Source organism: Janthinobacterium sp. BJB301 (assembly GCF_002735685.1).
GTDB classification, from domain to species: domain Bacteria; phylum Pseudomonadota; class Gammaproteobacteria; order Burkholderiales; family Burkholderiaceae_D; genus Janthinobacterium; species Janthinobacterium lividum.
Genome location: NZ_PDZJ01000005.1, coordinates 112,644 through 168,164, shown reverse-complemented (window position 1 = coordinate 168,164; position 55,521 = coordinate 112,644). Strand labels below are relative to the sequence as shown.

Sequence of the window (55,521 nt, the reverse complement as noted above, 5' to 3'; positions counted from 1 at the left end):
GTCCGACGCTTCCTTGCGCGAAGCGATGATCAGGCTGGTGCCTTCGTCGCCCATCTTCGCCTTGTCGAAAATCTTTTGCACTTCGTCCTGCACCACCTGGTTGTCGTGGTTGTTCTTCACCACGTAGCACAGCAGGCCGGCCGGCGCATCCTTGACGCCGACGGCGAACAGCAAGGTGGCCAGTTCCATGCAAATGCTTTTCTCGGGCCGCGCCGGGTCTTCCAGCAGCATGGCTTCGAGCTCGTCGCCGCACTTGCGGGCGCGCCGGTAATCGCCCGTTTCATGGTGCACCATGCCTTCCGTGATCTTCGCGCGCAAACCAATCTGCTCGGGCGAGAATTCGCGCTGCGCCAGCAACAGCCATTGCAGCGCCTCCTTGGCATCCTTCTTCAGGCCGCACACGCGCGCCAGGCCCAGATAGGCGTCCGGCGTCTTCATGACGGAAAACTCGCCGATGGAAATACACTTGCGAAAGGCCTTTTCCGCCATGCTGACATTGCCGACCTTCAAGGCCGCCAGTCCCAGGTTGCGCTGGCGCGGCACGGAATTGGGCGACAGGCGCGCCGCCTTTTCCAGCACGCCGCACGCTTCCTCGTGCTGGCCCATCAACTGGTAGGCGACGGCCATCTGGTCGTAGGCGTCGATGTAATACTTGTTTTCAACGATCACGCCCTGGAAGATCTGCCGCGCCGCCTCGTGTTCGCCGTTATTCATGCGGATCTTGCCCAGGCCCGCCTTGGCCCAGCTGTAATCGCGCTCGGCCAGCACTTTCTCGTACACGGCACGGGCCTTTTCCGGTTCGCCGCTCTTCAACAGCAAACTGGCCTTCATGCGCAGCAGTTCCAGCTCGTGCAGCTTGTTGAGCTCGATCTGCGCGTCGCACAGCTTGGCCGCGCGCAGATAATCCTTTTCCATGCAGGCCTGGTCGATCTCGCGGAATACCTGCTTCTTGTGCCATACGCGGTTCAGGCGCGTCAGCAGCACGCCTTCCGTGATCGGCTTGATCAGGTAGGCGTCGGGCTGGTGCTCGGCCGCGCCCATCACGGATTCCACGCTTTTCTCGGCCGATACCATCAGCCAGACGCTCGATGGCGCCGTCAGGTTGCGCACGCGCGTCTCTTCCAGCACTTGCTGGCCATTCTTGCCTTCGCCCAGGTTGTAGTCGCACAGCACCACGTCGTAGCGCGTCTTGGCCAGCAGCTTCATGGCTTCGCCGCCGCTGGCCGCCTGGTCGATATGGCGCGCGCCCAGGTTGCGCAGGGATTCGCGCAGCAGGATGCGGATGCCGATGAAGTCGTCGACCAGCAGATAATGTTTGTCGGCCCAGTCGGTGCTGCCCGCTTCGGCGGCGGTGGCGTGGTTGTCTGTCGTCATGGATTCCTCGTTCAGGGCAGGCGCAGGATGAAACAGCCGCCGCCCAGGGCGCCGCCGTTTTCCAGCGCGATGCTGCCGCTGCTGCCCCGGTGCTTGTGCATCTTTGCCACTTCGCTGGAAAAATACAGCCCCAGTCCCGTGCTGTTGGTGGAAAAGTTCACGCCGGCCGCCATGCCATCCATGGCCGCGCTGCCCGCGTCGAGCAAGGCCTGCGTATAACCGTCGCCATTGTCTTCCACGCGCAGCTCGAGCAAGCCATCGGCCTCGCAGACCGACAGGCGGATCGTGTCCTTCGTGTAGCGGATGGCGTTGTTGATGGCATGCGCGAGCACGCCGATGACCAGGTCTTCATCGAGGGTCCAGATCAGCTCGGGCGGGCAGGCCGTCTCCAGCTGGATGCCTTTCGAGGCCAGCAGGATCTTTTCCTGGTCCACCACCTGGTCGACCACCTGGCTGACCAGCTGCGGCTGCACGTCGAACGGGTAGCCGGGCTTGCCCACCTCCTTGTACAGGGCCAGCAGCTGGATCAGGTTATCGTTGAGGCGCTTGGTCTGGTACAGCATCTGCGCCATCTGCAGGTAGGCGGGGTCGGCCTGGGGCGAGGGCTTGGCCTGCTCGGCCGCCAGCAGCGACTCCAGGGTGCCGCTGACAACGCTGATCGAGTTTTTCATGTCGTGCACGGTCGACGCCAGGAACAGGAAAAGCTCGGGCGAGCTGTGTTGATCTTCCACCGGATATCTCCTTGGGCCGCAGCTTGAATATTGCCAAGGATAAATTATACCGCCAGCATGCGCGCGCCTGCCAGCCGCGCGTAAAGTCCCTGACTTGACGCAACAATGCCGCCCCCGCTTGCGCAAGGGCGGCATTGGATGGCCAAGCCGGCAAGATCAGCGGCGTGCGGCCGCCAGGCGTTTGACCACGACGATCATGCGGTCGATTTCCTCATACGTATTGTAGAAGGCGAACGATGGCCGCACGGTCGCTTCGACGCCGAAACGGCGCAGAATCGGCTGGGCGCAGTGGTGGCCCGAGCGCACGGCGATGCCCTCGTCGTTCAGGGCCCGCCCCACTTCCGCCGGCTCGTAACCGGCCAGCACGAACGAAGCCACGCTGGCCTTGTCAAACGCCGTGCCGATCAGGCGCACGCCGGGAATGGCCTGCAGGTGGTGCGTCGCGTATTCCAGCAGCGCGTGCTCGTAGGCGGCGATGTTTTCCAGGCCGATGCGCTGCACGTAATCGATGGCAGCGCCCAGGCCCACGGCGTCGGCGATATTGCCCGTGCCCGCCTCGAAACGGTTCGGCACGCCCTGGTAGACGGTGCGCTCGAACGTGACGTCGGCGATCATGTTGCCGCCGCCCTGCCATGGCGGCAATTGCTCCAGCAAGTCCGCCTTGCCATATACGGCGCCGATGCCCGTCGGGCCGAACACCTTGTGGCCCGAGAAGACATAAAAATCCGCGCCCAGCGCCTGCACGTCCACGCGCAAATGCGACACGGCTTGCGCGCCATCGACCAGCACGCGCACGCCGGCCGCATGCGCCAGCGCGATGATCTGTGCCACGGGCGTCACGGTGCCCAATGCATTCGACACCTGCGTCACGGACACCAGCTTGGTACGCCCGTTGAGCAGCTTGCGGAATTCATCGAGCAGTATCTGCCCGCTGTCGTCGACGGGAATCACGCGCAGGGTCGCGCCCTTTTCCGCCGCCAGCTGCTGCCACGGCACGATGTTGGCGTGGTGCTCGAGCTGCGAGACGATGATCTCGTCGCCGCTGCCGATGTATTTGCGGCCAAAGGTATTGGCGATCAGGTTGATGCCCTCGGTAGCGCCACGCACGAAGATGATTTCATTGGGCGAAGCGGCGCCGAGGAACTGCGCCACCTTGGCGCGTGCCGCTTCATAGGCATCGCTGGCGCGCGCCGCCAATGCGTGCGCCGCGCGGTGGATGTTCGAATTTTCGTGCGCATAGAAATACGACACACGGTCGATCACCGACTGCGGCTTGTGCGTGGTGGCCGCATTGTCAAACCAGGCCAGCGGCTTGCCGTTGACCCGTTCGGCCAGCACGGGGAAATCGCGCCGCACGGCATGCACGTCGAACGACGCCGGCGTCTGGTGCTGGCCAGGCTTCGCCGCCGAAGGCAGCTCGGTCTGGAAATAGAACGCGGGCTGGCTGTTAGCCGGCGATACGGGCAGCTGGCGCGCGGGCGTCTGCTGCGGCGTGGCAAACAGTCCCCGCACATCGTCGGGTGCCGCTTGTCCCAGCCCCTGATGCGCCAGGCCGTCGAGCTTGCCGTTCGACGCGGGATAGCCATGCGCGCCGCCGACAAAATAATAGGGCGACGGCGCACTCAGGGCGGACAGGCGTGGCGTCGGCACGGAGGCCGGTGCCGGCGCAATCGGCGACTCCAGCGGCGCCGTCACGGGCGGCACCTGCGCCGTTGCCACGCCGGGGGCGATGGCGGCAAACGAAGGGCCGGGCGGCGGCGGCGGCCGGTTCGCATAGCGGGGCGCCGCATCGAGCACGCTGCCGGAACCACCGAGGCTGGGAAACTTATCCACGCCCGGCAGGCGGGCAAAGAATTCACCGGCCAGGCGGTTCAGGGTCGCTTCATCAGGTAAGAACGGGACGGCAGGCAAGCCCGCCGCGCCATCACTTGTAGGTGTCTGGGTAGTCATGGTATTTACCGATCTCCACGTCTTCCAGTACGGCCAGCGCATCGTCGGTCAGCACGGCCAGCGAGCAATACAGCGAAATCAGATAGGACGAAATCGCATGGCGGTTGATGCCCATGAAGCGCACGGACAGGCCCGGGCTTTGCTCGCCCGCCAAGCCAGGCTGGAACAGGCCGATCACGCCCTGCCGCTGTTCGCCCGCGCGCAACAAGATGATTTTCGTCTTGCCGTCTTCGATCGGCAGTTTGTCCGATGGCACCAGCGGCACGCCGCGCCACGTGAGGAACTGGGAGCCGAACAGGCTGACGGTCGGCGGCGGCACGCCGCGGCGCGTGCATTCACGGCCAAAAGCGGCAATGGCCAGCGGATGCGCGAGGAAAAAGCCCGGCTCCTTCCACACTTTCGTCAGCAGTTCGTCGAGGTCGTCCGGCGTGGGCGCGCCCGTCAGGGTGAAGATGCGCTGGTCGTCGTGCACGCTGGCCAGCAGGCCGTAATCGGGATTGTTGATCAACTCACTTTCCTGGCGCTCCTTGATCGTCTCGATGGTCAGGCGCAGCTGCTCCTTGATCTGGTCGTGGGGGCTGCTGTACAGGTCCGACACGCGCGTGTGCACGTCGAGCACCGTGCTGACGGCATTGAGGAAATACTCGCGCGGCTGGTCGTCGTAGTCGACGAAGGTTTGCGGCAGTTCCGACTCGTCGCGCTGCGAGCAGGCGACGCGCACGTCCTTCGGATTCTTCACGCGGTTCAGGCGGTAGATACCCGCTTCCACGGGCAGCCATTGCAGGAGGTGCACGAGCCAGCGCGGCGTGATCGTGGATAACTGGGGGACGCTCTTGCTTGCATTGGCCAGCTGGCGCGCGGCGTTATCGCCCAGCGCGAACTGGTTCTCTGTTGCTTCTGCCATGACTACTCCTGATGAGAAAAGTGAATATGCTTATCTGAAAAACGAATAAAGTATCGGACGTCTCCCCTCTTCTCTCAACATGCTATCGCCACCAAAACACGCTTAACCAAACCTACTGCGCGTCGCGATTTGCAGCCTGCGATGCTCACTGTGCATTCGCACAGCTGCGCTTCTCGGCCACAACTCACTGCCGCTCGCTACGGTTTTGTTATGCGTTTTACCTGTTTTTAATCCACCAATTCCGGCTCGCAGCGCGCCATCAATCCCGCCAGGCCGATGCCGAGCGCGCCGGCCAGCTTTTCCACCGTCAGCAGCGACGGCGTGGCGGCGCCCCGTTCGATCTCGCCGATGAACGAGCGGTTCAAGTCGGCCGCTTCGGCCAGGCGCTCCTGCGACCAGCCATGCCCTTCGCGCAACTGGCGCACGGCCAGTCCAAACTGTTTGATCAACATGCTGTCCTCATGGGTGGTGGGCAAAAGCGGGGTGGGATGGCGCCGGCAATTCCGGCAACTCCTGCGCCTCCTGCTGGTTATGCGCTTGCGTGACATGGCTGCCGGGCGCCACGCTGCGGGTCAGCCAGACATTGCCGCCGATGACGGAGCCCTGGCCGATGGTCACACGTCCCAGGATCGTCGCGCCCGCATAAATGACCACGTCGTCCTGCACGATGGGATGGCGCGCCAGTCCCTTTTTCAGCACGCCGTCGGCACCGGCGGGAAAGCGCTTGGCGCCCAGGGTGACGGCTTGATAAATGCGCACCCGTTCGCCGATGATGGCCGTCTCGCCGATCACCACGCCCGTGCCATGGTCGATGAAAAAACTGCTGCCGATGATGGCACCCGGGTGGATGTCGATGCCCGTCTGCGAATGGGCCACTTCGGCGATGATGCGCGCCACCAGCGGCGCGCCCAGCGCATACAGGGTGTGCGCCAGGCGGTAGTGGATGATGGCCAGGATGCCCGGATAGCACAGCAGCACTTCATCGACGCTGTGCGCGGCCGGGTCGCCATGGAAGGCGGCCGCCACGTCCGTGTCGAGCTGGGCGCGGATGCGCGGCAGCGCGCGGGCGAAGCGCTGCACGATGGCCAGCGCCTGCTGTTCGATGGAGACCGTCTGCTGCAAGCCATGCTGGCGCGCGTGGTAACTGAGTTCGCGCCGCACCTGTTCGTGCAGCCCCGTCAAGGTCGTGTCGAGCGTATGGCCGACAAAGAAATCCTCGCTCTCCTGCTGCAGGTCGAGGGGGCCCAGGCGCATGGGAAACAGGGCTGCGCACAGGGCTTTGATGATGTCGTGCAAATGCTGGCGCGACGGGAATTCGCGCGCGCCGCACTCCTGATTGCTGGCCAGTCCTTCGCGCCACTGCTCGCGCACGGCGCGCAATTCATCGACGATCTGGCGCAGTTCCCATTGCGGCTGCGCGGCAAGGGAGACAGGGGGGATGGCTCGCTGGTTCATGGTGGTCCCGGGAAGAGAGTTAATCTTGCAGCCAAGGCAGCGCATGCCAGCGCCAGCCACCGCTGTGGCCACGCTGCTGCTGCTCGTCGAGGTCGCCCTCGAAGCCTTGCGCGATATTGAAGACATGCGTGAAACCCGCCTTGGCGGCTGCTTCGGCAGCTGCGGCCGAGCGCTTGCCGCTGCGGCACAGCAGCACCACGACGGCATCCTTGCCGCCCACCTTGGCTTCCAGTTCGCGCGTAAAGCGGGGATTGCGGTTCATGGACGTGCCGGTCGCCCACGCCACGTGCAGCGAGGCCGGCACGTAGCCGACGAAGGTGCGTTCCTCGTTGGTGCGCACGTCGACCAGCACGGCTTTGCCGGCCTGCACCAGCTGCCACGCATCCTGCGCGCTGACGATACCCGCATACGGCAAGCCCTGCGCCTGCGCCTGGGCGCGCGCGAGATTGAGTACTTCGTCAAAGGCCGCCTCGCCGTGCCCGGCGCGGGGATCGAAAATCAGTTCTGCAGCAGCCATCTTTCCACCTCTTTATTCCGTCGTCAAAAACCAGCACGAGTCCACTGTAGCGAACTTATGTTGTTCGGAAAACAAATTAAAAAGAGTTTGGAAAGCTGAAAAACGTATATGGGTCGGTGTATGGGGTCAGACCCTCACACGCGTTGGCGCCAGGCTTGGCGTCAGCGGTGTTGGGGGTCTGACCCCAGCCCTCGCCTGCTCTGCGCCTACGCTCAAGCAGCGCGGCGGCGTTCGCGAAGTAAAAAACGGGCAGGATCGAGCGCCTCTGCCAACTGACGTTCCAGCGGCAGCGGCTCGCCCTCCAGCTGGCATGCCAGCAGCTCGGCCGCCAGCGGCGCCCAGATCAGGCCGCGCGAGGCGTAACCGAGCAAACCAAACAGGCCGGGCCAGCGCGGTACGTCGCGCAGGCGCTCGCAGCGGCCTGGGATGCCGGGGTCGGGCAAGGCGCCCGCCAGCGGCAGGCGATCCGGCGCCATGCAGCGAAATCCCGTGCGACCCGCCAGCGGCGCATCGAACGGGGCGACGCCCAGGATGTCGGCGATCTTCCCGATATTGTCTTCCTGGCTCGATGGGCGCAAGTCGGTGTCCGCATCGGCATCGTAGCTGGCGCCCACGCAGACGACACCGTGGTGCGCCGGCGTCATGTAGGCTTCGCGGCAGACGACGAACGGCAACGAGGGCAAGCTGCCTTCGGCCAGGTGCGTGACCTGGCCGCGCACGGCGTCCAGCGGCAGGCCCGCCGCCTGCTCGAAATCGACTGCCCCCGTGCCTGCCGCCAGGATGACGGTGGGCGCGGCCGCGATCAAGGTGCCTTGCGCATCGCGCACCAGCCATTCCTCCTCGCCACGCTCCAGGCGCAAGGCGCTGCTGGAAAAGCGCCGCGTGAGCAAGGCGCCGCAGGCGTCCAGCATGGCCGCGCAGACGGAAGACGGGCGCGCCCAGCCCCCCTGTTCGAACCACCAGGCGCCATCGGGCGCCGGCGCGCCCAGCATGGCGCTCGCCTCGGGTGCTTCCAGCCAGCGGGCGAATTCGCGCGGATACAGGCCACTGGCGGCGATCTGCCGCTGCACCTGCGCATGCGCGCCGTCGCGCGCCAGGTGCAGCACGCCGCTTTGCACACCCTCGATGGCGGCGCCGATGCCGCCCAGGTCTTTCCAGCGGCTCAGCGAGTACAGGTAGGCGGTGCGCACCAGGCGCGTGGCGATATTGTCGTCCTTCGACATCAGCGGCATGAAGATGCCGGCCAGGTTGCCCGACGCCTCGCTGGCCGGCTGCGCGTGGCGTTCGATCAAGGTCACCTTCCAGCCGCGCGCGGCCAGCCGTTCGCAGGCGGCCGCGCCGGCCACGCCTGCGCCGATGACGATGGCGCGCCGCTCGGGCACGGTGACGGCCGCGTACTCTTCGCGCCGCGCATAAAACACGGCGCGCAGGCGGCTCTCGTCGAAGACAAACCCATTCTTTTGCAGGGCGGCGCGCTGCGCCTCGTCCAGGTGCACGGCCTGCAGGCGGGCGCCGTCCATCATCAGGCGCGCCAGCACCGGCGTGGCTGCGGGCACCCAGGCCAGATGTACTTCATCGACGCGCGCCGACAATTGCGCCAGGCAGGCATCGGGCTCGCCGATCAGCACATCAAGCGTGACGAGGCCATCGTGCGACACCATGCGGTGCAGGCCCGGCACGCAGGGCGGCCACTGTGCACGCCACTGCTCGGGCAAGTGGCGCGCATCGACGGGACGCGGCGCCAGCGCGATGTAATGGAGGCGGCGGCCGCCATGCGCCGCACAGGCGGCGCGCAGGCGGGCGCCGTCAAAATCCGTGTCGAGCAGGACGAGAGCGCGGCGCATCAGCGCCCCGCCCGGCAAAAGCAGGTGGGCGCATGGTCATTGACCATGCCGATGCCCTGCATGTAGGCGTAGATGATGGTCGAGCCGACGAACTTGAAACCCCGCTTGAGCAAGTCTTTCGAGAGTTTGTCGGACAAGGCCGTCTTGGCGGGAAACTCGCCCGGCTGCCAGCTGTTGACGATAGGCTGGCCATCGACATACGCCCACAGGAAGCTGTCCAGGGTCTGCCCTTCCGCGCGCAGGCGCAGGTAGGCTTGCGCATTCGTGATGGCGGCCGCCACCTTCAGGCGGTTGCGCACGATGCCGGGATCGAGCAGCAGCTGCGCCACCTTGTCCGGGCCATACGCGGCGATTTTTTCAGCATCCCAGCCGTCGAAGGCGGCGCGGTAGGTATCGCGCTTGTTGAGGATGGTTTCCCACCTCAGGCCCGCCTGCGCGCCTTCCAGGTTCAGCATCTCGAACAACCGGCGCTCGTCGTGGCAGGGCACGCCCCACTCTGTATCGTGGTAGTCGAGATAGCGGGGATTGGCCGGGTTGGTCCAGGCGCAGCGGGTAATATTCATGGTCGTGTTCTTCATGTGCAGGCAAGTGCCAGTATAGTTTATCGGCCGCGCAGGATGCGGCCCAGTTCCTGCAAGCCGTGCGCCATCTCGGCCGGGGGAATCGCCGCAAAGCCCAGCAGCAGCCCGCGTGGCGTGGCACATTCCGGGCCCGCCGCCGGATCCGCATAGTGGCCCAGCGGACGCAATTCGATGCCATGCTCCAGCCCTGCGCGCGCGACGGTTTCCTCATCGTGGCCGGCGCGAAAATACGCGCACAGCTCCAGGCCGCTGTCGGCCGGGCCGCACGCGAGCTGGTCGCCCAGTTCGCGCGCGATGCCGCGCACCAGCAGGTCGCGCCGTTCGGCATTGCTGTCGCGCGTGCGGCGGATATGCCGGCCAAAGTGCCCTTCGGCGATGAAGTCGGCCAGCGCCATCTGCGGCACGATGGCCGTGTGCCGGTCCATCACGGCCTTGGCTTGCACCAGCGCGTCGGCCAGCGCGGGCGGCGCCACCATATAGCCCAGGCGCAGCCCCGGGAACAGCACCTTCGAAAAAGTACCCACGTACACCACGCAGCCGGCCCGGTCCAGGCTTTGCAGCGAGGCCAGCGGCGCGCCCGTGTAGCGGTATTCGCTGTCGTAATCGTCTTCCACCAGCCAGGCTTTATTATGCGCGGCCCAGGCCAGCAGGGCCAGGCGGCGGGGCAAGCTCATGCTCACGCCCAGCGGCATCTGGTGCGATGGCGTCACGTACGCCAGCTTCGCCTGCGGACAGTGCGCCACGCCATACGCCACGTCCAGCCCCTGCGCATCGACGGGAACCGGGAAGACGCGCGCGCCGGCCGCGCGCAGCGGGCCGCTGGCGCCCCGGTAGCCGGGCGACTCCATCCAGGCCGCGTCGCCCGGCGCCAGCAGGATGGTCGACAGCAGGAACAGCGCCTGCTGCGAACCGGAAGTGATGACGATCTGCTGCGGCGTGCACTGGACGCCGCGCGAGGCTTTCAAGTACACGCACAGCAGTTCGCGCAGCGGCAGGTAGCCGGCCGGGTCGCTGTAGCCGAAATGGTGGTCGGGCCGGCGCCAGCGCCGCGCTTCCAGGCGGTTCCACACGTCGAACGGAAAGTGGTCGATGCGCGGCATGCCGACACGGAAAGCGCGCAGCGGCCCCCGGTGGAACGCCACCTGGCGCATGGCCGCCACCACGCCCTGCCCGCGCGCCGACAGAGGCCGCAGCAGGCCGGGAGCGTCCGCCCTGACGGGCGGCGCAGCCAGGGGGACGTCGATGCTGACAAAGGTGCCGCGCCCCACGGCGCCGTCGAGATAGCCTTCGGCCGTCAGAAGCGCATATGCATTGAGCACCGTCTGGCGCGACACGGCCAGCAGGCGGCAAAACTCGCGCGTGGGCGGCAACTGCATGCCGGGACTCATGCGGCCATCGAGGATGGCCGCCTTGATGGCCGCATACAGCTGGCGAAACAGCGGCTCGCTGGCGCCGCGCTGCAGCGGCAAGGCGGCGATGATCTGGTGCAGGTGGGAAGCTGGCATGGCGGCGCTCTTGAATTGGTAGCTTAAAGATAGCACTTATTGGCTGTTTTAAATAGCCAAGACTGGCGCTAAGATGGCGCATCCCCTCTACTCTTGCGGAGCACCCATGCATCAGTTTTTCGCCACCGTCGCCTGGCAGCGCGACGGCCAGGATTTCGCCAGCCAGCGCTACAGCCGTGGCCATGCATGGCAGTTCGACGGCGGCCTGACGGTACCCGCCTCGTCGTCGCCCCTGTCCGTGCCGCTACCCATGTCGGTGGCGGCAAATATCGATCCGGAAGAAGCGCTGGTGGCCGCCACGTCGAGCTGCCACATGCTGTTCTTCCTGTCGCTGGCGGCGCAGCGCGGCTACGTCATCGACGACTACCGCGACGATGCCGTCGGCGAACTGGGCAAGAATGCACAAGGCCGCCTGGCCATGACGCGCATCGTGCTGCGTCCGTGCATCGCCTTCGCGGGAACGCCACCCTCGCCCGACGCGCTGGCGGCCCTGCACCACGACGCGCACGAGCGCTGCTACATCGCCAATTCGCTGACGGCCGACGTGGTCGTGGAAGGAGCGCACTAGATGTACACGCCCGCCAGCTTTCGCGAAGAGCGCCTCGACGTGCTGCATGGCCTGATAGCCGCGCATCCGCTGGGCGCGCTGGTGCGCCATGACGACTATGGCTTGTGCGCCGACCATCTGCCGTTCGAGATCGCCGCACCCACGCCCGAGGCCCCGTTCGGCATCCTGCGCGCCCACGTGGCGCGCGCCAATGCGCTGTGGCGCGGCGCCGGCGAGAACGATGAATGCATGGTGATTTTCCAGGGGCCGCACGCCTACATCACGCCCGCCTGGTATGCGGAAAAGCAGCGCAGCGGCAAGGAAGTCCCTACCTTCAATTACGCCGTGGTGCATGCCCACGGCCCCTTGCGCGCCATCGACGATGCGGCGTGGCTGCTGGGATTGGTGGAGCGGCTGACGGCGCGCCATGAAGCGGGGCTAGCCACGCCGTGGCGGGTGGCCGATGCACCGGCCGGCTATATCGAGAAACTCTTGAAAGCCATCGTCGGCATCGAAATCCCCCTCACGCGCATCACGGGAAAATGGAAGCTGGGGCAGAACCGCAGCATGCAGGACCAGGCCAGCATGGCGCATGGCCTGGCGCTGGACAACCAGCCCGGTGCGGCGCAGGCCCTGGGCGCGCTGATCGCCGCCAACGTCACGCCAGCCAGCTGACGGCCGCCGAAAACGTCAAAAACGACAGCGCCGTCGAGACCAGAATGATGCGGGCGATGCGCGCCGCGCAGTGCTCACGATGATGCGCAAGGCGCGCGGCGTGGCCCGGGCCAACGAGTCCACCCTCACGCCAGCCAGCTGACGGCTGCCGAAAACGTTAAAAACGACAGCGCCGTCGAGACCAGAATGATGCGGGCGATGCGCGCCGCGCAGTGCTCACGATGATGCGCAAGGCGCGCGGCGTGGCCCGGGCCAGCGAGTCCTCCCTCACGCCAGCCAGCTGACGGCCGCTGAAAACGTCAGAAACGACAGCGCCGTCGAGACCAGGATGATGCGGGCGATGCGCGCAGTATTCGCGCCGAAGCGTTCCGACAGCAGCGAGACGTTGCTGGCGCTGGGCAGGCAAGCCACCAGCACCATGCAGGTCAGCGCGAACGGATCGAGCGGCGCGCCCAGCGCGATGGCCGCGTGGCCGATGCCCCACACCAGCAGCGGATGTAGCAGCAGTTTTTTCAGCGCCACGGGCACATATTCTCCCAGCGGCGCGGGGTCGCTCGTGCTCATTTGCGAACGGGCCAGCACGGCGCCGATGGTAAACAAGGCGACAGGCGAGGCGGCGTCGGCCAGCAGGCCCACCGTCTGCATCAACGGCTTGGGCAAGGCCAGTTCCAGCCACGACGACAAGGCACCGAGCACGATCGCCCACGGCATCGGATTGCCGGCCATGCCTTTCATGGCATTGACGACGGCGGCGCGGCTGCCATGCGCGCCGCCGCTGCCGATGCGCGACAGGGCGATGCACAGCGAGCTGGTAATCAACATGTCGACGACGATGGTGACGATGACGGGACCAGACGAACGGGGGCCGAGCAAGGTCAATAGCAGGGGCACGCCCATGAAGCCCGTATTCGGGAAGGCCGCCACCAACGCACCGAAGGCGGCGTTGTTCCAGTCGATGCGGTGGCTCAGGGTCATGACCATGGTGACGCCCACCATGATCAGCGCGCACAGCAGATAGACGCCGAACACGCTGGCGTCGAGCAGCTGCGCGATGGGCGTGGCGGCGCCGAAGCGGTACAGCATGCAGGGCAGCGCGAAGTACAGGACAAAACTGTTCAAGCCGCCGATGGCGGCCAGCGGCAGCAGCTTGCGCCGCACGGCCAAGTAGCCGCACAGCACCAGGGCGAAGAAGGGAAAGGTGATGGCGAGGATGGTCAGCATGGAGCGCCATTGTAGCGCGCACCGTGCAACCGGCCGCCTGGCGCAAAAAAAGGCCGCTCGCGCGGCCCAAGGAGGTTTCGGGGAGAACGCCGCTGGCGGGCTAGGGCTTGAGCTGGGCGCGGATCTCGCCTGCCGGATAGGCGGCGCTGTGCACGTTCACGTACAGGTTGCCGGCCTGGTAGCTCGCATACTGGGGCGGCGTGAGCATGGCGCCGGCCGGCACGGCAAACATGCCTTCGGCGGTTTTCACCAGCGGCACGATGACGGGACCATTGGCGCCGGCGGGCGCTTCATGGATATGCGCGACGGTCGCCACCATGCCCGTGTAGCGCACGCCGCCGCTGACGCTGCGGTCGCGGGCGACGCGGAGATTGCTGCTGCCGCTGGCCGTGCTGGTATTGGCAGGCACTTCCTGCGCCCCCGTCAAGGTGACGTCATGGCCGCCCGGCTCATGCGGGCCATGGGAACAGGCGCCCAGCAGGACGGCCAGCGCCAGCACGCTGGCGGCGCGGCAAGCGTGTTGTTGCAGTGTGCTCATCGCAGTACTCCTTTCACGGACATCGGCTCACGGCTGGCGCCCTGCCCCGCCCACACAGCCGGGCCGGGCTTGCGCCGCACTTGAGTTGCATAGTGCGACAGTAACGCCATGCCGCCGTGTCCGCTTTGCTGTACGCCAAACTTGCTGCTCGCCTGCCAGCGCGTCCTCAGGCCAGGTGGCCTTCCGCCACCCAGCCGCGGTTGGCGGCCGGCGCCTTCGGCTTGGGTGCGATGCCGCTGCTTTTTTCCGCATCGAGGATGATGCTGCGCATGCTGTCGCTGGCGGCAGGTCCGGGCGCAAATGCGTAGTACTCGTCATTGATGGGCAAGCCCGTCGTGGCGTCGACCAGTACCGGATCGGCTGCCAGGCCCGTGTCGCGGCTGGCGATGACGAGGCTGGCGCCTTCCGGCGCGAAGTTTTCATTACCCCAAGCAATAAACGCCAGCAAGACGGGCTTGAAGGCGCGCCCGGACTTGGTCAGCACATAGTCGTAGCGGGGCGGCTTGGCGCAATACAGGCGGCGCGTCATCAGGCCCCCTTCCACCAGGTCGGCCAGGCGGCGCGTCAGGATGGTGGGCGCGATCTTGAGGCTTTTTTCAAATTCGTCGAAGCGCGTCTTGCCATAAAACGCTTCGCGCAGGATGAGGATGCTCCACCATTCACCCACCTTGCCCAGGCTGCGAGCAATCGGGCAAGGCAAATTATTAAAGTTGGTATGTTTCATGGCCATCTCCTCACGTTGATTCAACACAACAATCGAAAAAGTATTTCAGTTGCAATACGGAAACTTAGTTACTATCATCTTGAAAGCTACGCTCACCCCATGATGGCGGCCTGAAAATACGCACAAACTCACACTTTTCTTGTTCCAGTACAATCATGGCTCGTTCTGTCCCCCTCAACCCGGTACGAAAAATGGTGTCAGCCTTGCCATGCGGCGTCGCTGACCACGCCCGTTTTTCGCCAGATGCATCCAAGATGACTCCTTTGAAGCTTGCCGTACTGCCAGCCCTGTTTGCCCTTGCCGTTTGCCAGACCACCACCGCCGGTACCGTCTCTTCCGCATCGTTCCAGGCCACCTTCGTCGTCCACGATGCGTGCACCATCGTCTCGCAGCGCGGCGGCGCCCAGGTACGCTGCCAGCACAACACGCCCTATCTGCTGCTCCAGCAGGCAACACCATCGGGCGCCGACCTCGTCACCGTCACGTTCTAAAAATAAATCGTTGCCGTCACCGTGTCCTTGTAGTCGCCGGGACGCGGCGACACCTGCGCCGGCACGCGGCCGTAGATCGTCAGCGGCACGCTGGCGCCCGTGCCCGTGCCTGTCACCATGCTGGTGCCAGCAGTGCCATCGCCCCATGGCGCACCGTCGAGGGTGGCTGACAGCAGGTAACTGACCTTGTCCGTGGTGACGGTGTTCTTCATTTGCCGGTTGGCCACATTGAGCGCCACGCTGCCGCCGTTGAGGGCAATCTGGTAGGCATTGTTGTTCACGCAACGCACGGACAAGGTGCTGGTGCTGCGCAGGTTGCCCGTCAGGATGGAAGCGTTCGCAAACGCCATCGGCGTGGCCGTGATGGTGCAATCGTTGATGGCCGTGGCATTCACCGTGAAACCGAAGCTGCCGCTGCTGGCCGTGCAACCCTGCAGGTTGATGAGGCCATACGTGGTGTAGGTATAGGTGCCCACGCCGGCAAAGCTCGACGTATAGGCGGTATTGGCATTCGCGACCGTGGGCACGGCGGCCAGGGTCGTGCCGGCGGGGATCTTTGCGTACACGGTAAAGGTGGTGGAATACGTGCCGGGCGGCGCCAGCAAGCCGGCCGACAGGATCATGCCGAAGGTCGACGGCGCGCCCGCCACGCCAGCGCCGCCCCAGATCTTCGCCGTCGCATACGAATTGTCCACGTACACGTTGTACTCCATGCGGTTACTGCCGTTGCCCAGCTTGCGCGGCAGGGCCGACGTGGAATTCGTGCCCAGCCCCAGCGAGATGCACACTTGCGCATTGGGCGTGAGCAACTGCCCCAGGTTCAGCGACGAAAACAGGCAGCTGAAGGTGCCCGTTGCCTGCGCCACGTAATCGGTGCCGGAAATCGGGCTGACGGAGCCGAAATCGATATTCGTCATGCTGACCGTGCAGGTGTCTGCCGCCTGCGCCACGCTGCCCCAGGCGCAGCCCAGCAGCAGAGTCAGCGATAACAGCAGGCGGCGCATCAGCGGCCTGCCCCGGCGCCGGCAGCAGCGCTAACGCAGTGCAGCGGCCCGATCACGGGCAAGCCGCCCGCCGCCGGACGCGCATAGGCAAAACGCACCGTGCAGGCGCTGTCGCCCTCGCCAACTTGCAGCTGATTCTGCTCAAGCAGATCATCGACGAAAACGATGCCGTCAAATCCCACCACCGTCTGCTTGCCGCTTTGCACGTGCAACACGGGCAAGCCCGTGGCCAGCGGCCTGCCCTGCGCATCCTGGACGATGACGGTGGCCGCGCTGTAGCGCTCGATGGGAAAGGCCGCCAGCACGCCCGCCAGATGTTGCGGCACGACATTGATATTGCTCACGGGTACCCGCGCGTCAACATCGAGTTCATCCGTGGCGATGCTGATCTGGTTATTCCCATAGGGATTCAAATTCGGCACCAGCAGATAGCCGCTCCTGCCCGTCACGCCGATCTGGCGGTTTTCATGCAGCACAGGAATATTGCCCACGCCACCCGTGGAAACCAGCGCAAAACCGTTGCCCACCTGGCGCGCCGTCTCGATATGGCCATCCATCAGCACCAGCGCGCCAGCCGCGCCCAGCGAGGAGGCATTGCCCATGCTGCTGCTTTGCGTGCGCGCGCTCACGCGGCCGTCATTGCCCAGGTATTCCACCTGCGCCTGGCGATAGGCATTGCTGCCCGCCGTACCGGCCTGCAAGTTCCAGCCGAAGCCGCCGCCAAAGTCCGCCGCGCGCTGTGCGCTGATGCTGCGGCCGCTCTCGCCGTTCTGCCGGCTGCTGTTCACGCTGATGGCCAGATTGTTGTCGAAGGCCATGCTCAGGCCAAAGTAGAAGCCCCGTTTCTCGCGTTGCCGCAAGTCCTGGAACAGGCTGGCGTTGAAGAACAGGCCGTGAAACAGGGTGGCCGAATAGCCCAAGGTGGCCAGCTTCGATGGCGGCGCGCCAGGCGTGCGGTAGCTGATGTAGCTGCTGCTGATGCTGCTTCCTGCCGGCAATGGCAGGCTGAAGGTGAGGCGGTCCGCCGCGCGCACCACGGGGCTGCCGTCGCGCGAGGCCAGGTCGCCAAACCCGGCGCTGGCGCGCACGCTTTGCGCATCCACGCTGAAGCGCGGCCCCATGTACTGGTAGCCGGCGCCCAGCTGCACGCCACGGCTGCGGCCGGCGCTGGCCGACAGCGAACCGTTGAGCACACCCGCCTGGCCCAGCCGCACCAGTGCGCCCGCCCCCGCCTGATACAGGCCGGCGGCCAATTCCGCATGGCCTTCAATCGTCAAATTGTCGCTGACGCCGTGGCGACCGGAAGCGCTGGCGACCAGTTGCCGTTCATAGCCGAACAGGCGGCGGCCATAGTCGCGCCGCACGGCGCCCGCCTCGACCGAGTAATCGCTCAAGCCGCCGGCCAGCATGCGCGTATCGACATACAGGGGCAGCACGGTCGTCACGCTGCGCCCCAGCGCATCGCGCGTGATGATGGTGGCTTGCCCGGCGCCATTGATGCCGGCCACCTGGTTCAGTACAAATGGACCGCTGGGTACGCTGGCAGCATATTGCTGCACGCCGTTGACATACAGGCTCAGCGACGAAGGCACGAGCGCCGTGCCATCGACGGAGGCGACAGGAAAGGTCAGCAGGTCAGGGCGCAGCTGGAAATTCTTGCGCCACTGCAGGCCGCCGACGCGCACGGCGCGGCTCCAGCTGAGCGACGAAGAAATCAGGTCGCCCACCTGCCACGTTTGCAAGGTCTCGGGGTCCGCGTGGCTCCAGAAGGTGTCAAAGCGCATGTATTTGCGCTGGTCCGACCCCAGGTTCAAGGTGCCGGTATTGCTGAAGACGCCGCTGTCATTGAAATAACGCAAATCGTTGAAGATGGCGGCGCGCCGCGTCTGGCCCAGCTCCGCATACGCTTCGTAATTGAGCACGGCGCCGGGCGTGACGCGCGATGGCGGCGTCTGCGCCGTCGTGCGCGCGCTGATGCGGTAAGGCGAGCGCAAGTCGTCCGCCACCTGCAGCGACACGCTCTGGCGCGCCGCGTCATAGTCATAGCGAAGCCCGGGAATCGCATCGAGCGCCACCTCGGCCTGACCGGATGCGCCCAGGCGCGCCGGGTCCAGCCCCAGCTGCTGCAGGTTCGCCACACTGCTGCGCAAGCCTTTGCCCACCTGGGTAAAGCGCAAGATCAGCCCGGTTGATTCAGCATTCACAGTGACCTCCAGATACAGTTCATTCGGCGCCGCCGGATCGCTGGGCAAGCTGGCGGGGCCCGGATCGGCGCCCGTCACGGCCGCCGCATCGGCCCTGGCCAGCGGCGCCATGGCCAGCAACAGCAAGGATGCCAGGACGCATTTCATGGTTTCGCCGCTTGCGCCCAAGGCGCGCAGCAAGCCGGCCCGTCATGGCAGCCATGTTCAAGGTGTCGAATTCTTGGCAATGAGTGCCTTGGCATTCACATTTACCGCAATACTCAACGGCCCATCCAGTTCAGCCTCCCTGGCAACGGGCAGGCGCCATACGCGCATGCGTGCCGCCAGGACATAACCAAACAGCCCCTTGCTGATGACAAACTCCTTGCCCGCCTGATTCGTCAATGTCATCGCACCGATCTGCGCATGGAAATTGCCGCTGTTCTTGACACGCAACATCCACTCGCCCTGTTCGCGGAACACTTGCCAGTCGAGCACTTCCTTGCCCGGTGCACCGGCCGGCAGCACGAACACGGGCACCGAGTAGCGCAGGCGGATATCGACGCCGCTGCGGCCCGCCTCATCTTCGCGGCTGACTTCATCGATGAGCACGCGATACGTCTTTTCTTGCGCGACAGGGCCAGCCTGGGCACGCACCAGGCGGATCGTCTGCCGGCTGTTGGCGGCGATTTCGACGATCGGCGGACTGGCCACCAGTTCCTGCGTCGGCGCCAGCGTTTCCTCGCCATCGCGCTGATCCCAGACGAACACGCGCACCTGCCCGTAGATGGGCTGGTCGCCGAGGTTTTGCAGGCTGATGCCGGCCGCACTCTGTGCGGCGCGCAAATTGAGCGTCACCGGCGAAATCTGCAGGCTGGCGCCGTGCGCGCCCGCCGCGCAGCAAGCCAGCAGTGCCAGCACGCCTTTCATCAGGGAAGCAGCACAGGCCTTCACGCAGCGCCTGGCTTAAAAGTACACGGTAGCCGTGATCGTCGACTTGTAGGTATCGGGGGCCGGTGTCGCTTGCGGCGGAATATTGCCGTACACCGTGATCGGCTGCGATGAGCCGTTGCCGGTGCCGCCGACGGTATTCGTGCCCTGGGTATCGCCCCACAAGGTGCTGCCGGCCGTCTGGTACAGATTGAATTGCACCGTCCCCAGGTTGCCGCCCGTGCCGCTCATATAGCGCGTCGTGCCGGTCGAGCCGGTACCCGAGCCGGCCGTCAAGCCCACGTTATACAGCGTGGTATTGGTGCAGGTGACATTCACGGTCGTATTGACGTTCACGGCAGTAGCCAGTACGCCCTGACTTTGGCCAAAGTCGAGATTGGCCGCCGCGATGGTGCAATTGGCGATGATTTTCAGGGTGACGTCAAAGGTGGTGCTGGCGCTGCCATTCAGATACACGGCTGCGTCGGCGCCACGAGGCAGGAGCGCCGTGGCGGCAATGGCCACGCTGGCAGCAACGATAAGGCGGGGAAAAATAACTCGCAACATGATACCTCCTGATGATGAAACATCATTAATGAGCCCGCCAATATGGAGGGCGTCGAGGATAGTCACGGTATTGCCGGCGTTTTCTTGGGCACGCAAACCAGGACGACAAAATACTTGCGCCGGGAGTCAGGAATCAAGGGACTCCGGCATTATTTGCAGCATTGGCAAAACAGATTTTTTGGCAATCGACATTGCTTAAAATCAATGCATGAGTGAATTATTGGCGATCTGGGAAATCCGCGCTTCTTCTCGCGGAGAAACATCTTTTGAAATACGAGAAAAGCAGAAAAAAAAGAAAAAGCGAGGCATAATAAGCCACAACTTGCTTTTTGGTTAAGTCATCCATGCCATGCCATTGACCAGCGAAACCATCAAAAAAAACATCTTGATCGTGGATGATTCCGCGTTCGAGCAGCGCATGCTGATGGAGCTTCTCAGCGAGCAGCCCTACCGTTTCAGCATTGCCTTCAACGGCTACCAGGGCTACCAGCTGGCATTGGCCACGCATCCCGACCTGATCCTGCTCGATGTGCGCATGCCCGAGATGGATGGCTACACGGCATGCCGTCTGCTCAAGGCCAATCCCGAAACGGAAGAGATTCCCGTGATCTTTCTCAGCGGCGCCGATGCCGCCAAGGAGCGCATCATGGGCTTGCAGGTGGGAGGCGTCGACTACATTTCGAAGCCGTTCACGCCGGAAGAACTGGCCGCGCGCATCCATATCCACCTGGGTTTGATGCGTAAAAGCAACAGTACCTTGCCAGCAACGGCGCCGATCAGCGACAAGCTACAGCATCCCGACCTGGTGTTCGTCAATGCGGTCAAACAGCTGATCCTCGACAACCTGGGCAGCCTGCCGAACCTGTCCGAAATCGCCCGCAGCGTGGGCACCTACCGCGAAAAGCTGACCCTGATGTTCCGCGAGCAAACGGGCATGACGGTCTTCGCCTTCATCCGCGAAGCGCGCATTGCCCGCGGCGTGGAATTGCTGCAGCAGACGGACATCGACGTGCAGGATATCGCCCTGCTGATCGGCTTTCACAACGCGGGCAACTTCGCCACCGCCTTTCGCGAACGCATGGGCGTTCCCCCCAGCGCCTACCGCCAGCGCCTGCAGGAGCAGACGGGGCAGCGGCAGGCGGCGAGTGGTTAGAACTTGTAGTTCAGCTTGAGCGCCGCAACGCGTCCACGCGGATCGGCCTGGGTAAAGTCAAAGCCGGTGGAAGCATAGTCCCAGGGCGCGCGCTTGTTGGCCAGGTTTTGCACGATGAAGGTGACGTTTGCCGCCGGCGTGACTTGCCAGCTGCTGGTCACGTCGAACGTGCTGAAGGCAGCCACCGATTCATCAAGGTGCTGCTGCTGCGCATAGCTGCCCACGTAGTTCCATGTGAGCGTGGACGACCACTTGCCCTGCTCCCAGGTGGCCGACGTGACGCCGCGCCATTTCGGGATGGAGCCGAAGTAGTTGGTGCCGGCGCCATCGGTCAGCGGCGCGCCATCGGACAGCGGTTCGGCAAAGCGCAGCACGCGGCTCAGCTGGCCGGCCAGGGTCAGCTTGCCCCAGTCCTTGTCGACGAAGCGCTGGCGCAGGTCGATATCGAGGCCCGACACTTCGCGCTGGCCCTGGTTGCGGAACTGGCGGTACAGGGTCGTGATGCGCCCGTCGGCACCGCGCGTGATCTGTTGCGGCGCCGTGCTTTCATTCTCGAGGATGGTGGTGGCGCTGGCCGTGCCGATCACGCCATCCTGCTTGATACGGTAGTAATCGAGGCCGATGCTCGAACTGCTGGTGGGCGACACCACCACACCCAGGTTCAGGTTCTTCGACCGCTCGGGGCGCAGGTTCGGATTGGCGATGGTCATGACCGTCACGCCGCGCGACTGCGTCGGCGTCAGGGGATCGCGGGCATCGATCACGCCGGTATAGCTGACGGCCGTGCTGTCGGTGATTTCCGGCAGCGATGGCGCGCGGAAGGCGCGTGAAACGGTGCCACGCAGCAACAACCATGGCGCCGCCTGGTAGCGCGCGCTGGCCTTGGGCGAAAACGCATTACCGAAGTCGCTGTAATGGTCGGCGCGTCCCGCCACGTTGACGGACAGGTCTTTTACGACGGGCACATTGAATTCGGCAAACAGGGCCGACACATTGCGCGAGCCGTTGATGATATTGAGTGCGGGGCGCAGTTCCGTGCCCGACAGCACGGCCGTCGAAGTTTGCGAATCCATCTTTTCGCGGCGCCACTGGGCGCCGGCGGCAAAGCCCAGCGGGCCAGCCGGCAAGTCCCAGATATCCTTGGCCGCCGAGAAGTCGAGCGTGTCGAGCGTCGATTCGGCCGGGCGCAGGGTCGACAGGCGCAGGCGGTTGCGCACGGCTTCGCTGTTTTGCGACTGGTCAAAGAAATTGTAGCTGCCGTCGGCCAGCACTTTCTGGAATTCGTAGCGGTTGACGAAGTTCTGCACCGTTTCCTCCAGCTTGCTGCTGGAATGGGCCACGGCCGTATCCCAGTCCCAGCCCGCCCAGGTGCCCTTGGCGCCGGCCAGCGCGCGGTAGAAGGTGACGCGGTCCTGCTTCAGGCGCGGTCCCAGGTCGAACAGCGTGGCAGTAAATGGCAAGGGCGTCGTGCCCGGATTGTTCGGATGGCCCACGGGCAGCACCACGGGAATGGTGTCGAGCAGCTTGGTGCTGTTGTTCCACACGCGCGTGGCGTTGTTCACCGTCAGCGGCGCGCTGAAGGTCTGGTCGGCGCGCGAATAACTGTGCAGCAAGTCGACATAGGCTTCCGTGTCCGCGTTCAGCTTGAGGGTACCGCGCAGCGACGAGTGGATGCGCTGGATGCCCGGGATCAGCGTTTTATACGGCGCCGGATTGTAGGCCAGCACCTGGCCGCTGCCAGTGGGATTGATGTCCTTGTACGGCACCAGCTGCAGCGGGCCGCGCACGCCGCCCAGGGTCTTCGTGGGGTCGTTGCCGGCGTAATTCGTGGCGGTCCAGCCCAGGCTGCCGCGCTGCTGCTGGCGGTAGTCGGCATCGCGCAGCCACCCCACGTCGCTTTGCTGCAGCTTGTCGCGCTGCTGCGCATCGATCGAGAAGACCAGGCTGTAGCCGTCTTCCTCGAGCTTGCCAAACCCCGTCTGCAGCGCCGCGCTCTTTTCATGCTGGCCCGTGCCTTGCGTCGAGCCGCCCCACTGCGCCGTGATATCCGTGCCCGTGAATTCCTTGTACAGGATGATGTTGACCACACCGGCCACGGCGTCGGAACCGTAGACGGACGACGCGCCATCCTTGAGCACCTCGATGCGCTGCACGGCCGCCATTGGCAGGCTGTTCAGGTCGACAAAGGTTTCCTGCAGGTTTTGCGCCGTCGCATAGCTGGCCACGCGCTTGCCATTAACCAGGATCAAGGTATTTTTCTGGCCGATGCCGCGCAGCGACAGGCCCGAGGTGCCGGCCGAGAAACTACCCGTATATTGTTCGTTGTAGCTGTTGCCGCTATTGGCGGAGATGGCGCGCAGCACGTCCGACACGCTGGTCTTGCCGCCGGCTTTCAATTCCTTGGCCGTGATGACCTGCACGGCGCTGGCGCCCTCCTTTTCGCTGACGCGGATATTCGATCCGGTGACGTTAACACGCAGCATGTCGTCCTCGGCATGGGCGAAGGCAGGAAAGGCGGCGGCGATGGCAAGACTGATGGCGAGTGGTTTGAACATGGTTTCCTCTTATTGGGATTGCAGCCTTTTTCCGATAAAAAAGGCCGAGCAGGGGCACGCGGACCGGGTGGGCCAGCGGGCAAACGACAACGAAATGGATAAAATGACTTAGGGGATGCGTGGACGGGCACGTACCGGCATCCACTGCGCCATGCATTGCATGGTCAGCTGGTGCGGGACGGCGGAAAAACAGGCAGAAATGGCAAAACGCAACATAAAAAACACCGGTAAGCGGGGAAAGGCCACTATATCCCGGTGTCTTTAGCGCGTGAACGAATTAAAAATTGATTGTATATATGATTTGAATCTAAGGACTTGGTATATGGCAATATCAAGCGTCGGCAATCACCGCAGGCGCCTGCGCCGCGCGGCGTGCCTGCACGCCCCACCAGTACCAGGAAATCAGGGCATTGATCCAGTAGGCCGCATACAGCACGGCCGTCAGGTGCAGGCCGCGGCTGTAGTAGAGCGGCACGGCCACGGTATTGACCAGCAGCCAGAAAGCCCAGGTTTCGATGCGCCGGCTCATCAGCAAGAATTGCGCAATGATGCTAAATACCAACACTGCCGAATCGATGAAGGGCGCGTAGGCATTCGTAAAGCGGTGCAGCAGCATGCCGTAGATCGCCACGGAGGCGATACCGGCCGGTACCACCCAGGCCAGGCTGCGCCAGCCCGTGCGCGTGATCGGCAAGGGCTTGCCGTTGGCGCCGCGCCGCCATTGCAGCCAGCCGATGACGCAGGTGACGATGAAAAACAGCTGCAGCATCACGTCGGCGTACAGGTTGACCTGGAAAAACAGCACGGCAAACAGCACGCAGCCGACCATGCCGATCCACCAGGAATGAATATTATTGCGTCCAGCCAGGATGATGGAGGCAGTCATCAGCACATTGGCGGCGATCTCGAGCGGGGCAGTCAAGCGGTCTTCCTTTGCGGGGCAGTGGTGGCACCGCGCCACTATAGCCGATTACACTGCACGGTGTTCGCCGCGCCGGAGGCGGCACCCATGGGGGAAAGCGGCAAAAAACGCGCAAACATCGAGGAAATGCGAACCAGGCCGGCCTTCAGCGGCCGCAGCCCTTGACTTCCCTGGCCATTCTGGCAAATTGACTATCAAGTTGAAACTCCAGGGAAGCTCCCATATGCGCATGCGCCATCTCCTGTTTGCGGCAGTGCTCGGCGTATCTGCCCTGCCCGCCGTGGCTTGCCGCATGACGATGGCGCTGGAGCAGTGGCCGCCCTATGTCTACCGCGATGCCCAGGACCGCTATACGGGCCTGGATCTGGATTTGCTGAAAGCCATTTTCAAGCAAGCCCGCTGCACCCTGGTCACCTTGCCGGAACTGCCCACGGCGCGGCGCCAGTTGCTGTTCCAGAAAGGGGGACTGGACCTGATGCTGGCCGCGTCGGAGACGCCGGAACGCCAGTCCTATGCGCGCTTTTCCATCCCGTATCGCGACGAAGCCGTGGGACTCTTCAGCAAATCCGGCGCGCCCGGCAGCCAGCGCCAGATCGCCAGCTTCGCGCAGCTCGCGCGCGGCAACTCGACCTTGCTGGCGCCCAAAGTGGGCTGGTATGGCGCGCAGTACGCGGCGGCCCGGCCGGTGCTGGAAAAGGCTGGTCGCCTGAATGCGTTCGGCAGCTTCCAGCAAGGCGTGCGCATGCTCGATGCGGGCCGCGCCGACCTGCTGCTGGGCGACGTGCTGGCCGTGCGCCACGAAGCGCGCCTGCAGGGCGTCGCCTTGAACGCCCTGCCCTTCCTGGCCCTGCGCGCCCCCGTGCACCTGATGCTCAATGCGCGCACGACCAGCGCCGCCGACCTGGCGCGCCTGAACGCCGCCATCACGCACCTGGAGCAGCGCGGCGTGCTGGCGGCGATACGCAACAGCTACGAAGCACCGTAGCGGAGGTCAGCCCTTCGATGCCGCCTCGAGGATTTCCAGTCTCGTTTCGCGGCCATTCTTTTGCACGCCCTGCGCCTTGTCGTAGCTTTCGATCAGGGCGCGGTACGGCGGCACGATATGGTCGGTCATGATGGCGGCGAATTCCATCGCGTCGGCGCGGTTCCAGGTGCTCATCACTTCAGCCAGCACGGCATACGTGTCGATCGGCACGGCGCCGGCCTGCGTCACGCGCGCCATGGTGATATCGGTGGCCATCTTCGACCAGTTGCCCGAGGCGTCGATGATGGCAAACACCTTGTAGCCGGCCGCCAGCGCGCTGATGGTGGGAAAAGCCATGCACACGCTGGTGAGCGTGCCGGCGATCAGCAGGGTCTTGCGGCCCGTCTTTTCGATGGCGTCGACCCAGGCCGGATTGTCCCAGGCGTTGATCTGGCCCGTGCGCGGGATGTAGACGGCGTCCGGGTTGAAATGGTGGATTTCCGGGATCAATGGGCCGTTCGGGCCGTCCGGCACGGAAGCGGTGGTAAACGTCGGCATGTTGGCCAGGCGCGACAGCTTGGCCAGCGCCGTGACGTGGCCGCGCAGCACGTGCTGCTCGATGTCGCGCACCAGCTGGAACAAGCCGCTCTGGTGGTCGATCAGCAGCATGACGGCGTCGTCGGGATCGATCATCGGTGGCAAACCTTGGAAGTTGGCGGGGGTGCTCATGGTGGTCTCCTCAAAAAACCATGCCGCGGGATGCGGCATGGGTACTGCACAAATTAATGACGCACACTACGGCGCAATACGGGCGAAGCGGCCGCTGTTGAAATCCTCGAATGCCTGCACGATTTCCGCTTCGCTGTTCATGACGAACGGACCGTGGCCGACGATCGGTTCGTCGATCGGCTCGCCACTCAGCAGCAGAACCACGGCGTCGTTGTTCGCTTCGATGGTGATGCTGTCGCCATCGCGCTCGAACAGCGCCATCTGCGCTTCGCGCACCACGCTCTCGCCATTGACCAGCACCGTGCCGTGCAGGACGATCAGCGCCGTGCTCCAACCCCTCGTCACGGGCAGCTCCGTCAGCTTGCCCTGAGCCAGGCGCATGTCCCACACCTGCATCGGCGAAAACGTGCGGGCCGGGCCATGCTGGCCGTCGAAGTCGCCGGCGATCACGCGCAACGAACCGGCATCGTCCGGCAGCGCCACCGTGGGAATCGTATCGCTGGTGATGGCCTGGTAGCCGGGCGCCGTCATCTTGTTTTGGGCCGGCAGGTTCACCCACAGCTGCACCATTTCCAGGGTGCCGCCCGACTGCGTGAAGGCAGGCGAGTGAAACTCTTCATGCAGGATGCCGGCGCCGGCCGTCATCCATTGCACGTCGCCGGGGCCGATCACGCCGCCCTGGCCCGTCGAATCGCGGTGCGCCACTTCGCCCTTGTAGACGATGGTCACCGTTTCAAAGCCGCGGTGCGGATGCGAACCGACGCCGGGCGGACGGGTGCCGGGGGCAAATTCGGCGGGACCGGCATAGTCGAGCAGCAGGAATGGGCTCAGCTGCTTGCCATGGCCGTTATACGAAAACATCGAGCGCACGGGAAAACCGTCGCCGACCCAGTGCTGGCGGGGTGCGCTGTAGATACCTGTGACTGTGTTCATCTCGATCTCCTGTTGGGGTTTGCATTACGATGAAGACAGAATACGCTTGCAACGATGAAGCCGGTAGACGGTAAAATATGCCATCAGCGTTCCAAAAATAGAACGATCAAGGAGATGGCATGCAGGACTTGAATGACTTGTATTACTTTGTGCAGGTGGTCGACCATGGCGGCTTCGCGCCGGCCGGGCGCGCGCTGGGCATGCCGAAATCAAAACTGAGCCGGCGCATCGCCCTGCTGGAAGAGCGCCTCGGCGCGCGCCTGCTGCAGCGCACGACGCGGCATTTTTCCGTCACCGACGTGGGGCAGACGTTTTACGAGCATTGCAAGGCCATGCTGGTGGAAGCGGAGGCGGCGCAGGAAGCGATCGAACTTACGCGGGCCGCGCCACGGGGCACGGTGCGCCTGTCCTGTCCCATCGCCCTGCTGCACTCCCTGGTCGCGCCCATGCTGGCCGGCTTCATGCGCGAACATCCACAGGTCACGCTGCTGCTGGAAGCGAGCAACCGCCGCGTCGACCTGGTAGCCGAAGGCATCGACGTGGCCATCCGCGTGCGCCCGCCGCCGCTGCCCGACAGCGACCTGGTGCTGCGCGTGCTGGCCGAACGCAGCCAGTGCATGGTGGGCAGCCCGCTGCTGTTCGCCGGCGCGCCCGTGCCGAAGGCGCCGGCCGACCTGGCCGACTGGCCCAGCCTGGCCCTGGGCACGCCGCAACAGCACTACCAGTGGGATTTGTACGGCCCCGATGGCGCGCGCGCCCAGTTGCGCCACGTGCCGCGCTTCGTCACGGGCGACATGCTGACCCTGCGCGACGCGGCCGTGGCCGGCGTGGGCGTGGTGCAGCTTCCGACCATGATGATCACCGAACAGGTGGCCGATGGCAGCCTGCTGCCGCTGATGGAGCAGTGGCGGCCGCAGCGCGAAATCATCCACGCCGTTTTCCCGTCGCGACGCGGCCTGCTGCCGGCCGTGCGTACGCTGATCGACTACCTGGCGCACAGCTTCGCCGCACTGGAGGAAGAGTGAGGGTTTTCAGGTACGATGGCATACTCTCCAATTGCCTGGATACCGCATGCGTTTATTGATTTTGTCGGACCTGCACCGCGAGTTATGGCGCGACGAAGCGCCGCAGGGCGACCTCGCGCTCAGCTGCCCCGACGCCGTGATCCTGGCCGGCGACATCGACACGGGCGCCCGCGCCGTCGCCTGGGCCGCCAGCACATTCGCGGGCCTGCCCGTGCTGTACGTGCATGGCAACCACGAAGGCTATGGCCACCACCTCGACAAGGTGCGCCAGGAGCTGCGCGCGCTCTGTGCGGCCACGGACAACGTGCATTTTCTCGACGCCGATACCCACGTCATCACCGACAAGGCTGGCAACGCCGTGCGCTTCCTGGGCGCCACCCTGTGGACGGATTTCCGCCTGCTGGGTGACGATACGCGCCAGTCGGCCATGCGCGACGCGGAAGCCGTCATGAACGACTACAAGCGCATCCGCCTGGCCAGCATGGGCTTTCGCAAGCTGCGCGCGGCCGACACGGCCATGTTCCACGCGCAGCAAAAAGCCTGGCTGGCGCGCGAACTGGCGCAGCCATTCCATGGCGCTACCGTCGTCATCAGCCACATGGCGCCGTCGCTGCTTTCGGTCGATGATGCCTACGGCAACGAAGGGTGTTCGCCCGCCTATGCCTCGCGCCTGGACGAGCTGGCCGCGCAGGCGGACCTGTGGGTGCATGGCCACATCCACGCCTCGCGCGACTACCGCATCGGCCAGTGCCGCGTCGTATCCAACCCCTGCGGCTACAAGACGCGCAGCGGCACGCCGCAAAATCCCCAGTTCAACCCGAACTTCATCGTCGAACTGGGCACGCCCTAGTCCTCGGCCTTCAGGCGCCCCGCCAGCAATTGCTGCAGGCGGTGCTTGCCGGCCCGGCGTGCCGCGCGCGGCGACGCTACCGACTGGTGCGCGCCGGCGCCGCCGCGCAGCCTGGCGGCTGCCACCAGCGGATTGCGCGGCTTGGGCGAGGCTTTTACTTTGATCTTCATGGTTTCTCCTTTCAGCCCTTGATGCAGACGACCTGGCGCAAGGTATGCACCACTTCCACCAGGTCGCTCTGGTGCGCCATGACGGCGTCGATATTTTTATAGGCGGCCGGGATCTCGTCGACCACGCCGCCATCCTTGCGGCACTCGATGCCGGCCGTCTGCTCGGCGAGGTCGAAGCGGTTGAAGCGGCGCTTCGCCTCGCTGCGACTCATGCTGCGCCCCGCCCCGTGCGAGCAGGAACAGAACGATTCCGGGTTGCCCTTGCCGCGCACGATGAAGCTGCGTGCCCCCATGCTGCCAGGGATGATGCCCAGCTCGCCCTGTCGCGCTGAAATGGCGCCCTTGCGCGTCACATACAAATCCTCATTGCCATGCGTTTCGCGCGCAATGTAGTTGTGATGGCAGTTGATCGCTTCGCCATCAAGCCGGAACCGCGGTGCATGCTTCGCCAGCGCGTCGAGCACGCGGCGCATCATTTCACTGCGGTTGAGCAGCGCATAATCCTGCGCCCAGTCCACCGCCTCCACGTAGTCGTCGAAGACAGTGGAACCTTCGCTGAGGTACGCCAGGTCGGCGTCCGGCAGCTGCAGCTGGTGGCGCCGCATGTCCTTCTGCGCAGCAGCGATGAAGTAACGGCCAATCACGTTGCCGATGCCGCGCGAACCCGAATGCAGCATGATCCACACGCGCTGTTCCTCGTCAAGGCAGATTTCGATGAAGTGATTGCCGCCGCCCAGGGTGCCTGCCTGGCAGATCCACGTGCGCTCGAACTGGCGCAGCATCTTGGCGATGCCGCGGTGACGCTCGACGATGTGCGCCAGGCGGTCGCCGAGGGGCCGCACGGCGCGCGCCTGGCGCGAGCCTTGCACGCGGCTCCATTCGTGCTGCTCGAAGCCGACAGGTACTTCCGCTTCGATGGCGCTGCGCAGGCGCGCCAGGTTGTCGGGCAGGTCGCTGGCTGTCAGGGTCGTGCGCACGGCATTCATGCCGCAGCCGATGTCGACGCCGACGGCGGACGGGATGATGGCGCCGCGCGTGGGAATCACACTGCCGACGGTGGCGCCGATGCCGGCATGCACGTCAGGCATGGCCGCCACATGCGGATGGACGATGGGCAGGCTGGCAATATTGTGCAACTGGCGCAGCGCCTGCGCGTCGATATCGTCGGTAAAAATATGCACGGGCACCTGGGTGCCGTGCAATGTCTGATGGATGGGCATAACGTATTCCTTGGTCTTGTCGTTATGCCGGGGCCCCTATGAAACAAAAAACCCCGGCGAGTTTCCTCACCGGGGTTTGAAGGACACCGGCTCGGGATCGGCAATGTGCCGATGGCCCCGAGCGTCATGCACGGGGCTAGTGGTCGTACTTGCTGCCAGCCTGCTCGAACATGGGTTTCCTTTCTTTTATCTGGTTAATCTGAACTGCGGACGACGATTCTGCACCTTATGCTGCAGTGCGTCAACCGCTTTTCATGGCGAAGACGCCAACGTTGTTATTTTGTCGCAGCCGCTTTTTCTTTCGCGATGCGGGCATCGAGCTTGGCTTCATTTTTGGCCGCGTAATGGCTGCACGCCTGCGCATCGATGAAGGGATTCGGCGTGACGCCTTCCAGCAATTGCGTCAGCTTCTGGTCGCCGCCGGAGTGGTCGGGGTGGGCCGAGATCAGGATATCGCACGGCAGCCGGGCAAAGTCCTGCATGACGCGGCGGAAGGCCGGCGTCAGGTCCGCATGGCGGTCATCGCCCAGGTAGTGAAAATCGTCGGCCGCCACCGGCGTGAGGCTCGCGCCGAACACCACGCTCAGGCATTCCTTGCGCTCCGCATCCTCGCACGACACCCAGGTCCAGCTGGTGCTGCCCGGCGTATGGCCGGGCGTGTAGCGCGCCGTGATGGTCACGTCGCCCAGCTGCAGGGTTTCGCCATCGGCGATCTCGCGCACATTCTCCACGGCCGGCATGGGATCGATTTCGCCCGCTTGCGGGTCCATGGCGAGCACCGATCCCGCGCGCAGCGCCTGCGCGCCGAGCGGGCTGGCGATCACTTGCGCGCCGCTGTCGCGGGCCAGGGCGGCGATGCCGCCCGAATGGTCGAAATGCGCTTCCGTATTCAGGATGAACTTGATGTCTTCCAGGCGAAAGCCCAGCTCGAGGATATGTTCCTTGATGGCGGCTACCGATTGCGGCAACGCGCCATCGATCAGGATCAAGCCTTCGCGCGTGTCGATCAGCACCACGCTCAAGCCGCCCACGCCCACGTAATACGTGTCGCCATGGATGCGCGCCGGTTGCTGCGGACGGTTCCACTGCGCCGCATACGGCGAGGCGATCGGCTGCGTCAAGGGATCGGCGGCGGGCGTGGCGGCATGCGCGGCAAACGGCAGCGCCATGGCGGCCAGCGCGATACTGAGCAAGGTCTTGGGAAAGAAGAAAGGCGGCATGCGGCTCCAATAATGAGTGTGCGGTATTCGATGCCACAGGGTAACGTCGCTACCCTCGCGCGGTCAAGCGGACGGACGCAGCGACATGCGCTACGATAGAGGCCCATTGACTGCCGTGCGCCTCGCCGCGCCTCCTGCCATGCGTTTGCTGATCCTGTCCGACCTGCACCTGGAAGTCTGGGGCGAAGACACGCCCGCCATCGATCTTGCCGCCTGCCGACCCGACGTGGCGATCCTGGCCGGCGACATCGATACGGGCAGCAATGCCATCGCCTGGGCCGCGCGCACCTTCGGCTCCCTGCCCGTGCTGTACGTGCACGGCAATCACGAGGGCTATGGGCATCAGCTGGAACACATGCAGGACGCCGTGCGCGACGCCTGCGCCGGCGCCAATGCGCAGGGCGCCAGCATCCGCCTGCTCGACGGCGATGCCGTGGTATTGAACGGCGTGCGCTTCCTCGGCGTCACGCTGTGGACGGATTTTCTGCTGTTCGGCGCGGAGCGCCGGGACGAAGCCTTGAACGCGGCGCAAAGCTACATGCCCGACTACAAACGCATCAGCACGGGCGGCGACACGCCGCGTCTCTTGTGCGCCAGCGACACGGCGCAGCTGCACGCGCAGCACCGCGCCTGGCTGGAGCAGCAAATGGCGCAACCCTTCGAGGGCAAGACCGTCGTCATCACGCACATGGCGCCCTCGATGCTGTCGGTGGAAGAGCAGTACGCGACGAACCTGGGCTCGCCCGCCTTCGCCTCGCAGCTGGACGCGCTGGTGGCGCAGGCGGATCTGTGGGTGCATGGCCACATGCACGCTTCACTCGACTACCGCGTCCAGGACTGCCGCGTGGTCTGCAACCCCTGCGGCTACAAGCGGCCCGATGGCACGCCGGAGAATGAACGCTACGATTCCGGCTTCATCATCGACCTCTCCAGCGCGGTTTAATTTTTCCGATAGCGCAGCTGCACCACGCCGCTGGGCAACTGGCGCGTGCCGTCCAGGCGCCAGTCGCTGCGCGGCAAGCCATCCTCGAACAGGCGCACGCCCCTGCCCAGCACCACGGGCAGCACGGACAAGGTCAGGCTGTCGATGGCGCCTTCGCGCAAGCCGGCACGGATGACGGCGCCGCCGTCGAGATACACGTGGCGGCAGCCCTCCTCTGCCAACCCCTCCAGCACTGCCCGCACGCTGCCTTCGCGGCGCTGCTCGCCATGGCGCGGCGCGAAGTCGCGGTGGCTGAGTACCACCACGCGCTTGCCCGCATATGGCCACGGTTCGAAGCCCAGCACAGCGTCATACGTGGTGCGGCCGATCAGCAGGGTATCGACTTGATCCATCAATGCCGTGTAGCCGGTGGCGTCGGGCGAGTCGGGGGCCAGTTCGGCCAGCCAGGACAAGTCTCCATTTTCTCCGGCGATGCAGCCGTCGATGCTGATGCCGAGAAAAACGCTGACAGAAGTTTTTTTCATGGGTGTGCTTTCATTTAATTCTACAGTGTAGAATTATGCCCATGAAAACCCCAAAACTTCAAGTCATCGGATCTCCTCCCGTGCGCCGCGCCGGGCGTCCGCGCCGCGCCCTCCCCGCACTGGACAACGCCAGCATCCTGCAAGCGGCCCTGGCCCTGCTGGAAGAAAAGGGCGAAGCGTTTTCCATGCGCGCGCTGGCGCAAAGCCTGGGCGTCGACGCCATGGCCCTGTATCACTACTACGCGGGAAAAGAGGAATTATTGCAAGCGTTGATGGCGCAGCGTTTTGCCGCGCTCGATCCGTGCCAGCCGCCGTTTACGCGGCGCCAGGCGGCGCCACGGCGTGTGCTCGCGCTGTGCGCGCTATACCTGGAGCTGGTCAGCGCCACGCCGTATTTCGTGCGCCTGATGGCGCGCGGACTGGTGGCGCAAGCCGACGTGGCCGAGCGGTTCACGGCACTGTTCGAGCTGGCTGTGGAGAGCCTCGGCCTGGACAAGAAAACCCGTCTGCGCGGGCGCGATGCGCTTGTCGATTTCCTGCACGGCTATGCGCTGGCGGGCAGGCCCGCCAGCGATACAGCCTGGCATGCTTCGGTCGGCCTGATCCTGGCGGGCATGGCCGCCCGGAACTAGCCTGGCATCAGGCCAGCAGCTTGAGCAGCGCCTGCGCGGCCGCTTCCGACGACGCGGGATTCTGGCCCGTGACCAGCAAGCCATCGGTGACGGCATACGGCTGCCAGTCGCCCAGCTTCGAGTAGACGCCGCCGTTTTCCTTCAGCATGTCCTCGACCAGGAAAGGCACGATCGCGCTCAAGCCGACGGCGTCTTCCTCGGTATTCGTAAAGCCCGTCACCTGCTTGCCGCGCACCAGCGGCGTACCGTCGGTTGCCTTCACGTGACGCAGCACGCCGGGCGCGTGGCAGACGGCGGCGACCGGCTTGCCGGCGGCGATCATCTGTTCGATCAGCGCGATCGAGTGCGGATCTTCGGCCAGGTCCCACAGCGGGCCATGGCCGCCCGGATAGAACACGGCGTCAAAGTCAGCTGTCTTCACGTCGGCCAGCTTGCCCGTGTTGGCCAGCACGGCTTGCGCATCGGCGTCCTGCTTGAAGCGGCGCGTGGCATCCGTTTGCGAATCCGGCTCGTCGCTTTTCGGGTCCAGCGGCGGCTGGCCGCCCAGCGGCGAAACGACCGTCAGCTTCGCGCCCGCTTCCTGCAGCGCATAGTAGGGCGCGGCGAATTCTTCCAGCCAGAAACCGGTTTTCTTGCCGGTGTTACCGAGTTGGTCGTGCGAGGTGAGTACCATCAGGATGTTCATGTTGCTTCCTTTTATGTCAGGGTTACAGTGCTGCTTCGAGGATACGGCGGCTGCGCGCGAGGTCGATATCGCGGTGTTCGCCGAGGGAGGTCATGCCATGTGCTTCCAATTGTTTCAGTACCGCTTCCACCGCTTCCTGGCCCAGCTGATAGGCCGATAAACGGGTCGGGATGCCCAGCCCTTCAAAGAAGGCGCGGGTGCGGGCGATGGCCGCGGTTATGCGCTCGTCGTCGCTGCCCTCCGTGATGTTCCAGACACGCTCGCCATACTGTAGCAATTTGCCGCGTTTCTGCTCGCGCTGCACGTCCAGCAGTGCGGGCAGCACCAGGGCCAGGGTGCGCGCATGGTCGATGTCGTACAGGGCCGTCAGTTCGTGGCCGATCATGTGGGTAGCCCAGTCCTGCGGCACGCCGGCGCCGATCAGGCCATTCAGCGCCAGGGTGGCGGTCCACATCAGGTTGGCGCGGGTGGCGTAATCGTCGGGCGATGCCACGGCCTGCGGCGCGATCTCGACCAGGGTCTGCAGCAAGCCTTCGGCAAAGCGGTCCTGCACCTTCGCCTGCACCGGATAGGTCAGATACTGTTCCGTGGTGTGCACAAAGGCGTCGACCAGGCCGTTGGCCACCTGCGTGGCCGGCAAGGTGAACGTTTTGCTGGGGTCGAGTACGGAAAATTGCGGATACAGCAGCGGGTTGCGAAAACTCAGCTTGTCATGCGTGGCTTTTTTCGTCACCACGCCGCCGCTGTTCATTTCCGACCCCGTGGCCGGCAAGGTCAGTACCGTGCCAAACGGCAGGGCGCGCTGCACATTGGCGCCGCCGCGCTCGGCGATTTCCCACGGCTCGCCGTCGTACAGGGCGGCGGCGGCGACGAACTTGGTGCCATCGATCACCGAGCCGCCACCGACGGCCAGCAGGAAGTCCAGCTTTTCGTTGCGCACCTGGGCCACGGCGCGCATCAGGGTTTCATAGCTGGGATTGGGTTCGATGCCGCCAAACTCCTGCACGCTGCGCTGGCCCAGCGCGGCGCGTACCTCGGCCAGAGTGCCGGTCTTTTCCGCGCTGGCGCCGCCGTACAGGATCAGCACGCGCGCATCGTGCGGCACCAGCGTGGACAATTTGGCGACGGTATCAAGACCGAAGACGATACGGGTCGGGTTATGGAATTCAAAATTTTTCATGATGTCGCTCCTTATTATTAGACTGGTCGTCTAGAATGCAGTTCAAAAAAATGCGGACGAATCTCATCCGCGTACCTGGCGCCCGCTCATTAGTCTGGCGGCAGCTGCAACATCGCCAGGGTCGCCCGCCAGGCAGTTTGCAGGGCGCTGGCATCGCGCCGCAGCTTGGTCAGCATCGCCGCGCCCAGCCATAGCTGGTACAAGGTGGCAGCCATCTGCGCCGGATCAGCCACCGATGGCAGCGAGTCGTCCACCCTGCCCCGCGCGATGGCCAGCGCCAGCCTGGCGATGATGCGGTGAGTGCCATCGAGCAGCGCCACGCGCATCGGTTCCGACATGTCCGCCACTTCGCTGCTGAGCTTGACCACCAGGCAGCGGCAGTCGCAACCGCTGCCATCGAGGCTTTCGCTCGTCCAGCTGGCCCAATACGCCATCAGCGATTGCGCCGCGTTCTGGCCGGGCTGGCCCAGCACGAGCTCCATTTCATCCAGGTAGCCGGTGACGTAATCTTCCAGCATCGCTTCGCCAAACAATTCCTTCGACTTGAAGTAATGGTAGAACGAGCCCTTGGGCACGTCGGCGGCAGACAAGATCTCGTTCAGTCCCACGCCGGCAAAGCCCTTGCGCGTGATGATGGCCTTGCCCTGGTCGATAATGTGCTGGCGCACGTCGGTGTATTCAGCTTTCATGCGAGGCATTGTAGCACAATTAGACCAGTCGTCTAGAATAAATTAAACCCAGAAAAAAATTCTGGGGTCAGACCCTCAAGGCCGCTAACGCAGAGGCTTGCGCCAGAGGGCGCGGGGGTCTGACCCCGGCAGCCGCAGTCGGCCAGTCAGCTTAGGCAAACTTCTTGAAATCCGGCTTCCTCTTTTCAAAGAAGGCCGTAAACGCTTCCTTCGCTTCGGCGCCGCCCAGCATGGCGCTGAACAGTTTGTTTTCGTCGGCGATGGCCGCCTTCATCGGTTCCATGCGGCTTTGCTTCATCAGGCGCTTGGTGGCGCGGATCGAGGCGGCCGGCAGGGCCACCAGCTTGGCGGCCTGGCCTTGCGCGAAGGTCATCAAGTCATACAGGGGCACGACCTTCGACACCAGGCCCATTTCCAGCGCTTCGCTGGCCGGGAACGCTTCGCCCAGCATCAGCTTTTCCGCCGCGCGCGGGTAGCCGGCCAATTGCGTGAGCAGCAGGCTGGAGCCGAATTCCGGGCACAGGCCCAGTTGCGTGAACGGCATCGAGAAGCTGGCATTGTCTGCCGCGTAGACCAGGTCGCAGTGCATCAGCAAGGTGGTGCCGATGCCGATGGCCGGGCCGGACACGGCTGCCACCACGGGCTTGCTGCTGCCGTACAGGGCGCGCATGAACTGGAACACGGGACGGTCATGATCGAGCGAACCATCCTTCGGGCGCGCCGTCTTCATGAAGTCATCGAGGTCGTTGCCGGCCGTGAAAATCTCGCGCTTGCCGCAGATCAGGATGGCGCGTACTTCATCATCCGTCTCGGCCGCCACCAGCGCATCGGCCAGGGTCTGGTACATGGCGCCCGTGATCGCATTCTTGCGTTCCAGGCGGTTGAATTCCAGGGTCAGGATGCCCTCGCTCTTGCTGCACAAAATATCCATGTCGTCTCCAAAAAGATAAAGGGCGCCGGAGTCATCCCACAGCGCCCTGTTTTATTGCTTTACTCAGCCAGACTTATACGCGTTCAAAAATTCCGGCCGCGCCCATGCCGGCGCCCACGCACATCGTGACCATGCCGTACTTCTGCTTGGTGCGCTGCAGCGCGTGGATCACGGTGGCGGCGCGGATGGCACCGGTGGCGCCCAGCGGGTGGCCCAGGGCGATCGCGCCACCCATCGGGTTGACCTTTGCCGGGTCCAGGCCCAGGTCGCCGATGACGGCCAGTGCCTGTGCCGCAAACGCTTCGTTCAGCTCGATCCAGTCCAGCTGGTCTTGCGTGATGCCGGCGGCGGCGCACGCTGCGGGAATGGCGAATTTCGGACCGATGCCCATGATTTCCGGCGGCACGCCGCGCACGGCGAACGAGGAGAATTTCGCCAGCGGGGTCAGGTTATGCTCGCGCAGGATTTTTTCGCTGACGATCAGCAGCGCGCCGGCGCCGTCGGACATCTGCGAGCTGTTGGCAGCGGTAACGCTGCCCTTGGCGGCGAAGACGGGCTTCAGCTTGGCCAGCGACTCCATCGACGAATCGGCGCGCGCGCCTTCGTCCGTGTCGACGGTGCGACGGCTCACGTCGACCTGGCCGGTAGCCAGGTTCGGCGTGCGCGTGATGATTTCCACGGGCGTCGTTTCCGCCTTGAAGAAACCGGCTTGCTGCGCGGCGATGGCGCGGCGGTGCGACTCAACGGAGAACGCGTCCTGCTGTTCGCGCGACACTTTCCACTGCTGCGCCACTTTTTCGGCCGTCAGGCCCATGCCGTAAGCCATGCCGATATTCTCGTCGCTGAACATGTCCAGGTTCATCGATGGGTGGTGGCCCATCATCGGCACCATCGACATCGATTCGATGCCGCCGGCGATCATCACGTCGGCTTCGCCCACGCGGATGCGGTCGGCCGCCATGGCAATGGCCGTGATGCCCGAAGCGCAGTAGCGGTTGACGGTGACGCCGCCGACGGTTTTCGGCAAGCCGGCCAGCAGCACCGAGTTACGCGCGATATTGAAGCCCTGCTCCGCTTCCGGGAACGAGCAGCCGATGATGGCGTCAGTGATCAGCGCAGGGTCGAGGCCAGGCGCTTGCGCCAGGGCCGATTGCAGCACGCGCACCAGCAGGTCGTCCGGGCGGGTGTTCTTGAACATGCCGCGCGGCGCCTTGCCGATCGGGGTGCGGGTTGCAGAGACGATGTAGGCGTCTTGAAGTTGTTTGCTCATTTTATGCTTTCAAAGATGTTGAACGAGGTTCGTGTTCTGTCGAATGTCCGGGGTAGAGGCTTATCGCTTCTGCGACAAATACCAGTCCACCGTCACCTGTGCCGCCAGCGTGCCTTCGGAGTCGAAGATATCGACTTCCACGGGAAACGCCACCTTGCCGTCCTGCGCCAGCTGCGCCTTCAAGGCAGCCAGGTCGCCCGGTACCCGGCCTTCGGCGCGCGTCGCGCCCCGGGCCACCTTCTGGTACTGGATGCGCGACTCCTTGGCCACCGGGCGCAAGCCCAGTATCAGCTCGGCGAAGCCGCCAGCCATGGCCGCGCCGGAAGCCGTTTCGGCCAGGGTAAACAAGGCACCCGCATGCTGCGTGCCCAGGTGATTATTCAGTTTTGGATCTTCCGGCATCGACACCTTCGAGGTGCCGGCGCCGATGTCGTCGATGCTGATCCCCAGCAGCCGCACGAAGGGCAAGGTGTCCATCATCTGTTGTTTGATACGGTCATACACCATGCTTGGCCTCACGCGCAGTAATACTTTAAATACCAACGGCAGGATCTTCATCGACGCCAGGCTTAGTTGCGTACCGGCTTACCGGTCTGCATCATGCCCATGATCCGTTCCTGGGTTTTCGGATGGTTCAACAGCTCCAGGAATGCCTTGCGTTCCATATCCAGCAGCCACTGTTCGCTGACGAAACTGCCCTGGTCCACGTCGCCGCCCGATACGATCTCGGCGATCATCTCGCCCAGCTTGAAATCGTGCGCCGAAATGAAGCCGCCGTCGCGCATGTTGACCAGCTGCGCCTTGATGGTGCCCCAGCCGTAACGGCCCGTCACCTGGATCAGCGATGGCAACGCTGGACGGAAGCCGGCGTCGAACATGGCGCGCGCTTCGACCTTGGCCACGTGCAGCAGCTCGTAGGCGTTGAACACGATCACGTCGTCTTCCTTCAGGTAGCCCATTTTTTTGGCTTCCAGCGCCGATTTCGACACGTTGGCGGTGGCCGCATTGGTGAAGCCCGTTTTCAGGAATTGCAGGATGTCATTGCCCTTGGCTTCCTTGTAGGCGCGCTGCGCCGCTTCCTTCAAGCCGCCGCCGGCTGGAATCAGGCCCACGCCCACTTCCACCAGGCCGATGTACGATTCGATCGAGGCCACGCGCTTCGACGCATGCAGCGCCAGCTCGCAACCGCCGCCCAGTGCCAGGCCAGCGACCGCGGCGATCACCGGCACGTTCGCGTATTTCAGCGACATGAAGGTGTTCTGCAGTTCGGCGATGATCGGATCGACGGCTTTCACGCCGCCTTGCATGAATGCCGGCAGGGCCGATTGCAGGTCGGCGCCGGCCGAGAAGGCGCCGCCTTCGGCTGCGTCGGCGTGCCAGATCACCAGGCCCTTGAAGTTTTTCTCGGCTTCGGCCAATGCCAGTTTCAGGCCATTGATCACGCCTTCGCCGATCACGTGCATCTTCGTCTTGAACGAGATGATCAGCACATCGTCGCCCGTATGCCAGACGCGCACGGATTCGTCTTCGAAGACGGTGGTGCCGGCGGTCTTGCCGTCGATGGCGCCGCTGCCCAGGACGGGCGCGCGGAATGGCTGGCGGTCATACACGGACAGGGTCGAACGCGGCACGAAGCTGTTCGACACGGCGGAGTACGAACCTTCCGGCGTGTGCACGCCGCCTTTTTCAGCGACCGGACCTTCGAAGACCCAGGCTGGCAGCGGCGCATTGCACAGCGCGTGGCCGGCGTCGATATCTTCCTTGACCCAGTTGGCCACCTGCAGCCAGTTCGATGCCTGCCACGTTTCAAACGGGCCGACGTTCCAGCCGAAGCCCCAGCGCATGGCGAAGTCGATGTCGCGCGCATTGTCGGCCACGGTATCCAGGTGGATGGCGATGTAATGGAAAGCGTCGCGGAAGATCGCCCACAGGAACTGGCCTTGCGGATTCGTCGATTCGCGCAGCGCCTTCATCTTCTTGACCGGATCCTTTTCCTTCAGGATGCGGGCGATGATGTCGGCCGCCTTGGCGCCGCCGGCCACGTATTCACCGGTGGCGAAGTCCAGACGCTGGATCTCCTTGCCGACTTTCTTGTAGAAGCCTGCGCCGCTCTTCTGGCCCAGCGCGCCTTTTTCCACCAGCTGCGCCAGCACGGCTGGCGTCTTGTAGACGGCAGCGAACGGATCGTTCGGCAGGTAGTCCTGCATGGTCTTGATCACATGGCCCATGGTGTCCAGGCCAACCACGTCCGCCGTGCGGAAGGTGCCCGACTTGGCGCGGCCCAGCTTGGCGCCCGTCAAGTCATCGACAACGTCCACGGACAGGCCGAATTTTTCGGCTTCGTGCACGATGGCCAGGATGCCGAACACGCCAACGCGGTTGGCGATGAAGTTCGGCGTATCCTTGGCGCGGACCACGCCCTTGCCCAGGGTGGTGGTCAGGAAGCCTTCCAGCTGATCGCTGATCTCGGGCTTGGTAAACTCGGTCGGGATGATCTCGACCAGGTGCATATAGCGCGGCGGGTTGAAGAAGTGCACGCCGCAGTAGCGCGATTTCAGGTCGGCGTCGAAGCCTTCGGCCAGCTTGGTGATCGACAGGCCCGAGGTATTCGAGGCGAAGATCGCGTTCGGGCCGATGTGCGGTGCGACCTTTTGATACAGGTCGTGTTTCCAATCCATGCGCTCGGCGATGGCTTCGATGATCAGGTCGCAACCGGCCAGCAAGTCCAGGTTGTCTTCGTAGTTGGCCACCTGGATCAGCGCGGCGTCATCCTTGTTGCCCAGCGGAGCAGGCGACAGTTTTTTCAGGTTCTCGATGGCGCGCAGCACGATGCCATTCTTTGGACCTTCCTTGGCAGGCAGGTCGAACAGCACGACCGGCACTTTCGCGTTGATGCAGTGGGCGGCGATCTGCGCGCCCATCACGCCGGCGCCGAGGACGGCTACTTTTTTAACGATGAAATTGGTCATATTTTCCTCAAGTCTTAGAACAGGTCTGCGTCGAGTGCCATCAGGTTGGCCGAACCGGAACGCGCCTGACGGATCAGGGTTGCCGTTTCAGGCTGCAAGCGGGCGAAGTAGAAACGTGCGGTAGCCAGTTTGGCGGTGTAGAACTTGTCGCCGCTGGATTCTTTTTCGAGGGCGATCTTGGCCATCTGCGCGAACAGGTAGCTGTAGATCATGTGGCCGACGACGCGCAGGTAAGGCACGCATGCCGCGCCCACTTCGTCCGGATTCTGGAAGGCCTTCATGCCGATTTCCATGGTCAGCTTGGTGACTTTGTCGCCCAGGTCGCCCAGTGGGGTGACGAATTCGCTCATCGCCTCATCGGTGCCGTTGTCTTCGACGAAAGCCTTGATCTTTTCGCCGAACTTGCGCAGCTTGGCGCCGTTATCACCGAGGATCTTGCGGCCCAACAGGTCCAGCGACTGGATCGTGTTCGTGCCTTCATAGATCATGTTGATGCGCGCGTCGCGCACATACTGCTCCATGCCCCATTCCGAGATGTAGCCGTGGCCGCCGAACACTTGCATCGCGTCCGAAGTGGCGATCCAGGCGTTATCGGTGATGAAGGCCTTGATGACGGGCGTCAGCAGCGCTACTTCGTCGGCGGCTTCCTTGCGCACGTCGGCGTCAGGGTGGTGCAGTTCGCGGTCGATCTGCAGCGCCACGTAGGAAGTGAAAGCGCGCGCGCCTTCGGCGTAGGCTTTACCCGTCAACAGCATGCGGCGCACGTCAGGGTGCACGATGATGCGGTCGGCCGGCAGTTCCGGGTTCTTGATGCCGGACAGCGAACGCATTTGCGTGCGGTCCTTGGCGTAGATCAGCGCGTTCTGGTAAGCGATTTCCGTCAGGCCCAGCGACTGCATGCCCACGCCCAGGCGGGCCGCGTTCATGAAGACGAACATGGCGTTGAGACCCTTATTCGGCTGGCCGATGATCCAGCCTTTCGCGCCGTCCAGGTTCATCTGGCAGGTCGAATTGCCGTGGATACCCATTTTTTCTTCGATGGCGCCGCAGGTGATCGGGTTGCGCTCACCGACCGTGCCGTCCGCGTTCGGCAGGAATTTCGGCACCAGGAACAGCGAGATGCCTTTCGAGCCTTCCGGTGCGTCCGGTACGCGGGCCAGCACCAGGTGCAGGATGTTTTCCGCCATGTCGTGCTCGCCGGCCGAGATGAAGATCTTGTTGCCGGTGATGGTCCAGGAACCGTCCGCCTCAGGCAGCGCTTTCGAGCGCAGCAGGCCCAGGTCGGTGCCGCAGTGCGGTTCGGTCAGGCACATGGTGCCCGTCCATTCGCCCGACACCAGCTTCGGCAGGTAGACTTTCTTCTGGTGGTCGGTGCCGTGCTCCTTCAGGCACTCATAGGCGCCGTGCGACAGGCCGGGGTACATGGACCAGGCCTGGTTCGACGAGTTCAGCATTTCATAGAACGAGTTGTTCAGCACGACAGGCAAGCCCTGGCCGCCGTATTCCGGATCGCACGCCAGGGCCGCCCAGCCGCCTTCAACGTACTGCTTGTAGGCTTCCTTGAAACCTTTCGGCGTGGTCACGCTTTTCGTGACGGGGTCGTGGTGGCAGCCCTCGCGGTCGCCGGAGTGGTTCAGCGGGAACAATACTTCGGAGGTGAATTTGCCGCCCTCTTCCAGCACCTGGTTGATGATGTCGGCGTCGACGTCGGCGTACGACGGCATTTGCTTCAGTTCTTCTTCCACTTGCAGGAACTCATGCAGGACGAATTGCATATCCCGGATTGGCGCGACGTATTGACCCATAATTTTCTCCTGAAGGCGATTAGCTAAAGTGTTGTACTTGTAGTGCGTGTGCGTTATTGCGGATACTGCCTGACGGCTTATTTGCTTGTGACGGAATTCTGGTACGACGCCAGCAGGCGGACAAAGCCCGCTTGCGCCCGTTCGATGCTGCCCGGCACGCGCAGGAAACGCGCGTCGTGATGCAGGGCCAGGATCAGGCCATACATCTCGTACACCAGCTGCTGGGCGTCCGTGTCCGCTTTCAGGTCGCCCGTGGCGATCGATTGCTCGACACAGCGCAGCAGCGCACCCTGCCAGGCCCGCACCATGGCCACGAGGGCTTCGCGGATGGGGCCCGGACGGTCGTCATACTCGACGGCGCCGCTGATATAGATGCAGCCGGAAGCGATTTCCACGCTGACCCGCTTGACCCAGCGCGCAAACATCGATTGCAGGCGCTGGATGCCGCGTGGTTCTTTCATGCTGGGGAAAAAGACTTCTTGCTCGAAACGATAGTGATAGAGCTTCAGCACTTCCATCTGCAAGTCTTCGCGCGAGCCAAAGTGGGCAAACACGCCCGACTTGCTCATGTTCATTTTGTCCGCAAGCAGCCCGATGGTCAGGCCTTCCAGGCCGTCGCGGCTGGACAAGTCCAGCGCCACGTCGAGGATGGCTGCACGGGTCAGTTCGCCCTTGCGCATGAATTTGACTGAAGTATTCAAGAGTACCGTTCTAAAAGTGATGTTGCCGATTTGGCGGACTGAAGCGAGAGTAAAAAAAAGCACGCTCCGAAAAAATCCGAACGCTCGTACTATTATCCACTACCACGTAAAAGTCAAACGGGAACTTTAGAGCCGGCGTTCTATTGGTGCAGCGCAGCATTCTAAAGCCGCGTGTTTCTATTGATTTCAGGCAGGCAAAAGCGTCGCGCGCCCGTGCCTGCCCACAACAGACGAACCTCAGGAAAGGTCGCCTGCCTTGCTCAGTTGACGGCGGTCGCGCTTGGTCGGCCGCCCCTTGATGGTGGTGCCCGGCTCGCGGAACAGCTTGCGCTCCTCGGCCAGTTGCTCGCGGCGGGCGATGCTGGCCGGCGTTTCGCCATACAGCAAGCGTGCCACGGGGGCCGCGCCGCGCTTGTCGGACAGGCCCAGCACGGCCACTTCCCACGTCTCCGCGCCATTGTCGATGGCTAGCTCGTCGCCCACGCGCACGCTGCGCGCCGGTTTGACGCGCTCGCCGCCCACTTTGACCTTGCCCGTGTCGACGGCTTCGCTGGCCAGCGAGCGCGTCTTGAAGAAGCGCGCCGCCCACAGCCATTTGTCCAGCCTTACCGTTGTCATCTCGTTCATGCGTACTTGCCTACTGAAAAAATGCGCATCACCAGCCGGTACACGAGAAATGCGGCTTCATAGCCGATGCGCTGGAAACGCCCGATGTGCTTGAAATCATCCTGGTGAATGACGATGCCGTCGGCCACGCCCTGCTCGATGTGCTGGCGCAGGCTTTGCGCGAACGCCACGTCCTTGATCACCACGTTCGCTTCCTGGTTCAGGAACAGGCTCAGCGCGTCAATATTGCTGGAGCCCACCGTCGCCCAGTCATCGTCGACGACGGCCACCTTGGCGTGCAGCTGCGTCTTGCGGTATTCGACGATCTTGACGCCGGCGGCCAGCAGTTTCGGGTAAAACGAGTGCGCCACGGCATCTTGCATGCGGAATTCGCCCACGCCGATCAACAGGACCACGTCCACGCCCCGCAGGGCCGCCTGGGCCAGAGCGTGGCGCAGCTTGTGCCCGGGCGCGAAATACGGGTTGGCCAGCATCACGCTCTTGCGCGCCTGGCCCAGCGCCTGCAGGTAGGCGCGCTGGATGGTGCGGCGGTTGCGCAGGTTGTCGCGCACGACAAAACCGGCCACGACGGGGTTCTTCGCCAGCTCCTTGCTGACGACGCGCATCTTGCGGTACAGCTTGATACGCCGCACCAGGTTCATCTTGCCCAATCTTGCCCACTGCGCCTGCACCTCCTCGTGGATGGCGTCGACCAACGGGCCCTTCACCTGCACGGCGAAATCCCAGCGCGGCGCTGCCAGGCTGATGTTGTGGTCGTAGTCGCAAAACATGTCGTCGTTGATATTGATGCCGCCCACCAGGGCGATCTCGCCATCGGCCACGCAAATCTTGCGGTGCGTGCGCGTGATGCCGCGCCGGAACCACGGATTGAAGATGCGGTGGTGCACGCCAGCCGCTTCCAGTTGCGCATGCATGGCCTTGACCCGGCGGTTGCCCGTGCCGAACCAGTCCGTGATCATGCACACCAGCACGCCGCGCGCGGCGGCACGTTTGAGCGCATCGAGCACCAGGGTGCCCGTGGCGTCATCGGCAAAGATATACGTTTCGAAATAGACTTCCGAGCGCGCGCCGTCGATGGCGGCAATCAGCGCGGGGAAGTAATCGGTGCCGCAATACAGCAGCTTGATGTCATTGTGGGCGATGAAATTGACTGTGCGCATGCTGGCAGTCTACGCGAGTTTCAAAGCGGCAACGATCGGCGCGTGGTCCGACAGTTTTGCCCACAGGGTGCCATGCATCACTTGAGCGCCTTCCACGTGGAAACCGCGCACATAGATGCGGTCCAGGCGGAACCACGGCAAGGCGGCGGGAAAGGTGCGCGCCGGCACGGGGATCGGCGTCTTCGTCTGGCGCCGCGCCAGGGTACGCACCAGGTCGCCCAGGGCCGAATTCGACGCGCGCTGGTCGAATACTTCCACCACGCCGAGCGCATTGCGCAGCTTGTCGCTGAGCGTGTTGCGCCAGTCGTTGAAATCGCCGGCAATGATGACGGGCTCGCCATTCGGCGCCGATTCCATGACGGCATCGATCAGCGCCTGCGTCTGGCGGCCCCGTCCCGATTCAAACAGGCCCAGGTGGACCACGTAGCAGTGCACGTCCGCCTGCGGCGTCTTGAGCACGCAATGCAGGATGCCGCGCTGTTCATAGGCGTGGTCGGACACGTCGTGGTTGGTTTGCGAGGCGATGGGAAACTTGCTCAGCAAGGCGTTGCCATGGTGGCCATGGTCGTACACGGCATTCATGCCGTAGGCGGAATGGTGCTCGGCGCCGGCAAAGAACTCGTGCTGCGACGCTTCCGGCCAATGCTTGTGGCCGTTTTTCTCGGCGCCAAAGCGGGCCGCATTGCGGTCGTGCTTGCCTTGCACTTCCTGCAAAAAGACGACATCGGCATGGAACAGGGCAATCGCCTGCTTCAAGGCATGCACGCGGGGCAAGCCCCGCACGGAGGATACGCCCTTGTGTATATTATAAGTTGCTACGCGGATTTTCATGCCTTGATTCTACTCCCTGACAGGCCCCGCACGGCGCCGGCGTAGGTGCGCGTGCGCACCTACCACGCACAATCAGGCCAGCATGCGTCCCACGCCCGCCGTCACGCTGACGATCAGCGCGGTAATGCCGGCCGCCCAGACAATCTTCACCAGCAAGGGCGCGCCGCGCCAGGCCACGGTGCGCTTGCCCTTGGCAAACGCACCCGGGTGCAGCAGCCAGCCGATCGCCATCAGCGGCATGCCGATCGGTGGCGTGCGGCCGGGCACGGTGGAGCCAAACAGCAGGAAGATAAAGCACAGGCAAAAAACGATGCCCAGGGTGCCCAGCAGTTTTTGCTGCGTCGTCAAATGTAACCAGTTCAACATGGAATGCTTTCTAGGAAAATCAGGTGGGGCGCGCCAGGCCCGTCATGGCCGGCAATTGCAAAATCGCTTCCGCGTTGGACGACGAAAAACAGCGGTCGGCCGCCGCCAGGTAGGGCAGCCACGCGTACTGCAAGTGTTCGCGGGGACTCAAGGTGATGGCAATGTCGCGCGGCACTTGCACGCTGAACACGTGTTCCGTGTTGCGCGTCACGCCAGGCGCATAGCGGTGGCGCCAGATCGGATAGATCTCGTACACATTCGACAAGTTCCAGTCGCGCAGCACGATGTCGCGCCCATCGGCAACGATGCCGGTTTCCTCGCACAATTCGCGCGCGGCCGTCTGCAGCAGCGGTTCGTCGATGGCATCGACGGAACCCGTCACCGATTGCCAGAAACCGGGTTGGCCCGCGCGCTCGATCAGCAAGACGTCAAGGTCAGCCGTATGGATGACGACCAGCACGGAAACGGGAATTTTATGGCTCATATCAAGAATGAAAAAGGCGCCTCGCAGCGCCTTTTTTGCCTCAGCAAGTAAAAATGGTAGCGGCCGCATGAACGGCCCCTTGGCCATTACGCTACTTTTGGCTCGGTGCTGCGCAAGCGGATGTGCAGTTCACGCAATTGCTTCTCGTCCACTTCCGACGGCGCATGGGTCAGCAAGTCTTGCGCGCGTTGGGTTTTCGGGAAGGCGATCACGTCGCGGATCGATTCGGAACCCGTCATCATGGTCACGATACGGTCCAGGCCGAATGCCAGGCCGCCATGCGGTGGCGCGCCGTATTGCAGGGCATCGAGCAGGAAGCCGAATTTCAGCTGTGCTTCTTCGGCATCGATCTTCAGTGCACGGAAGACCTTGCTTTGCACTTCTTCGCGGTGGATACGGATCGAACCGCCACCCAGTTCCCAGCCGTTCAAGACCATGTCGTAAGCCTTGGCGATGCAGGCGCCCGGATCGCTTTCCAGCATGTCTTCATGGCCGTCTTTCGGCGCCGTGAATGGATGGTGGGTCGCCGTCCAGCGATCCGCTTCTTCGTCATGCTCGAACATCGGGAAGTCGACCACCCACAATGGCTTCCACACGTCTTCGAACAGGCCGGCTTTCTTGCCGAACTCGCTGTGGCCGATCTTCACGCGCAGCGCGCCGATGGCGTCGTTGACGACCTTGGCCTTGTCCGCGCCGAAGAAGATCAGGTCGCCGTCTTGCGCGCCCGTCTGCTCGAGGATCGTGGCCAGCACGTCGGCAGGCAGGAACTTGACGATCGGCGACTGCAAGCCTTCAGGACCCTTGGCTTTCTCGTTGACCTTGATGTAAGCGAGGCCCTTGGCGCCGTAGATGGCGACGAACTGGGTGTAGGCGTCGATTTCCGAACGGGGCATGCTGCCGCCTTGCGGTACGCGCAGGGCAACCACGCGGCCGCCTTTCATGTTGGCGGCGCCGTTGAAGACCTTGAATTCGACCGACTTCATGACTTCGGTCAAGTCCGTGAAGGCCAGCTTGACGCGCATGTCCGGCTTGTCGGAACCGTACAGACCCATCGCTTCGGCGAAATCCATCACCGGGAACGGGTTCGGCAGGTCGATGTTCAGGGTGTTCTTGAAGACGACGCGGATCATGTCTTCGAACAGGTCACGGATTTCCTGTTCCGTCAGGAACGAGGTTTCGCAGTCGATCTGCGTGAATTCAGGCTGGCGGTCAGCGCGCAAGTCTTCGTCGCGGAAGCACTTGGTGATCTGGTAGTAACGGTCGAAGTTGGCAACCATCAACAGTTGCTTGAACAACTGTGGCGATTGCGGCAAGGCGAAGAAGCTGCCCGCGTTGACACGCGACGGCACCAGGTAATCGCGCGCGCCTTCTGGCGTCGACTTGGTCAGCATCGGCGTTTCGATGTCGATGAAGCCCAGCGCATCGAGGTACTTGCGCACTTCCATCGTCACCTTGTAGCGCAGGCGCAGGTTGTTCTGCATTTGCGGGCGGCGCAGATCCAGCACGCGGTGCGTCAGACGCGTCGTTTCCGACAGGTTGTCGTCGTCCAGCTGGAACGGCACGGGCACGGAAGGGTTCAGCACTTCCAGTTCCGAGCAGACCACTTCGATCTTGCCGGATTTCAGGTTGTTGTTGATGGTGCCTTCGATACGGTTGGTCACGACGCCCGTTACGCGCAGGCAGAATTCGTTGCGCACGGCTTCGGCGACCTTGAACATCTCCGCTTGTTCCGGGTTGCAGACGATTTGCACCAGGCCTTCACGGTCGCGCAAGTCGATGAAGATCAGGCTGCCGTGGTCGCGGCGGCGATGTACCCAGCCGCACAGGCTGACGGTTTGTCCCAGCATGGCTTCGGTAACGAGGCCGCAGTATTCAGTACGCATAGACATAAAATTCTCAGTTCAGGTTAGTGAGTGTTCAATCCGGCCACGTCCCGCATGGGACGCCTGCCTTTATTCTTTGGCTGCCGGGGCCGGTACAGCAACAACTTCCGCAGGCGCCACCACGCCCATCGAGACAATATATTTGAGCGCCGCATCGACGCTCATGTCGAGTTCGACGACATCGCTGCGCTTCATCATCAGGAAAAAGCCCGATGTCGGATTCGGCGTCGTCGGCACATACACGCTGACAAAGTCGCCCACCAGGTGGTTCGCCGCATCGCCGCCCGGCACGCCGGTCAGGAAAGCGATGGTCCAGGAGTTCTGGTGCGGATACGGCACCAGCACGGCCTTGCGGAAGGCATTGCCCGACGGGGAAAACAGGGTATCCGACACTTGCTTGACGCTCGAATACAGGGAATTGACGATGGGTATGCGTTGCAGCAATTTTTCCCACAGTTTCACCACATAATTGCCGACCAGGTTATTCGTCAGCAAACCCGTGAAGAACACGATCAGTACCGTCAATACCGTGCCCAGGCCGGGAATGGTGCTCAGCGCGGGAATCTTGTGGCCGAACCATACGCTGGGCTGCGTACTGCCGGGCACCAGCAACAGCGACTGGTCCATCGTGCTGATCACCAGATTCAGGACCCAGGCGGTAATGGCCAGGGGAACCAAAATCAGCAATCCGGTAATAAAGTATTTACGCATCAGTTTCTCGGTAATGGATCGTATCGGCGCGGTGCGCTTTTCAGTCCGCTTTCGGCGCAGTGGCAACCGGGGCAGGCGCAGATGCAGATGCAGATGCGGCAGCAGGCGCGCTCTCGGCAGCCGGGGCGGGCTTGGCGCCATCGGCGGGGCCCGTTGGAATGGCCGTGGTGGGCGCCGTGCCGCCACGGAAATCGGTCGCGTACCAGCCAGTGCCCTTCAATTGGAAACCGGCGGCCGTCAATTGTTTCTTGAAACTGGGCTTGCCGCACGACAGGCACACCGTCAGTACTGGATCGGAGATCTTTTGCAAGACATCCTTGGCAAAACCACACTCGTCACAACGGTAAGCGTAAATCGGCATCTCTACTCCGAGAAAATCATCAAAAACCCTGAATTATAAAGCTTTTCCTTTGTCCCCAGCGGAAAATGCCCCGCCCGCCTCACTCCGCCCGGCGGCGCCAGCTCATCCAGCGCTCCTTGCCGGCGAAGACGGCAATGGAATCGTCCACGGCTTCGTCGGCCAGGCAGTCGAAATGCGGCGCCAGCAATTCCTGCAGTGTCTCACGCGATATGCCAAATGGCGGTCCCTTGACATTGTCATCAAAGAAAAAGTAACCAGCCAGCATGGCGCCCGGCGCCAGCAGCTGCGCCCAGCGGGCCGCCACCTGCGGCCACATGGCGCGCGGCATGGCGCACAGGAAGGCCCGTTCATAGATCAGGTCCAGCGGCGCAACGGGTTCCCAGGCAAAGAAATCCGCTTCCACCACCTGCCCTGCCCGCGCACCGACGACAGCGCGCGCGGCGGCCACGGCGGCCGGCGAAAAGTCGATGGCCGTGGCATCCCAGCCGTGATCAAGCATGAAGACCAGTTCATAGGCCGAGCCGCAGCCAGGAATCAGGCAGCGCAGCGGCGCCGGGCTGCCTGCAACAAAGCTGCGCAGGCGCGACGGCACGCCGCCCTGGTCCCACGGCGTGAATTGCTTCTCGAAACGCTCGTCCCAGAAGGCGGGCGACAGCGGATCGCGGGTGGTGAAGTCAGCCATCACTTACGTCCTCAGACCGTTAAAACGGCAGTTGATGCCAGCGCATGAACACTTGCAAGCCCAGCGCGCCGAGGGCGAAGGCGCCCACGAAGTACACGATAAAGCTCAGCAATCGATTCGTCTGGCGTTGCTCCGCCAGCAAGGTTTTCATCAGTTCCACATCGTTTTCGCGCGGCTCGCCATGCACCGTCAAGGCCTGGTGCAGCAAGCGCGGCAATTGCGGGAAGATGTGCGCATAACGGGGTGCCTCGGCGCGCAGGCGCTCCATGAAGCCTTGCGGCCCCACCTGGTTGCTCATCCATCTTTCCAGATACGGCTTGGCCGTTTGCCACAGGTCCAGTTCCGGGTCCAGCTGGCGGCCCAGGCCTTCGATATTGAGCAGGGTCTTTTGCAGCAGCACCAGTTGCGGCTGCACTTCCACGTTGAAGCGGCGCGAGGTCTGGAACAGACGCAGCAGAACTTGCCCGAAAGAAATATCCTTCAGCGGACGGTCGAAGATCGGCTCGCAGCAGGCGCGCACGGCCGCTTCCAGCTCATCGACGCGCGTGTCTTTCGGCGCCCAGCCCGATTCGATATGCGCCTCGGCCACGCGCTTGTAATCGCGGCGGAAGAAGGCGAGGAAGTTTTGCGACAGATAATCCTTGTCGTAGTCGTTCAACGTTCCCACGATGCCGAAGTCGAGCGCGATATAGCGGCCGAACGATTCGGGCGCGATCGATACAAGAATATTCCCCGGGTGCATGTCCGCATGGAAAAAGCCGTCGCGGAACACTTGCGTGAAGAAAATTTCCACGCCATCGCTGGAGAGCTTGCGCAAATCCACGCCGGCCGCCACCAGGCGCTCGGTCTGCGACACGGGAATCCCATACATGCGCTCCATGACGATGACGCTGCTGGAACAGTAATCCCAGTGCATTTCCGGCACCAGCAGCAATTCCGAGTTGGCGAAGTTGCGGCGCAACTGGCTGGCGTTGGCCGCCTCGCGCATCAGGTCCAGCTCGTCGTGCAGGTATTTGTCGAACTCGCCCACCACTTCCTTGGGTTTCAGGCGCTTGCTGTCGGCCCACAGGCGGCTGGTCCAGTCGGCGGCGATGTGCATCAGGGCCACGTCTTCGTCGATCAGCTTTTTCATGCCTGGACGCAAAACCTTCACGGCCACTTCGCGGCCATCTTTCAAGGTGGCGAAGTGCACCTGGGCAATCGAGGCAGACGCCACCGGTTCGCGCTCGAAGCTGGCAAACAGCTGATCCGGGTGCGCGCCGAGGGACTTGGTGATCTGCGCGATGGCCAGGTCGGAATCAAACGGCGGCACCCGGTCTTGCAGGCGCGCCAGTTCTTCGGCGATGTCGAGCGGCATCAGGTCGCGCCGGGTCGACAGCACCTGGCCGAATTTGACGAAAATCGGACCCAGCTCTTCCAGCGCCAGGCGCAGGCGCAAGCCCCGTGGCGACGACAGGTCGCGCCAGAAAATCAGGGTGTCGATCAATTTGGCGGTGCGGGGAACTTGCAGACCAGAAATCGCTATCTCATCCAGACCGTACTTGATGGAAACACGGATGATTTTAAACAGGCGCAGGAATTTCAATATCATGTAGACAAATCCGGTGAGGAGGACTGCGGCTGGACGGCGGCGGCCGCCTTTTCCAGCCGGGCAAGGCGCTTGGCCAGGCGTTCGACGTCATCGCGCACGCGCGTCACGCCAGCGGAATACTCTTGCAAGGTAGAAGGACGGATCAGCATGGGCTGTTCGTCGAGAAAATATTCGGCCACGTTTTCCGCCAGTTTTTGCTGGCCCGTGCGCACAAAGGCGGCGGCATCCCTGGCACCGGCAACCAGGCGCGTGGCCAGCATGGGTCCCACGACCTTTTCCAGGTCGTGCTCCGCTTCCCAGCGCAGGCCCTTGCTCAATTGCGAAATCGCATTGGCAAACTCGGCATCGCCTTCGATCTTGACGTAGGAAAACGCCCGCTCGCGGTTTTGCAGGATCAGCGGCACATCGGACAATTTCACGCGGATGGTGACGTTGGCCGGCATATCGGCCGGCGCCGCTTCCAGCATGCCGGCCCTGTCGACGCGCAGGCGCAAGGCCACGGCGCCCGTGTCGATACAGGCCAGCTTGCCAGCGTGCACGGCCAGCTGCTGGCGCGCCCACGGCTCTTGCGCCAGCAAATGGTTAATTGTCGCGATGACGGGCGTCATCAGGGAGAGATCGGGAAGTGGTGCCATCTATATACAGCGCGCCAGGCGCGCCCCTAAAAAGAAAAAACCGCCCGTAAAACAACGTGGGCGGTTTCGATCTTACCAGTTCAGCAGGAAATATCTGTTAAGCATCATGCATTCCGCATGGACTTAAGCCATTATTCAGCAAGTTTTTACAATTAATTCAATTGCTGGATGCCTGCCAAGACCCAGCCGCTATTGCCGCTGACGGGTTTCGACATATTCCATACTTCCGCGAACGGTTCCGCTGCCGCGCCAGGCGCCGAACGGATCAGGCCCGTAAACTTCACGCTGGCCAGGTAATCGTTGACGCTCGTCTCGATGCCCAGCAGTTCGGCATCGATGGTGACGACATCGGTAAAGTCCGGCTGCGCGCCCCGTTCCTGGATTTGCATGCGCAGTTCGGCATACACTTCCGGCGACGTGAATTCGCGGATATCGTTGACGTCGGCCTTGTCCCAGGCCGCTTGCAAGCGAATGAAATTGCTTTTCGCGTGGCGCAGGAAGGCATCCTTGTCGAAGTCGCCTGGCACGCCCCATGGCGCGGCCGGTGCCGGGACCGGCTTATCCAGGCCTACGCCGGACGAGACAGGCTGCAGCGGCGGCAGCGGTGGAATGCGCGAACCGATGTCAGGCACGTTGCCCGCTGGCGCAGGCTGGTTGCCGCCAAAACCGGCGAACGGCGCATTGCCGCCGGCATTGTTGTCGCGCTTGCCGCGCACCATGCGGTAGATGAAGAACGCCACGCCGGCCAGCAAGGCCACCATCAGCAGGGTGCTGATCATGCTGGCCAGGGCGCCGCCGAGGCCAAAATGCGACAGCAGCGCGCCCAGGCCCAGGCCCAGCAAGGCGCCGCCCAGCAAGCCTTTCCAGCGGCTCGGCGCCTTGGCGGCAGGCGCTGGCGCGGGGGCCGGCGCAGGTTGCGCCTGGCGTGGCGCAGCGGCCGGTGCCGGCGTTGGCGCCGGTGCGGGCGCCTGGCGCCCCACGTTTTGCGACTGGCGGCCAAACGAACGGCCACCGCCCATGGGACGGGCCAGCGCCTCGCCCAGCATGGATACCGTGGTCGCGGCCAGCATCATGCCGACCATAAATTTCTTCAATTTCATTCCATCTCCTAAAATCACCGGCTTGGTGAGTTACAGCTTGAATTACATCTTGATGCCGGTATGCAAAGCGGCAATGCCTGCCGTCAAATTGTAGTACTGCACGCGCTCCAGGCCCGCCGTTTCCATCATGGTCTTCAGCGTTTCCTGGTCCGGGTGCATGCGGATCGATTCTGCCAGGTAGCGATAGCTTTCCGCGTCGCCGGCGATTTTCTGTCCAAACCACGGCAAGACCGAGAACGAATACAGGTCGTACGGCTTTTGCAGGGGCGCTGCCACCTTGGAAAACTCCAGCACCAGCAGCTTGCCGCCCGGTTTCAGCACGCGGCGCATTTCCGCCAGCGCCACATCCTTGTGCGTCATGTTGCGCAGGCCAAAGGCCACGCTGACACGGTCAAAATAATTATCGGGGAATGGCAGCTTTTCCGCGTCACACAACATGGTGGGGGTGAGCAAGCCGCGATTCAAGAGGCGGTCGCGGCCCACGCGCAACATCGATTCATTGATATCGGTCAACCAGACTTCGCCGGTAGGCCCCGCCTGCTTGGCGAATGCCTTCGACAGGTCGCCCGTGCCGCCGGCAATGTCGAGCACCTTGAAACCGGGGCGCACGCCCGCATTGGCAATGGTGAACGTCTTCCACAGACGGTGCAGCCCGCCCGACATCAAGTCGTTCATCACGTCGTATTTGGCAGCGACGGAATGGAACACCTTGGCGACTTCGCGCACTTTGTCGTCTTCTGCAACTGTTTTGTATCCGAAATGGGTCGTATTGGTCATGGTAGGCAGTCTGTTTGAACTTGGGAGCATTATACAAGCGGCAGGCGCATTTCCCCGTGACGCCGGAGAAGGTATTGCCTTTCCACTGCATTCGAAGCCAGCATTGCCGCCCGGGCATACGCCGCCAGCGCCCCCGGCCGGTCGCCCTGGCGGCGCAGCAAATCGGCCCGGGCCGCGTGCAGATAGTGCGAATTGGCAAGGCTGGGCACGGTTTCCAGCCGCGCCAGCCAGGCCAGGCCGTGTGCGGCACCGTGCGCCATGGCGCAGGCGATCACGGCATTGAGCAAGATCAACGGTTCCGGTTTGTGCCGCAGCAAGGCGCCGTACAGGGCGCTGATCTGACGCCAGTCCGTCTGGCTGGCTGTGGGAGCTTTGGCGTGCAAAGCGGCAATGGCTGCCTGCAGCTGGTAGGGCCCTGGCGCGCGCGCAAGCAAAGCCAATTCCAGCAGCGCCAGTCCCTCGGCAATCAGGGCATCATCCCACAGGCGCCGGTCCTGCTCTT

General features: G+C 63.5%; 57 protein-coding genes (2 of these 57 running past the window's edge). 9 read left to right on the top strand and 48 right to left on the bottom strand.

Annotation, left to right across the window (positions count from 1 at the left end; all coding sequences use genetic code 11):
* The 10 genes from CSQ91_RS24870 to pdxR form a co-directional block, all read right to left on the bottom strand.
* Positions 1-1,374, bottom strand: the 5' portion of a protein-coding gene (locus tag CSQ91_RS24870; RefSeq protein ID WP_099389904.1) for a response regulator. 357 nt of this gene lie to the left of the window's left edge; the window shows 1,374 of its 1,731 coding nt (coding positions 1-1,374); it begins with the start codon at positions 1,372-1,374; its stop codon lies beyond the left edge, outside the window.
* A gap of 11 nt (positions 1,375-1,385) precedes the next feature.
* Positions 1,386-2,105: a sensor histidine kinase gene (locus tag CSQ91_RS24865; RefSeq protein ID WP_070257721.1), complete on the bottom strand. Its 720-nt coding sequence runs from the start codon at positions 2,103-2,105 to the stop codon at positions 1,386-1,388.
* A 156-nt stretch (positions 2,106-2,261) separates the two neighbouring features.
* Positions 2,262-4,055: a family 2A encapsulin nanocompartment cargo protein cysteine desulfurase gene (locus CSQ91_RS24860; RefSeq protein WP_099389903.1), complete on the bottom strand. Its 1,794-nt coding sequence runs from the start codon at positions 4,053-4,055 to the stop codon at positions 2,262-2,264.
* Positions 4,030-4,959, bottom strand: a complete 930-nt coding sequence (locus CSQ91_RS24855; RefSeq protein ID WP_034784363.1) for a family 2A encapsulin nanocompartment shell protein — start codon at positions 4,957-4,959, stop codon at positions 4,030-4,032. Before CSQ91_RS24855 ends, CSQ91_RS24860 begins: the two co-directional genes overlap by 26 nt.
* A 227-nt stretch (positions 4,960-5,186) precedes the next feature.
* Positions 5,187-5,411, bottom strand: a complete 225-nt coding sequence (locus CSQ91_RS24850; RefSeq protein ID WP_034784364.1) for a helix-turn-helix domain-containing protein — start codon at positions 5,409-5,411, stop codon at positions 5,187-5,189.
* Between the two features lie 7 nt (positions 5,412-5,418).
* Entirely contained in the window at positions 5,419-6,414 is a 996-nt protein-coding gene (gene epsC, locus CSQ91_RS24845) for a serine O-acetyltransferase EpsC (protein WP_052140296.1), read from the bottom strand.
* A gap of 19 nt (positions 6,415-6,433) precedes the next feature.
* Complete coding sequence (locus tag CSQ91_RS24840; protein ID WP_080753547.1) at positions 6,434-6,931, bottom strand: rhodanese-like domain-containing protein; 498 nt, start codon at positions 6,929-6,931, stop codon at positions 6,434-6,436.
* A 212-nt stretch (positions 6,932-7,143) separates the two neighbouring features.
* Entirely contained in the window at positions 7,144-8,775 is a 1,632-nt protein-coding gene (gene mnmC, locus CSQ91_RS24835; protein ID WP_099389974.1) for an FAD-dependent 5-carboxymethylaminomethyl-2-thiouridine(34) oxidoreductase MnmC, read from the bottom strand.
* On the bottom strand, positions 8,775-9,338 hold the full coding sequence (locus CSQ91_RS24830; protein ID WP_099389973.1) for a DNA-3-methyladenine glycosylase I: 564 nt from the start codon (positions 9,336-9,338) through the stop codon (positions 8,775-8,777). The genes mnmC and CSQ91_RS24830 overlap by 1 nt, the downstream gene beginning before the upstream one ends.
* 38 nt (positions 9,339-9,376) lie before the next feature.
* On the bottom strand, positions 9,377-10,861 hold the full coding sequence (gene pdxR / locus CSQ91_RS24825) for a MocR-like pyridoxine biosynthesis transcription factor PdxR (RefSeq protein ID WP_099389902.1): 1,485 nt from the start codon (positions 10,859-10,861) through the stop codon (positions 9,377-9,379).
* 106 nt (positions 10,862-10,967) lie between these two features.
* On the opposite strand from pdxR, the gene CSQ91_RS24820 reads away from it, so the two are divergent.
* Entirely contained in the window at positions 10,968-11,429 is a 462-nt protein-coding gene (locus CSQ91_RS24820; RefSeq protein WP_070278998.1) for an OsmC family protein, read from the top strand.
* Entirely contained in the window at positions 11,430-12,083 is a 654-nt protein-coding gene (locus CSQ91_RS24815; RefSeq protein WP_099389901.1) for an FMN-binding negative transcriptional regulator, read from the top strand.
* 267 nt (positions 12,084-12,350) lie between these two features.
* On the opposite strand, the gene CSQ91_RS24810 is transcribed toward CSQ91_RS24815, so the two are convergent.
* The 3 genes from CSQ91_RS24810 to CSQ91_RS24800 all read right to left on the bottom strand — a co-directional run bounded on the left by CSQ91_RS24810 (position 12,351) and on the right by CSQ91_RS24800 (position 14,566).
* On the bottom strand, positions 12,351-13,304 hold the full coding sequence (locus CSQ91_RS24810; protein WP_099389900.1) for an AEC family transporter: 954 nt from the start codon (positions 13,302-13,304) through the stop codon (positions 12,351-12,353).
* Positions 13,305-13,404: 100 nt separating this feature from the next.
* The gene (locus CSQ91_RS24805; protein WP_099389899.1) at positions 13,405-13,842 is read right to left on the bottom strand and encodes a CHRD domain-containing protein; all 438 of its coding nucleotides are present in this window, start codon (positions 13,840-13,842) and stop codon (positions 13,405-13,407) included.
* 166 nt (positions 13,843-14,008) lie between these two features.
* On the bottom strand, positions 14,009-14,566 hold the full coding sequence (locus CSQ91_RS24800) for a winged helix-turn-helix transcriptional regulator (protein WP_034753667.1): 558 nt from the start codon (positions 14,564-14,566) through the stop codon (positions 14,009-14,011).
* A 254-nt stretch (positions 14,567-14,820) separates the two neighbouring features.
* Between CSQ91_RS24800 and CSQ91_RS24795 the strand changes: the two genes are divergently transcribed.
* On the top strand, positions 14,821-15,057 hold the full coding sequence (locus CSQ91_RS24795) for a hypothetical protein (RefSeq protein ID WP_070278994.1): 237 nt from the start codon (positions 14,821-14,823) through the stop codon (positions 15,055-15,057).
* Here CSQ91_RS24795 and CSQ91_RS24790 read toward each other — a convergent pair.
* Genes CSQ91_RS24790 through CSQ91_RS24775 form a run of 4 tightly spaced genes read right to left on the bottom strand, consistent with a single transcriptional unit; the run spans position 15,054 to position 19,741 of the window.
* Positions 15,054-16,061 (bottom strand): Csu type fimbrial protein, encoded by a 1,008-nt coding sequence (locus tag CSQ91_RS24790; protein WP_099389898.1) that lies wholly within the window; start codon positions 16,059-16,061, stop codon positions 15,054-15,056. The genes CSQ91_RS24795 and CSQ91_RS24790 overlap by 4 nt on opposite strands.
* On the bottom strand, positions 16,061-18,412 hold the full coding sequence (locus tag CSQ91_RS24785) for a fimbria/pilus outer membrane usher protein (protein WP_143451092.1): 2,352 nt from the start codon (positions 18,410-18,412) through the stop codon (positions 16,061-16,063). The genes CSQ91_RS24790 and CSQ91_RS24785 overlap by 1 nt, the downstream gene beginning before the upstream one ends.
* A 57-nt stretch (positions 18,413-18,469) precedes the next feature.
* Positions 18,470-19,198, bottom strand: a complete 729-nt coding sequence (locus CSQ91_RS24780) for a fimbrial biogenesis chaperone (RefSeq protein WP_225317167.1) — start codon at positions 19,196-19,198, stop codon at positions 18,470-18,472.
* A gap of 12 nt (positions 19,199-19,210) precedes the next feature.
* Positions 19,211-19,741 (bottom strand): Csu type fimbrial protein, encoded by a 531-nt coding sequence (locus CSQ91_RS24775; protein WP_034778485.1) that lies wholly within the window; start codon positions 19,739-19,741, stop codon positions 19,211-19,213.
* Positions 19,742-20,090: 349 nt separating this feature from the next.
* Between CSQ91_RS24775 and CSQ91_RS24770 the strand changes: the two genes are divergently transcribed.
* Positions 20,091-20,894 (top strand): response regulator transcription factor, encoded by an 804-nt coding sequence (locus tag CSQ91_RS24770; RefSeq protein WP_092608998.1) that lies wholly within the window; start codon positions 20,091-20,093, stop codon positions 20,892-20,894.
* Here CSQ91_RS24770 and CSQ91_RS24765 read toward each other — a convergent pair.
* Together CSQ91_RS24765 and pnuC are read right to left on the bottom strand one after the other, a co-directional pair.
* Entirely contained in the window at positions 20,891-23,449 is a 2,559-nt protein-coding gene (locus CSQ91_RS24765) for a TonB-dependent receptor (protein ID WP_180278509.1), read from the bottom strand. The genes CSQ91_RS24770 and CSQ91_RS24765 overlap by 4 nt on opposite strands.
* A 331-nt stretch (positions 23,450-23,780) precedes the next feature.
* On the bottom strand, positions 23,781-24,371 hold the full coding sequence (gene pnuC / locus CSQ91_RS24760; RefSeq protein ID WP_034778474.1) for a nicotinamide riboside transporter PnuC: 591 nt from the start codon (positions 24,369-24,371) through the stop codon (positions 23,781-23,783).
* A gap of 229 nt (positions 24,372-24,600) precedes the next feature.
* Between pnuC and CSQ91_RS24755 the strand changes: the two genes are divergently transcribed.
* Positions 24,601-25,356, top strand: coding sequence for a substrate-binding periplasmic protein (locus CSQ91_RS24755; RefSeq protein WP_244965369.1), 756 nt, complete (start codon positions 24,601-24,603; stop codon positions 25,354-25,356).
* A gap of 6 nt (positions 25,357-25,362) precedes the next feature.
* On the opposite strand, the gene CSQ91_RS24750 is transcribed toward CSQ91_RS24755, so the two are convergent.
* Positions 25,363-26,064 carry an isochorismatase family protein gene (locus tag CSQ91_RS24750; RefSeq protein WP_213086527.1) on the bottom strand — a complete coding sequence of 234 codons (702 nt, stop codon included), beginning with the start codon at positions 26,062-26,064 and terminating at the stop codon, positions 25,363-25,365.
* Positions 26,065-26,130: 66 nt separating this feature from the next.
* The gene (locus CSQ91_RS24745) at positions 26,131-26,997 is read right to left on the bottom strand and encodes a pirin family protein (protein WP_070257707.1); all 867 of its coding nucleotides are present in this window, start codon (positions 26,995-26,997) and stop codon (positions 26,131-26,133) included.
* Positions 26,998-27,116: 119 nt separating this feature from the next.
* Here CSQ91_RS24745 and CSQ91_RS24740 point away from each other — a divergent pair, with 119 nt between their 5' ends.
* Positions 27,117-28,022, top strand: a complete 906-nt coding sequence (locus tag CSQ91_RS24740; RefSeq protein ID WP_034778462.1) for a LysR family transcriptional regulator — start codon at positions 27,117-27,119, stop codon at positions 28,020-28,022.
* Positions 28,023-28,068: 46 nt separating this feature from the next.
* Positions 28,069-28,872, top strand: a complete 804-nt coding sequence (locus CSQ91_RS24735; RefSeq protein ID WP_099389896.1) for a metallophosphoesterase family protein — start codon at positions 28,069-28,071, stop codon at positions 28,870-28,872.
* Here the strand turns inward: CSQ91_RS24735 and CSQ91_RS29030 are convergent.
* From CSQ91_RS29030 to bla, 3 genes are all read right to left on the bottom strand, one after another.
* Positions 28,869-29,042 carry a hypothetical protein gene (locus CSQ91_RS29030; RefSeq protein ID WP_180278508.1) on the bottom strand — a complete coding sequence of 58 codons (174 nt, stop codon included), beginning with the start codon at positions 29,040-29,042 and terminating at the stop codon, positions 28,869-28,871. The two genes, CSQ91_RS24735 and CSQ91_RS29030, sit on opposite strands and share 4 nt — an antisense overlap.
* Positions 29,043-29,053: 11 nt before the next feature.
* On the bottom strand, positions 29,054-30,262 hold the full coding sequence (locus tag CSQ91_RS24730; protein ID WP_099389895.1) for an RtcB family protein: 1,209 nt from the start codon (positions 30,260-30,262) through the stop codon (positions 29,054-29,056).
* 275 nt (positions 30,263-30,537) lie between these two features.
* Positions 30,538-31,482, bottom strand: coding sequence for a subclass B3 metallo-beta-lactamase (bla, locus tag CSQ91_RS24725; RefSeq protein ID WP_099389894.1), 945 nt, complete (start codon positions 31,480-31,482; stop codon positions 30,538-30,540).
* An 85-nt stretch (positions 31,483-31,567) separates the two neighbouring features.
* Here bla and CSQ91_RS24720 point away from each other — a divergent pair, with 85 nt between their 5' ends.
* Complete coding sequence (locus tag CSQ91_RS24720) at positions 31,568-32,425, top strand: metallophosphoesterase family protein (RefSeq protein WP_257217466.1); 858 nt, start codon at positions 31,568-31,570, stop codon at positions 32,423-32,425.
* Here the strand turns inward: CSQ91_RS24720 and CSQ91_RS24715 are convergent.
* Positions 32,422-32,949, bottom strand: a complete 528-nt coding sequence (locus CSQ91_RS24715; protein WP_099389892.1) for a dihydrofolate reductase family protein — start codon at positions 32,947-32,949, stop codon at positions 32,422-32,424. The two genes, CSQ91_RS24720 and CSQ91_RS24715, sit on opposite strands and share 4 nt — an antisense overlap.
* A 41-nt stretch (positions 32,950-32,990) precedes the next feature.
* Here CSQ91_RS24715 and CSQ91_RS24710 point away from each other — a divergent pair, with 41 nt between their 5' ends.
* Positions 32,991-33,581: a TetR/AcrR family transcriptional regulator gene (locus CSQ91_RS24710; protein ID WP_180278507.1), complete on the top strand. Its 591-nt coding sequence runs from the start codon at positions 32,991-32,993 to the stop codon at positions 33,579-33,581.
* A 7-nt stretch (positions 33,582-33,588) separates the two neighbouring features.
* Here CSQ91_RS24710 and CSQ91_RS24705 read toward each other — a convergent pair whose 3' ends face one another.
* The 23 genes from CSQ91_RS24705 to CSQ91_RS24595 form a co-directional block, all read right to left on the bottom strand.
* Positions 33,589-34,266: a type 1 glutamine amidotransferase domain-containing protein gene (locus tag CSQ91_RS24705; RefSeq protein WP_099389890.1), complete on the bottom strand. Its 678-nt coding sequence runs from the start codon at positions 34,264-34,266 to the stop codon at positions 33,589-33,591.
* 22 nt (positions 34,267-34,288) lie between these two features.
* Complete coding sequence (locus tag CSQ91_RS24700) at positions 34,289-35,446, bottom strand: iron-containing alcohol dehydrogenase (protein ID WP_099389889.1); 1,158 nt, start codon at positions 35,444-35,446, stop codon at positions 34,289-34,291.
* 89 nt (positions 35,447-35,535) lie between these two features.
* Positions 35,536-36,135, bottom strand: a complete 600-nt coding sequence (locus CSQ91_RS24695; RefSeq protein WP_034778440.1) for a TetR/AcrR family transcriptional regulator — start codon at positions 36,133-36,135, stop codon at positions 35,536-35,538.
* Between the two features lie 151 nt (positions 36,136-36,286).
* Complete coding sequence (locus tag CSQ91_RS24690; RefSeq protein ID WP_034778437.1) at positions 36,287-37,066, bottom strand: enoyl-CoA hydratase; 780 nt, start codon at positions 37,064-37,066, stop codon at positions 36,287-36,289.
* Positions 37,067-37,139: 73 nt separating this feature from the next.
* Positions 37,140-38,336, bottom strand: coding sequence for an acetyl-CoA C-acyltransferase (locus CSQ91_RS24685; protein ID WP_034778434.1), 1,197 nt, complete (start codon positions 38,334-38,336; stop codon positions 37,140-37,142).
* Between the two features lie 60 nt (positions 38,337-38,396).
* Entirely contained in the window at positions 38,397-38,843 is a 447-nt protein-coding gene (locus tag CSQ91_RS24680; RefSeq protein ID WP_035828560.1) for a PaaI family thioesterase, read from the bottom strand.
* Positions 38,844-38,905: 62 nt separating this feature from the next.
* On the bottom strand, positions 38,906-41,305 hold the full coding sequence (locus CSQ91_RS24675; protein WP_070257699.1) for a 3-hydroxyacyl-CoA dehydrogenase/enoyl-CoA hydratase family protein: 2,400 nt from the start codon (positions 41,303-41,305) through the stop codon (positions 38,906-38,908).
* A gap of 14 nt (positions 41,306-41,319) precedes the next feature.
* On the bottom strand, positions 41,320-43,110 hold the full coding sequence (locus CSQ91_RS24670) for an acyl-CoA dehydrogenase C-terminal domain-containing protein (RefSeq protein WP_099389888.1): 1,791 nt from the start codon (positions 43,108-43,110) through the stop codon (positions 41,320-41,322).
* A 77-nt stretch (positions 43,111-43,187) separates the two neighbouring features.
* A complete protein-coding gene (locus CSQ91_RS24665; RefSeq protein WP_070278980.1) occupies positions 43,188-43,790 on the bottom strand; it encodes a TetR/AcrR family transcriptional regulator in 603 nt (200 codons plus the stop codon).
* A 258-nt stretch (positions 43,791-44,048) separates the two neighbouring features.
* Positions 44,049-44,438 carry an RNA-binding S4 domain-containing protein gene (locus tag CSQ91_RS24660; protein WP_034778428.1) on the bottom strand — a complete coding sequence of 130 codons (390 nt, stop codon included), beginning with the start codon at positions 44,436-44,438 and terminating at the stop codon, positions 44,049-44,051.
* Positions 44,435-45,598, bottom strand: a complete 1,164-nt coding sequence (clsB, locus tag CSQ91_RS24655) for a cardiolipin synthase ClsB (protein WP_034778426.1) — start codon at positions 45,596-45,598, stop codon at positions 44,435-44,437. Before clsB ends, CSQ91_RS24660 begins: the two co-directional genes overlap by 4 nt.
* Positions 45,599-45,607: 9 nt before the next feature.
* Complete coding sequence (locus CSQ91_RS24650; RefSeq protein WP_034778424.1) at positions 45,608-46,429, bottom strand: endonuclease/exonuclease/phosphatase family protein; 822 nt, start codon at positions 46,427-46,429, stop codon at positions 45,608-45,610.
* A gap of 72 nt (positions 46,430-46,501) precedes the next feature.
* The gene (locus tag CSQ91_RS24645) at positions 46,502-46,795 is read right to left on the bottom strand and encodes a hypothetical protein (RefSeq protein WP_070257698.1); all 294 of its coding nucleotides are present in this window, start codon (positions 46,793-46,795) and stop codon (positions 46,502-46,504) included.
* Between the two features lie 19 nt (positions 46,796-46,814).
* Positions 46,815-47,279: a dihydroneopterin triphosphate diphosphatase gene (gene nudB, locus CSQ91_RS24640; RefSeq protein ID WP_099389887.1), complete on the bottom strand. Its 465-nt coding sequence runs from the start codon at positions 47,277-47,279 to the stop codon at positions 46,815-46,817.
* An 86-nt stretch (positions 47,280-47,365) separates the two neighbouring features.
* Positions 47,366-49,168: an aspartate--tRNA ligase gene (aspS, locus tag CSQ91_RS24635; protein ID WP_180277118.1), complete on the bottom strand. Its 1,803-nt coding sequence runs from the start codon at positions 49,166-49,168 to the stop codon at positions 47,366-47,368.
* 63 nt (positions 49,169-49,231) lie between these two features.
* Entirely contained in the window at positions 49,232-49,873 is a 642-nt protein-coding gene (locus tag CSQ91_RS24630) for a DUF502 domain-containing protein (protein ID WP_034778417.1), read from the bottom strand.
* A 40-nt stretch (positions 49,874-49,913) separates the two neighbouring features.
* Positions 49,914-50,234 (bottom strand): FmdB family zinc ribbon protein, encoded by a 321-nt coding sequence (locus CSQ91_RS24625; protein WP_099389885.1) that lies wholly within the window; start codon positions 50,232-50,234, stop codon positions 49,914-49,916.
* 79 nt (positions 50,235-50,313) lie between these two features.
* Positions 50,314-50,916: a methyltransferase gene (locus tag CSQ91_RS24620; protein WP_070257695.1), complete on the bottom strand. Its 603-nt coding sequence runs from the start codon at positions 50,914-50,916 to the stop codon at positions 50,314-50,316.
* 19 nt (positions 50,917-50,935) lie between these two features.
* Positions 50,936-52,507, bottom strand: a complete 1,572-nt coding sequence (gene ubiB, locus CSQ91_RS24615; protein ID WP_099389884.1) for a ubiquinone biosynthesis regulatory protein kinase UbiB — start codon at positions 52,505-52,507, stop codon at positions 50,936-50,938.
* Complete coding sequence (locus tag CSQ91_RS24610) at positions 52,504-53,142, bottom strand: ubiquinone biosynthesis accessory factor UbiJ (RefSeq protein WP_070278977.1); 639 nt, start codon at positions 53,140-53,142, stop codon at positions 52,504-52,506. Before CSQ91_RS24610 ends, ubiB begins: the two co-directional genes overlap by 4 nt.
* 152 nt (positions 53,143-53,294) lie before the next feature.
* A complete protein-coding gene (locus CSQ91_RS24605) occupies positions 53,295-54,242 on the bottom strand; it encodes a Tim44 domain-containing protein (RefSeq protein WP_070278976.1) in 948 nt (315 codons plus the stop codon).
* Between the two features lie 42 nt (positions 54,243-54,284).
* Positions 54,285-55,019 (bottom strand): bifunctional demethylmenaquinone methyltransferase/2-methoxy-6-polyprenyl-1,4-benzoquinol methylase UbiE, encoded by a 735-nt coding sequence (ubiE, locus tag CSQ91_RS24600; RefSeq protein WP_034778407.1) that lies wholly within the window; start codon positions 55,017-55,019, stop codon positions 54,285-54,287.
* A gap of 29 nt (positions 55,020-55,048) precedes the next feature.
* Positions 55,049-55,521: the 3' portion of an RNA polymerase sigma factor gene (locus CSQ91_RS24595; protein ID WP_099389883.1), read on the bottom strand. 769 nt of this gene lie beyond the right edge of the window; only the last 473 of its 1,242 coding nucleotides appear in the window; its start codon lies beyond the right edge, outside the window; its stop codon occupies positions 55,049-55,051.

Bases quoted from the DNA above. Each gene is read 5' to 3' on its own strand.
- CSQ91_RS24860 (WP_099389903.1), bottom strand. From the start codon at position 4,055: ATGACTACCCAGACACCTACAAGTGATGGCGCGGCGGGCTTGCCTGCC.
- CSQ91_RS24855 (WP_034784363.1), bottom strand. From the start codon at position 4,959: ATGGCAGAAGCAACAGAGAACCAGTTCGCGCTGGGCGATAACGCCGCG.
- CSQ91_RS24850 (WP_034784364.1), bottom strand. From the start codon at position 5,411: ATGTTGATCAAACAGTTTGGACTGGCCGTGCGCCAGTTGCGCGAAGGG.
- epsC (WP_052140296.1), bottom strand. From the start codon at position 6,414: ATGAACCAGCGAGCCATCCCCCCTGTCTCCCTTGCCGCGCAGCCGCAA.
- CSQ91_RS24840 (WP_080753547.1), bottom strand. From the start codon at position 6,931: ATGGCTGCTGCAGAACTGATTTTCGATCCCCGCGCCGGGCACGGCGAG.
- mnmC (WP_099389974.1), bottom strand. From the start codon at position 8,775: ATGCGCCGCGCTCTCGTCCTGCTCGACACGGATTTTGACGGCGCCCGC.
- CSQ91_RS24830 (WP_099389973.1), bottom strand. From the start codon at position 9,338: ATGAATATTACCCGCTGCGCCTGGACCAACCCGGCCAATCCCCGCTAT.
- pdxR (WP_099389902.1), bottom strand. From the start codon at position 10,861: ATGCCAGCTTCCCACCTGCACCAGATCATCGCCGCCTTGCCGCTGCAG.
- CSQ91_RS24820 (WP_070278998.1), top strand. From the start codon at position 10,968: ATGCATCAGTTTTTCGCCACCGTCGCCTGGCAGCGCGACGGCCAGGAT.
- CSQ91_RS24815 (WP_099389901.1), top strand. From the start codon at position 11,430: ATGTACACGCCCGCCAGCTTTCGCGAAGAGCGCCTCGACGTGCTGCAT.
- CSQ91_RS24810 (WP_099389900.1), bottom strand. From the start codon at position 13,304: ATGCTGACCATCCTCGCCATCACCTTTCCCTTCTTCGCCCTGGTGCTG.
- CSQ91_RS24805 (WP_099389899.1), bottom strand. From the start codon at position 13,842: ATGAGCACACTGCAACAACACGCTTGCCGCGCCGCCAGCGTGCTGGCG.
- CSQ91_RS24800 (WP_034753667.1), bottom strand. From the start codon at position 14,566: ATGAAACATACCAACTTTAATAATTTGCCTTGCCCGATTGCTCGCAGC.
- CSQ91_RS24795 (WP_070278994.1), top strand. From the start codon at position 14,821: ATGACTCCTTTGAAGCTTGCCGTACTGCCAGCCCTGTTTGCCCTTGCC.
- CSQ91_RS24790 (WP_099389898.1), bottom strand. From the start codon at position 16,061: ATGCGCCGCCTGCTGTTATCGCTGACTCTGCTGCTGGGCTGCGCCTGG.
- CSQ91_RS24785 (WP_143451092.1), bottom strand. From the start codon at position 18,412: ATGAAATGCGTCCTGGCATCCTTGCTGTTGCTGGCCATGGCGCCGCTG.
- CSQ91_RS24775 (WP_034778485.1), bottom strand. From the start codon at position 19,741: ATGTTGCGAGTTATTTTTCCCCGCCTTATCGTTGCTGCCAGCGTGGCC.
- CSQ91_RS24770 (WP_092608998.1), top strand. From the start codon at position 20,091: ATGCCATTGACCAGCGAAACCATCAAAAAAAACATCTTGATCGTGGAT.
- CSQ91_RS24765 (WP_180278509.1), bottom strand. From the start codon at position 23,449: ATGTTCAAACCACTCGCCATCAGTCTTGCCATCGCCGCCGCCTTTCCT.
- CSQ91_RS24755 (WP_244965369.1), top strand. From the start codon at position 24,601: ATGCGCCATCTCCTGTTTGCGGCAGTGCTCGGCGTATCTGCCCTGCCC.
- CSQ91_RS24750 (WP_213086527.1), bottom strand. From the start codon at position 26,064: ATGAGCACCCCCGCCAACTTCCAAGGTTTGCCACCGATGATCGATCCC.
- CSQ91_RS24745 (WP_070257707.1), bottom strand. From the start codon at position 26,997: ATGAACACAGTCACAGGTATCTACAGCGCACCCCGCCAGCACTGGGTC.
- CSQ91_RS24740 (WP_034778462.1), top strand. From the start codon at position 27,117: ATGCAGGACTTGAATGACTTGTATTACTTTGTGCAGGTGGTCGACCAT.
- CSQ91_RS24735 (WP_099389896.1), top strand. From the start codon at position 28,069: ATGCGTTTATTGATTTTGTCGGACCTGCACCGCGAGTTATGGCGCGAC.
- CSQ91_RS29030 (WP_180278508.1), bottom strand. From the start codon at position 29,042: ATGAAGATCAAAGTAAAAGCCTCGCCCAAGCCGCGCAATCCGCTGGTG.
- CSQ91_RS24730 (WP_099389895.1), bottom strand. From the start codon at position 30,262: ATGCCCATCCATCAGACATTGCACGGCACCCAGGTGCCCGTGCATATT.
- bla (WP_099389894.1), bottom strand. From the start codon at position 31,482: ATGCCGCCTTTCTTCTTTCCCAAGACCTTGCTCAGTATCGCGCTGGCC.
- CSQ91_RS24720 (WP_257217466.1), top strand. From the start codon at position 31,568: ATGCGCTACGATAGAGGCCCATTGACTGCCGTGCGCCTCGCCGCGCCT.
- CSQ91_RS24715 (WP_099389892.1), bottom strand. From the start codon at position 32,949: ATGAAAAAAACTTCTGTCAGCGTTTTTCTCGGCATCAGCATCGACGGC.
- CSQ91_RS24710 (WP_180278507.1), top strand. From the start codon at position 32,991: ATGAAAACCCCAAAACTTCAAGTCATCGGATCTCCTCCCGTGCGCCGC.
- CSQ91_RS24705 (WP_099389890.1), bottom strand. From the start codon at position 34,266: ATGAACATCCTGATGGTACTCACCTCGCACGACCAACTCGGTAACACC.
- CSQ91_RS24700 (WP_099389889.1), bottom strand. From the start codon at position 35,446: ATGAAAAATTTTGAATTCCATAACCCGACCCGTATCGTCTTCGGTCTT.
- CSQ91_RS24695 (WP_034778440.1), bottom strand. From the start codon at position 36,135: ATGAAAGCTGAATACACCGACGTGCGCCAGCACATTATCGACCAGGGC.
- CSQ91_RS24690 (WP_034778437.1), bottom strand. From the start codon at position 37,066: ATGGATATTTTGTGCAGCAAGAGCGAGGGCATCCTGACCCTGGAATTC.
- CSQ91_RS24685 (WP_034778434.1), bottom strand. From the start codon at position 38,336: ATGAGCAAACAACTTCAAGACGCCTACATCGTCTCTGCAACCCGCACC.
- CSQ91_RS24680 (WP_035828560.1), bottom strand. From the start codon at position 38,843: ATGGTGTATGACCGTATCAAACAACAGATGATGGACACCTTGCCCTTC.
- CSQ91_RS24675 (WP_070257699.1), bottom strand. From the start codon at position 41,305: ATGACCAATTTCATCGTTAAAAAAGTAGCCGTCCTCGGCGCCGGCGTG.
- CSQ91_RS24670 (WP_099389888.1), bottom strand. From the start codon at position 43,110: ATGGGTCAATACGTCGCGCCAATCCGGGATATGCAATTCGTCCTGCAT.
- CSQ91_RS24665 (WP_070278980.1), bottom strand. From the start codon at position 43,790: ATGCGCAAGGGCGAACTGACCCGTGCAGCCATCCTCGACGTGGCGCTG.
- CSQ91_RS24660 (WP_034778428.1), bottom strand. From the start codon at position 44,438: ATGAACGAGATGACAACGGTAAGGCTGGACAAATGGCTGTGGGCGGCG.
- clsB (WP_034778426.1), bottom strand. From the start codon at position 45,598: ATGCGCACAGTCAATTTCATCGCCCACAATGACATCAAGCTGCTGTAT.
- CSQ91_RS24650 (WP_034778424.1), bottom strand. From the start codon at position 46,429: ATGAAAATCCGCGTAGCAACTTATAATATACACAAGGGCGTATCCTCC.
- CSQ91_RS24645 (WP_070257698.1), bottom strand. From the start codon at position 46,795: ATGTTGAACTGGTTACATTTGACGACGCAGCAAAAACTGCTGGGCACC.
- nudB (WP_099389887.1), bottom strand. From the start codon at position 47,279: ATGAGCCATAAAATTCCCGTTTCCGTGCTGGTCGTCATCCATACGGCT.
- aspS (WP_180277118.1), bottom strand. From the start codon at position 49,168: ATGTCTATGCGTACTGAATACTGCGGCCTCGTTACCGAAGCCATGCTG.
- CSQ91_RS24630 (WP_034778417.1), bottom strand. From the start codon at position 49,873: ATGCGTAAATACTTTATTACCGGATTGCTGATTTTGGTTCCCCTGGCC.
- CSQ91_RS24625 (WP_099389885.1), bottom strand. From the start codon at position 50,234: ATGCCGATTTACGCTTACCGTTGTGACGAGTGTGGTTTTGCCAAGGAT.
- CSQ91_RS24620 (WP_070257695.1), bottom strand. From the start codon at position 50,916: ATGGCTGACTTCACCACCCGCGATCCGCTGTCGCCCGCCTTCTGGGAC.
- ubiB (WP_099389884.1), bottom strand. From the start codon at position 52,507: ATGATATTGAAATTCCTGCGCCTGTTTAAAATCATCCGTGTTTCCATC.
- CSQ91_RS24610 (WP_070278977.1), bottom strand. From the start codon at position 53,142: ATGGCACCACTTCCCGATCTCTCCCTGATGACGCCCGTCATCGCGACA.
- CSQ91_RS24605 (WP_070278976.1), bottom strand. From the start codon at position 54,242: ATGAAATTGAAGAAATTTATGGTCGGCATGATGCTGGCCGCGACCACG.
- ubiE (WP_034778407.1), bottom strand. From the start codon at position 55,019: ATGACCAATACGACCCATTTCGGATACAAAACAGTTGCAGAAGACGAC.